Origin of the sequence: Streptomyces sp. AA4, from assembly GCF_000158875.1 — a bacterium.
In the GTDB taxonomy this organism is placed as follows: domain Bacteria; phylum Actinomycetota; class Actinomycetes; order Mycobacteriales; family Pseudonocardiaceae; genus Amycolatopsis.
Genome location: NZ_GG657746.1, coordinates 794,897 through 851,801, shown reverse-complemented (window position 1 = coordinate 851,801; position 56,905 = coordinate 794,897). Strand labels below are relative to the sequence as shown.

General features: G+C 69.9%; 52 protein-coding genes and 1 pseudogene (1 of these 53 only partly in view). 18 read left to right on the top strand and 35 right to left on the bottom strand.

From position 1 onward, the window contains the following. Positions 1-226, bottom strand: partial view of a zinc ribbon domain-containing protein gene (locus tag SSMG_RS04160; protein WP_009073087.1) — the 5' end (the start) only. Its footprint begins 512 nt before the window's first position; only the first 226 of its 738 coding nucleotides appear in the window; it begins with the start codon at positions 224-226; its stop codon lies beyond the left edge, outside the window. 17 nt (positions 227-243) lie between these two features. Continuing rightward, on the bottom strand, positions 244-1,062 hold the full coding sequence (locus tag SSMG_RS04155) for a Nif3-like dinuclear metal center hexameric protein (protein ID WP_009073084.1): 819 nt from the start codon (positions 1,060-1,062) through the stop codon (positions 244-246). A gap of 40 nt (positions 1,063-1,102) precedes the next feature. Here SSMG_RS04155 and SSMG_RS04150 point away from each other — a divergent pair, with 40 nt between their 5' ends. From SSMG_RS04150 to SSMG_RS04140, 3 genes are all read left to right on the top strand, one after another. Then, positions 1,103-1,564, top strand: a complete 462-nt coding sequence (locus tag SSMG_RS04150; RefSeq protein ID WP_009073082.1) for a low molecular weight protein-tyrosine-phosphatase — start codon at positions 1,103-1,105, stop codon at positions 1,562-1,564. A gap of 48 nt (positions 1,565-1,612) precedes the next feature. Continuing rightward, a complete protein-coding gene (locus tag SSMG_RS04145) occupies positions 1,613-2,443 on the top strand; it encodes an SURF1 family protein (protein WP_037712496.1) in 831 nt (276 codons plus the stop codon). Positions 2,444-2,510: 67 nt separating this feature from the next. Beyond that, positions 2,511-3,119, top strand: a complete 609-nt coding sequence (locus tag SSMG_RS04140; RefSeq protein WP_009073078.1) for an FMN-binding negative transcriptional regulator — start codon at positions 2,511-2,513, stop codon at positions 3,117-3,119. Between the two features lie 4 nt (positions 3,120-3,123). Here SSMG_RS04140 and SSMG_RS04135 read toward each other — a convergent pair whose 3' ends face one another. Then, positions 3,124-4,023 (bottom strand): cobalamin biosynthesis protein, encoded by a 900-nt coding sequence (locus SSMG_RS04135; RefSeq protein ID WP_009073075.1) that lies wholly within the window; start codon positions 4,021-4,023, stop codon positions 3,124-3,126. 25 nt (positions 4,024-4,048) lie between these two features. Beyond that, complete coding sequence (locus tag SSMG_RS04130; RefSeq protein ID WP_009073074.1) at positions 4,049-4,756, bottom strand: FadR/GntR family transcriptional regulator; 708 nt, start codon at positions 4,754-4,756, stop codon at positions 4,049-4,051. Positions 4,757-4,858: 102 nt separating this feature from the next. On the opposite strand from SSMG_RS04130, the gene SSMG_RS04125 reads away from it, so the two are divergent. The 4 genes from SSMG_RS04125 to SSMG_RS04110 all read left to right on the top strand — a co-directional run bounded on the left by SSMG_RS04125 (position 4,859) and on the right by SSMG_RS04110 (position 7,659). Beyond that, positions 4,859-5,353: a gluconokinase gene (locus tag SSMG_RS04125; protein ID WP_037712490.1), complete on the top strand. Its 495-nt coding sequence runs from the start codon at positions 4,859-4,861 to the stop codon at positions 5,351-5,353. Then, positions 5,350-6,717, top strand: coding sequence for a gluconate:H+ symporter (locus tag SSMG_RS04120; RefSeq protein ID WP_009073070.1), 1,368 nt, complete (start codon positions 5,350-5,352; stop codon positions 6,715-6,717). The genes SSMG_RS04125 and SSMG_RS04120 overlap by 4 nt, the downstream gene beginning before the upstream one ends. Positions 6,718-6,811: 94 nt before the next feature. Continuing rightward, positions 6,812-7,153 (top strand): helix-turn-helix transcriptional regulator, encoded by a 342-nt coding sequence (locus tag SSMG_RS04115; protein ID WP_037712488.1) that lies wholly within the window; start codon positions 6,812-6,814, stop codon positions 7,151-7,153. Further along, on the top strand, positions 7,150-7,659 hold the full coding sequence (locus tag SSMG_RS04110) for an SRPBCC domain-containing protein (RefSeq protein ID WP_037712486.1): 510 nt from the start codon (positions 7,150-7,152) through the stop codon (positions 7,657-7,659). Before SSMG_RS04115 ends, SSMG_RS04110 begins: the two co-directional genes overlap by 4 nt. Before the next feature lie 45 nt (positions 7,660-7,704). On the opposite strand, the gene SSMG_RS04105 is transcribed toward SSMG_RS04110, so the two are convergent. The 12 genes from SSMG_RS04105 to SSMG_RS04050 all read right to left on the bottom strand — a co-directional run bounded on the left by SSMG_RS04105 (position 7,705) and on the right by SSMG_RS04050 (position 21,964). After that, positions 7,705-8,685 (bottom strand): N-acetylglucosamine kinase, encoded by a 981-nt coding sequence (locus SSMG_RS04105; RefSeq protein ID WP_009073066.1) that lies wholly within the window; start codon positions 8,683-8,685, stop codon positions 7,705-7,707. Continuing rightward, positions 8,682-9,947 carry a 6-phospho-beta-glucosidase gene (locus SSMG_RS04100; RefSeq protein ID WP_009073064.1) on the bottom strand — a complete coding sequence of 422 codons (1,266 nt, stop codon included), beginning with the start codon at positions 9,945-9,947 and terminating at the stop codon, positions 8,682-8,684. Before SSMG_RS04100 ends, SSMG_RS04105 begins: the two co-directional genes overlap by 4 nt. Further along, on the bottom strand, positions 9,944-10,834 hold the full coding sequence (locus SSMG_RS04095) for a carbohydrate ABC transporter permease (protein WP_009073063.1): 891 nt from the start codon (positions 10,832-10,834) through the stop codon (positions 9,944-9,946). Before SSMG_RS04095 ends, SSMG_RS04100 begins: the two co-directional genes overlap by 4 nt. Further along, the gene (locus SSMG_RS04090; RefSeq protein WP_009073061.1) at positions 10,831-11,820 is read right to left on the bottom strand and encodes a carbohydrate ABC transporter permease; all 990 of its coding nucleotides are present in this window, start codon (positions 11,818-11,820) and stop codon (positions 10,831-10,833) included. Before SSMG_RS04090 ends, SSMG_RS04095 begins: the two co-directional genes overlap by 4 nt. Next, positions 11,817-13,193 (bottom strand): extracellular solute-binding protein, encoded by a 1,377-nt coding sequence (locus tag SSMG_RS04085; protein WP_009073059.1) that lies wholly within the window; start codon positions 13,191-13,193, stop codon positions 11,817-11,819. Before SSMG_RS04085 ends, SSMG_RS04090 begins: the two co-directional genes overlap by 4 nt. Positions 13,194-13,218: 25 nt before the next feature. Then, positions 13,219-14,448, bottom strand: a complete 1,230-nt coding sequence (locus SSMG_RS04080) for an ROK family transcriptional regulator (RefSeq protein ID WP_009073056.1) — start codon at positions 14,446-14,448, stop codon at positions 13,219-13,221. A 342-nt stretch (positions 14,449-14,790) separates the two neighbouring features. Further along, positions 14,791-15,798, bottom strand: a complete 1,008-nt coding sequence (nudC, locus tag SSMG_RS04075; protein WP_009073054.1) for an NAD(+) diphosphatase — start codon at positions 15,796-15,798, stop codon at positions 14,791-14,793. Then, positions 15,798-17,189, bottom strand: coding sequence for a pitrilysin family protein (locus SSMG_RS04070; protein WP_009073052.1), 1,392 nt, complete (start codon positions 17,187-17,189; stop codon positions 15,798-15,800). Before SSMG_RS04070 ends, nudC begins: the two co-directional genes overlap by 1 nt. Next, a complete protein-coding gene (locus SSMG_RS04065) occupies positions 17,186-18,478 on the bottom strand; it encodes a pitrilysin family protein (protein ID WP_009073048.1) in 1,293 nt (430 codons plus the stop codon). Before SSMG_RS04065 ends, SSMG_RS04070 begins: the two co-directional genes overlap by 4 nt. A gap of 9 nt (positions 18,479-18,487) precedes the next feature. After that, positions 18,488-20,008, bottom strand: a complete 1,521-nt coding sequence (locus SSMG_RS04060) for a DUF2207 domain-containing protein (RefSeq protein ID WP_009073046.1) — start codon at positions 20,006-20,008, stop codon at positions 18,488-18,490. Continuing rightward, positions 20,005-21,111, bottom strand: a complete 1,107-nt coding sequence (locus SSMG_RS04055; protein WP_009073044.1) for a hypothetical protein — start codon at positions 21,109-21,111, stop codon at positions 20,005-20,007. The genes SSMG_RS04060 and SSMG_RS04055 overlap by 4 nt, the downstream gene beginning before the upstream one ends. A 4-nt stretch (positions 21,112-21,115) precedes the next feature. After that, positions 21,116-21,964, bottom strand: coding sequence for an RDD family protein (locus tag SSMG_RS04050; RefSeq protein ID WP_009073042.1), 849 nt, complete (start codon positions 21,962-21,964; stop codon positions 21,116-21,118). A 50-nt stretch (positions 21,965-22,014) separates the two neighbouring features. Between SSMG_RS04050 and SSMG_RS04045 the strand changes: the two genes are divergently transcribed. Further along, positions 22,015-23,019, top strand: a complete 1,005-nt coding sequence (locus SSMG_RS04045; protein WP_009073041.1) for a stage II sporulation protein M — start codon at positions 22,015-22,017, stop codon at positions 23,017-23,019. Positions 23,020-23,076: 57 nt separating this feature from the next. On the opposite strand, the gene SSMG_RS04040 is transcribed toward SSMG_RS04045, so the two are convergent. From SSMG_RS04040 to SSMG_RS04020, 5 genes are read right to left on the bottom strand one after another with little or no spacing between them, the layout of a single operon-like run. Then, positions 23,077-24,357: a DUF58 domain-containing protein gene (locus tag SSMG_RS04040; RefSeq protein WP_009073038.1), complete on the bottom strand. Its 1,281-nt coding sequence runs from the start codon at positions 24,355-24,357 to the stop codon at positions 23,077-23,079. After that, a complete protein-coding gene (locus SSMG_RS04035) occupies positions 24,358-25,308 on the bottom strand; it encodes a MoxR family ATPase (RefSeq protein ID WP_086024867.1) in 951 nt (316 codons plus the stop codon). It lies immediately after the preceding gene. 11 nt (positions 25,309-25,319) lie between these two features. Further along, positions 25,320-26,459 (bottom strand): DUF4350 domain-containing protein, encoded by a 1,140-nt coding sequence (locus SSMG_RS04030; RefSeq protein ID WP_037712481.1) that lies wholly within the window; start codon positions 26,457-26,459, stop codon positions 25,320-25,322. Further along, entirely contained in the window at positions 26,456-27,088 is a 633-nt protein-coding gene (locus SSMG_RS04025; RefSeq protein WP_086024946.1) for a DUF4129 domain-containing protein, read from the bottom strand. Before SSMG_RS04025 ends, SSMG_RS04030 begins: the two co-directional genes overlap by 4 nt. Continuing rightward, the gene (locus tag SSMG_RS04020; protein WP_037712475.1) at positions 27,085-28,368 is read right to left on the bottom strand and encodes a hypothetical protein; all 1,284 of its coding nucleotides are present in this window, start codon (positions 28,366-28,368) and stop codon (positions 27,085-27,087) included. The genes SSMG_RS04025 and SSMG_RS04020 overlap by 4 nt, the downstream gene beginning before the upstream one ends. Positions 28,369-28,566: 198 nt before the next feature. Between SSMG_RS04020 and SSMG_RS04015 the strand changes: the two genes are divergently transcribed. After that, positions 28,567-29,742 carry a neutral zinc metallopeptidase gene (locus SSMG_RS04015; RefSeq protein WP_199785793.1) on the top strand — a complete coding sequence of 392 codons (1,176 nt, stop codon included), beginning with the start codon at positions 28,567-28,569 and terminating at the stop codon, positions 29,740-29,742. Between the two features lie 37 nt (positions 29,743-29,779). On the opposite strand, the gene SSMG_RS04010 is transcribed toward SSMG_RS04015, so the two are convergent. Further along, positions 29,780-30,250 (bottom strand): hypothetical protein, encoded by a 471-nt coding sequence (locus SSMG_RS04010; RefSeq protein WP_199785792.1) that lies wholly within the window; start codon positions 30,248-30,250, stop codon positions 29,780-29,782. A 678-nt stretch (positions 30,251-30,928) separates the two neighbouring features. Further along, on the bottom strand, positions 30,929-32,011 hold the full coding sequence (locus SSMG_RS04005; RefSeq protein ID WP_009073026.1) for a TrkA family potassium uptake protein: 1,083 nt from the start codon (positions 32,009-32,011) through the stop codon (positions 30,929-30,931). Positions 32,012-32,117: 106 nt separating this feature from the next. On the opposite strand from SSMG_RS04005, the gene SSMG_RS04000 reads away from it, so the two are divergent. Then, positions 32,118-32,501, top strand: coding sequence for a DoxX family protein (locus SSMG_RS04000; protein ID WP_009073024.1), 384 nt, complete (start codon positions 32,118-32,120; stop codon positions 32,499-32,501). A gap of 1 nt (position 32,502) precedes the next feature. Here SSMG_RS04000 and SSMG_RS03995 read toward each other — a convergent pair whose 3' ends face one another. Both SSMG_RS03995 and SSMG_RS03990 read right to left on the bottom strand, forming a co-directional pair. Further along, complete coding sequence (locus SSMG_RS03995; RefSeq protein WP_009073022.1) at positions 32,503-35,877, bottom strand: ATP-dependent DNA helicase; 3,375 nt, start codon at positions 35,875-35,877, stop codon at positions 32,503-32,505. After that, positions 35,874-39,080, bottom strand: coding sequence for an ATP-dependent DNA helicase (locus SSMG_RS03990; RefSeq protein ID WP_286156931.1), 3,207 nt, complete (start codon positions 39,078-39,080; stop codon positions 35,874-35,876). Before SSMG_RS03990 ends, SSMG_RS03995 begins: the two co-directional genes overlap by 4 nt. Positions 39,081-39,163: 83 nt before the next feature. Here SSMG_RS03990 and SSMG_RS03985 point away from each other — a divergent pair, with 83 nt between their 5' ends. The 5 genes and pseudogenes from SSMG_RS03985 to SSMG_RS03970 all read left to right on the top strand — a co-directional run bounded on the left by SSMG_RS03985 (position 39,164) and on the right by SSMG_RS03970 (position 41,923). After that, on the top strand, positions 39,164-39,493 hold the full coding sequence (locus tag SSMG_RS03985) for an MGMT family protein (protein ID WP_009073019.1): 330 nt from the start codon (positions 39,164-39,166) through the stop codon (positions 39,491-39,493). 79 nt (positions 39,494-39,572) lie between these two features. Then, positions 39,573-39,737, top strand: a pseudogene (locus SSMG_RS47535) (hypothetical protein); the annotation flags it as partial. Positions 39,738-39,776: 39 nt separating this feature from the next. After that, complete coding sequence (locus SSMG_RS46625; protein WP_234392755.1) at positions 39,777-40,100, top strand: helix-turn-helix domain-containing protein; 324 nt, start codon at positions 39,777-39,779, stop codon at positions 40,098-40,100. Beyond that, a complete protein-coding gene (locus tag SSMG_RS03975; protein WP_009077419.1) occupies positions 40,097-40,951 on the top strand; it encodes an IS3 family transposase in 855 nt (284 codons plus the stop codon). The genes SSMG_RS46625 and SSMG_RS03975 overlap by 4 nt, the downstream gene beginning before the upstream one ends. Before the next feature lie 150 nt (positions 40,952-41,101). Continuing rightward, complete coding sequence (locus SSMG_RS03970; RefSeq protein WP_009073014.1) at positions 41,102-41,923, top strand: siderophore-interacting protein; 822 nt, start codon at positions 41,102-41,104, stop codon at positions 41,921-41,923. Here SSMG_RS03970 and SSMG_RS03965 read toward each other — a convergent pair. Both SSMG_RS03965 and SSMG_RS03960 read right to left on the bottom strand, forming a co-directional pair. After that, complete coding sequence (locus tag SSMG_RS03965; RefSeq protein ID WP_037712468.1) at positions 41,920-42,726, bottom strand: uroporphyrinogen-III synthase; 807 nt, start codon at positions 42,724-42,726, stop codon at positions 41,920-41,922. The two genes, SSMG_RS03970 and SSMG_RS03965, sit on opposite strands and share 4 nt — an antisense overlap. 184 nt (positions 42,727-42,910) lie before the next feature. Next, positions 42,911-43,888, bottom strand: coding sequence for a YafY family protein (locus tag SSMG_RS03960; protein WP_009073011.1), 978 nt, complete (start codon positions 43,886-43,888; stop codon positions 42,911-42,913). A 62-nt stretch (positions 43,889-43,950) separates the two neighbouring features. Here SSMG_RS03960 and SSMG_RS03955 point away from each other — a divergent pair, with 62 nt between their 5' ends. From SSMG_RS03955 to SSMG_RS03945, 3 genes are read left to right on the top strand one after another with little or no spacing between them, the layout of a single operon-like run. Further along, positions 43,951-44,346 (top strand): DUF3224 domain-containing protein, encoded by a 396-nt coding sequence (locus tag SSMG_RS03955; protein ID WP_009073009.1) that lies wholly within the window; start codon positions 43,951-43,953, stop codon positions 44,344-44,346. An 11-nt stretch (positions 44,347-44,357) separates the two neighbouring features. After that, positions 44,358-45,476 carry a winged helix DNA-binding domain-containing protein gene (locus SSMG_RS03950; RefSeq protein ID WP_086024866.1) on the top strand — a complete coding sequence of 373 codons (1,119 nt, stop codon included), beginning with the start codon at positions 44,358-44,360 and terminating at the stop codon, positions 45,474-45,476. 21 nt (positions 45,477-45,497) lie between these two features. Then, positions 45,498-46,448 carry a squalene cyclase gene (locus SSMG_RS03945; protein WP_009073005.1) on the top strand — a complete coding sequence of 317 codons (951 nt, stop codon included), beginning with the start codon at positions 45,498-45,500 and terminating at the stop codon, positions 46,446-46,448. Here SSMG_RS03945 and SSMG_RS03940 read toward each other — a convergent pair. The 8 genes from SSMG_RS03940 to SSMG_RS03905 form a co-directional block, all read right to left on the bottom strand. Further along, positions 46,445-47,053 (bottom strand): SUMF1/EgtB/PvdO family nonheme iron enzyme, encoded by a 609-nt coding sequence (locus tag SSMG_RS03940; RefSeq protein WP_037712466.1) that lies wholly within the window; start codon positions 47,051-47,053, stop codon positions 46,445-46,447. The two genes, SSMG_RS03945 and SSMG_RS03940, sit on opposite strands and share 4 nt — an antisense overlap. 16 nt (positions 47,054-47,069) lie before the next feature. Then, complete coding sequence (locus SSMG_RS03935) at positions 47,070-48,197, bottom strand: uroporphyrinogen-III synthase (RefSeq protein ID WP_009073001.1); 1,128 nt, start codon at positions 48,195-48,197, stop codon at positions 47,070-47,072. Further along, positions 48,194-48,526 (bottom strand): nitrite reductase small subunit NirD, encoded by a 333-nt coding sequence (gene nirD, locus SSMG_RS03930; RefSeq protein ID WP_009072999.1) that lies wholly within the window; start codon positions 48,524-48,526, stop codon positions 48,194-48,196. Before nirD ends, SSMG_RS03935 begins: the two co-directional genes overlap by 4 nt. After that, positions 48,523-51,027 carry a nitrite reductase large subunit NirB gene (gene nirB, locus SSMG_RS03925; RefSeq protein ID WP_009072997.1) on the bottom strand — a complete coding sequence of 835 codons (2,505 nt, stop codon included), beginning with the start codon at positions 51,025-51,027 and terminating at the stop codon, positions 48,523-48,525. Before nirB ends, nirD begins: the two co-directional genes overlap by 4 nt. A 1-nt stretch (position 51,028) precedes the next feature. Beyond that, positions 51,029-52,366 carry a NarK/NasA family nitrate transporter gene (locus SSMG_RS03920; protein ID WP_037712462.1) on the bottom strand — a complete coding sequence of 446 codons (1,338 nt, stop codon included), beginning with the start codon at positions 52,364-52,366 and terminating at the stop codon, positions 51,029-51,031. A gap of 26 nt (positions 52,367-52,392) precedes the next feature. Then, positions 52,393-53,817 (bottom strand): FAD-dependent oxidoreductase, encoded by a 1,425-nt coding sequence (locus SSMG_RS03915; protein WP_009072995.1) that lies wholly within the window; start codon positions 53,815-53,817, stop codon positions 52,393-52,395. Continuing rightward, positions 53,814-55,850, bottom strand: a complete 2,037-nt coding sequence (locus tag SSMG_RS03910) for a molybdopterin oxidoreductase family protein (RefSeq protein WP_009072993.1) — start codon at positions 55,848-55,850, stop codon at positions 53,814-53,816. The genes SSMG_RS03915 and SSMG_RS03910 overlap by 4 nt, the downstream gene beginning before the upstream one ends. Before the next feature lie 115 nt (positions 55,851-55,965). Next, complete coding sequence (locus tag SSMG_RS03905) at positions 55,966-56,763, bottom strand: TIGR02569 family protein (RefSeq protein WP_009072992.1); 798 nt, start codon at positions 56,761-56,763, stop codon at positions 55,966-55,968. Between the last annotated feature and the right edge of the window lie 142 nt (positions 56,764-56,905).

Here is a 56,905-nt window from a genome sequence, read left to right as displayed (position 1 = left end):
GCACCGATTCGACCTCTTTCTCCTGCCGGGCGATCTCCCGGTCGAGGTCCGACGTCGCGGTCTCGACGGACACCAGTGCGTCGCGTTTCTCGCGGACGGTCTTCTCCCCGGCCTCGATCTCGGCGAGCTCGGGCAGAGTGCGGCGGCGGTGCGCGACGCGCGAAAGCTCGGCGTCCACCTTCGCGAGTTCGAGCAGCTGACGCTGGACGGCGGGGTCGGCCTTCACTGTGCTCCCTGATTTAGTTACTGGGCGGTAGCGCGGATGGTCCACGGGTCGGTGCACCGCGTGGAGACGTGAGCTTCGACGGTACCCGCAAAGGCCGCGCCGACAAGGGCCGAGGCCTGTCCGCACCACGGCCACTCGCTGGCCCAGTGCGTCAGGCCGACCAGCGCGGGCACGGTGGCCGCCGAGGCGAGGTGTTCGCCGGCGGGATGGTGGCGCAGATCCGCGGTCACGTACGCGTCGACGCCCTCGGCAGTCGCCTTCGCGAGATACGAGTCCCCCGCTCCGCCGGAAACCGCGACGGTGCGGATCAGCCGGGCCGAGTCGCCGGCGCCGAGCACGCCGGGCACGGTGGCGGGCAACGCGTTGGCAACCCGCTGCACGAACTGGGCGAACGGCTCGGCCTCGGGCAAGTGCCCAATGCGGCCGATGCCGGTGGCGCCGCCTGGTTCGTGCGGATCGAGCGGCCGGTCGACCTCCAGGCCGATGGCCTGCGCGAGCGCGTCGGACACGCCGGGGTCGGCCGAGTCGGCGTTGGTGTGCGCGCAGTAGAGCGCGATGCCGCCGCGGATCATGCGGTGCACGAGCGAGCCCTTGGCGGTGTCCGCCGGAACGCCGTGCACGCCGCGCAGCAGCAGCGGATGGTGCGCGACGATCAGCTGCGCGCCGATTTCCTCGGCCTCGGCGAGCGTCTCCTCGACCGGGTCGACACAGAACAGCACGCGCTGGACGTCCTCGGCCGGGTCTCCGCAGACGAGCCCGACGGCGTCCCAGCTTTCCGCCAGCCGGGGCGGGTAACTGCGTTCGAGGACGGCGATGATCTCGGCTAATGCAGGCACCTGGGGATCCTCGCACGGTCGCTCTGGAAGACTGCGAACCATGCCGTCCCTGGTGTTCGTGTGCTCCGGAAACATCTGCCGCTCCCCGATGGCGGAGCTGGTCTTCCGCAAGAAGCTCGCCGACGCGGGACTCGCCGGCGCCGTGCGGGTGTCGAGCGCGGGCACCGGACCGTGGCACGTCGGCGAGGCGGCCGACCGGCGGGCGCGGGCCACGTTGAAGGCGCACGGCTACCCCACCGAGCACATCGCGGCCGAGGTCAGCGACGAAGACCTCGAAGCCGACCTGCTGCTCGCCGCCGACGAGAGTCACCTCAGCTTTCTGCAGTCGCGTGTCGGAGACCCTTCGCGGGTGCGGCTGCTGCGTTCGTTCGACCCGTCCGCTCCGGAGGGCGCCGAGGTGCCGGACCCGTATTACGGCGGCGACGACGGCTTCGAGGACGTGCTCGGGATGATCGAACGGAGCGTGCCGGGACTGCTGGACTGGGTCCGCGAGCAGGCGTGACGTCCGGTCCGGGTGCGCGCACGGAACGCGACGGCCTACCGTAGAGGGGTGCGGTTGCGGTTTCTGCTCCGGCCGGGATGGCTGGCGTTGACAGTGGTGGTGTTCACCTTCGCCATCTGCTGTTACACGCTGCTGGCCCCGTGGCAGTTCCGCCGCGACGGCGAGCAGGTCACCCAGAACAACGCGCTGACCACGTCGTTCACCGCGAAACCCGTGCCCGCGGCGCAGCTGCTGCCGCCCGGGACGAAGCCGGACAAGAACACCGAGTGGCACCTCGTGTCCGTCACCGGCACGTACCTGCCTTCGGCCGAGGTTGTCGCACGGCTGCGCACTGTGCAGGGCCAAGGCGCGTACGAAGTCCTCACGCCGCTTCGCGCTACTGACGGCACTGTGTACCTGATCGACCGCGGCTACGTCGGGCTCAGCAGCGACTCCGGGGTGCTCCCGTACGCGGCAGCGCCAGGCGGGCAGGTGACTGTCGTCGCGCGCGTGCGAAGCGACGAGACAGACCCGAAGAACCGCGAAGCGTTCGCCGACGCGTCGACCAACGGGAAGCTGCAGAGCTACACCGTCGACTCGCGCGTGGTCGCGAAGTCCTCTGGCCTCACCATCCGGCCCGGGTACTTCCAGCTCGACCAGAATCAGCCCGGCGTGCTCAGCCCGCTGCCGCTGCCGCAACTGGAGTCCGGCCCGTACTTCTCGTACGCGCTGCAGTGGCTGGCGTTCGGCACGATGGCCTTGCTGGGCTGGCTCTACTTCACGATCCGCGAACTGCGCCCGGGCGGCGCGCTGACCACCGAACGTCCGCAGCGCGGGCGGCGCAAGTCCGTCGCGGAGATGCTCGCCGAAGACGAGGACGAGTACTCGCCGACCGCCTGAGTGGCCTGGTCGTTTTACCGGAAAATGGCCCTTTGTCCGGGCCACTTGCCGCACGGATACTGACGGCATGCTGATCCACCCCTGGGACGCCGCGGACGAGAACGAATGGCGGGAATGGCTCGCCGGACACGATTTCGGCGAACTGGTCGCCGGCGGCCGCGGCCGCGACCTCCCGGTGGTGGTGCCGACGCACTTCGTCTTCGACGGCGACGCGACCGTCCGGCTGCACCTCGCCCGGCCGAACCCGGTGTGGCCGCTGCTGGAGGAACACCCGCGCGCCCTGCTGACGGTGACCGGCGACTACACGTACATCCGCTCGGACTGGAACACCGCCGACGATCCCGCGCTCGGCGTGCCCACGTCGTACTACGCGAGCGTGCAGCTGGCCTGCGACGTCCGGCTCATCGACGATCCCGAAGAGAAGGCCGCGCTGCTGAACCACCAGCTGGCGCATTTCGAACCGGACGGCAAGCGCACCCCGGTGTCCGCTGTGGACACTCCGGACCGGCGGCTGCTGCCCGGGATTCGCGGGGTCGAGCTGACGGTGACCGACGTGCGGGCGAAGTTCAAGTACGGCGGGAACAAGAAGTCCGAGGACCGGCAGCGGATCGGCGCGCTACTGTCCGAACGGGACGGCTTCCATGACGCGGAAGCGATCGCGCACCTGAAACCCTGAGGGCTCAACGGTTCCGGCGACGCAACCCGGCGAGCACGGCCACGATCACCGACGTCCCCGCGGCCAGCCAACCGACCACTCGGGACAGTTCCACCGCACGCGTCACGTGTCCGGCATCCGGATTCCGGCCGACCCCGAGCACCGGCAATTCCACGACCCCGTGCGGGTACTCGGTCCGCCCGCCGACGCGAATCTCCAACGCACCGGCGAAAGCCGCCTCGACGCGACCGGCGTTCGGGCTCGGATGCGCGATCGTGTCCCGGCGCCAAGCCCGCCACGCGCCACCCGCCGAACCGCCCACCACCGGCGCGCCCGCGACGGTCAGCGCGGCCGCCACCCGGGTCGGCAGAAGGTGCACCAGTTCGTGAAACCGGTCAATGGCCCAGTGCCCGGGAAGCAGCCGGCGCAGCAAGCCGATGATCCGCGCCGCGAGCAACCCGGGCACGCCCGCGACCGCACCCCACAACAACGGGGTGACGACCACTTCGGACGTGTTCTCGGCCAGAGTTTCCACGGACGCACGGGAAAGCCCGATCGTGCTCAGCCCGTCCGTCACGCGCGGGTCCAGTTCGGACAGTGTGTCGCGCGCCGGTTCGAGACGGCCTTCCTCCAGATCGCGCGCCAGTTCCGTGCCCTGCGTGGCCAGCCCGGCCGCGCCGAGGACCGCCCAGGTCGCCACCGCCGTCGTCGTCGCCTGCAGGACCGGGCGGCGGCTGCCGGTGCGCTCGATCACTACGCCAGCCGCGACTGCCGCGCCCGCGATTCCGAGCCCGGCCGCGCGCCGCGAACCAGCGGCGGCGACCGCTTCGCGGAACGCGGTGACCGGCGGACGTCGCCGCGGATCGCCGAGTGCCCCGTCTGCGGCCAAACCGAGAATCAAGCCGATCGCGCGCGCCGCGCTCACCTGTAGCCCCCCGAACGTGGACGATTCAGCCGCCGAGATTACTCGACACCGCGGCGGCGATTTCCTCGCGTGCCTGCTCCACGATGTCGCGCATCGCGCGTTCGGCCCGCTCCGGTTCGGCCAGGTCGATCGCCTCGGCGACCTCGACGTGCAGCGCCACCGCCTCGGGCTGCGGTTCCTCCGGCATCAGGCCGTGCCCGGTGCGGCCGGCCAGCACTTCGGCGACCACGGAGGACAGCTGCGCGAACATCGGATTCCGCGACGCGGTCAGGAGCAGATCGTGGAATGCGACGTCGTGGCCGAGGAAGGTGTCGAGATCCCGGGCCCGCGCCGTCCGCTGGAGGTGCACCGCCAGCGCGCGCAGCCGCCCGCGTTCCTCCGGGGTCGCCCGGATCGCGGCGAACCGGGCCGCGCACGGTTCGACGGCCGAGCGCAGTTCGGTCAGCGTGCGCAGCGCGGTCGGCCGGTCCGCGCCGTCGAGCTGCCAGCGGATCAGCCTCGGGTCATAGTGGTTCCACTCGGCCGGCTCGCGGACGGTGACCCCGACGCGGCGGCGGCTGCTGGTCAGCCCCATCGTCTCGAGGACCCGCACGACCTCGCGGGCCACCGTCCGCGAAGTCCCGTACCGCTCCTGCAGCTCCTCCGAGCGCAGCACCGCGCCCGGAGCCAGCTCGCCGCTCGCGATGGCCGCGCCGAGCTCGTCGAGCATGTCCTCGTGCCGATCAGTCCCCACGGCCTCAACCTAGCGCTCTGATTCGATTAAGTACTACTTCTTCTTGATTAAGTAGTACTTTTGAGTTTGACTCTCCAAGGCACAAAGACGTGGGAGGTGCGGATGACGGTCATCGTGGTGATGGGCGTATCGGGCTCGGGCAAGACGACGGTCGGCACAGCGATCGCGGAACGGCTCGGGACCGTGTACGCCGAGGCAGACACCTTCCACCCCCGGGCGAACATCGAGAAGATGACCGCCGGGCATCCGCTGAACGACGAGGACCGCGCCCCGTGGCTGGCCGCGATCGCGGAATGGATCGGGAAGCACCATGAAAACGGCGCGGTGGTCAGCTCGTCCGCGCTGAAGCGGCGCTACCGCGACGTGCTGCGCGGCGGCGGGGACGTCTGGTTCCTGCACCTGCACGGGTCCCGCGAACTGCTCGCCGAGCGGATGAAGACCCGGACCGGCCACTTCATGCCGGTCTCGCTGCTCGATTCCCAGCTCGCCGACCTCGAACCGCTGGAAGCGGACGAGCCGGGAGCGACCTTCGACATCAGCCGTCCCCCCGCCGAACTCGTCGAGTCGGCGCTCAAAGCGTTCCAGGAGCGCGCATGACCACCCTCGCCGCCGGCTGGACCGGCCACGACACCCGCCTGATCCTCGCCACGGTGCTCGCCATCGCCGTGATCGTGGTGCTGATCAGCAAGGTCAAACTGCACCCGCTGCTCTCGCTCACGCTGGGCTCCGGCGTGCTCGGCCTGACCGCCGGGACGCCGATCGACAAACTGCTCAAGAGCTTCACCACCGGCGTCGGCAGCACCGTCGCGTCCGTCGGCGTGCTGATCGCGTTCGGCGCGATGCTGGGCAAACTGCTCGCCGACTCCGGCGGCGCGGACCGGATCGTGGACACGGTGCTCGGCCGGGTCCGCGGGCCCGGGCTGCCGTGGGCGATGGCGCTGGTCGCCGCGCTGATCGGGCTGCCGATGTTCTTCGAGATCGGCCTCGTGATGCTGATCCCGGTCGTGCTGCTGGTCGCCAAGCGCAGCGGGAAACCGGTGCTGCTGCTGGGAATTCCGGCGCTGGCCGGGCTGTCGGTGCTGCACGGCCTGATCCCGCCGCACCCCGGTCCGCTCGCCGCCGCCGGTTCGCTGAACGCCAACGTCGGCCTCACCCTCGGACTGGGCCTGCTGGTCGGCCTTCCCACCGTGATCATCGCCGGTCCGTTGTTCGGCCGTCTCGCCGCCAAGATGGTGCCCGACGCCGCGCCGCCCGCCCGGCTGGTCCCGGAATCCGAGGGGACCGACGAAAAGCACCGCCCGAGCTTCTTCGCGACGCTGGCCACGGTGCTCCTGCCGGTGGTCCTGATGCTGGCCAAGGCACTCGCGGACATCCTGGCGGGGAAGGGGAACCCGGCGCGCCGCGTCCTGGACTTCATCGGCGACCCGCTCGTCGCGCTGCTGCTGGCGGTCCTCGTCGGCATGGTCGTGCTGGGCCGCCCGGCCCGGCTGAACCGGGAACGGCTGTCGTCGATCATCGGCGATTCCCTCGGCCCGATCGCCGGGATCGTGCTGATCGTGGCCGCGGGCGGCGGGTTCAAGCAGACCCTCGTGGACGCCGGGGTCGGCGACGTGATCACCAGCCTCGCCAAGGGCGCTAACCTGTCCCCGCTGCTGCTCGGCTGGCTGGTCGCGGTGGCGATCCGCCTGGCGACCGGTTCGGCGACGGTCGCGACGGTCTCCGCGGCGGGCATCGTGGCCCCGCTGGCCGCGACGCTGGACCCGACGCACAACGCCCTGCTCGTGCTGGCCATCGGTGCCGGTTCGCTCTTCTTCTCGCACCTGAACGACGCCGGGTTCTGGCTGGTCAAGGAGTACTTCGGCATGTCGGTCGGCCAGACCTTGAAGAGCTGGTCGGTGATGGAAACGGTGATCTCCGTGGTGGCGATCGCGCTGATCCTGCCGCTGGGCGCCCTGCTTTAGCGCTCCCCCTCCGGCCGCTGGTCTCCGCACGCGGGGAGACCAGCGGCCGTTCTTCTGGTTGACATGTGACCTTCTGGTCACCTATTCTCGGTGCGTGCCCGACGAGGACCTGGTTTTCAAGGCTCTGGCGGACCCGACCCGCCGGTTCCTGCTCGACCTGCTCTACGAGCGCGACGGCCGCACGCTCACCGAGCTGGAGTCCGAAGTGGACATGAGCCGGTTCGGGGTGATGAAGCACCTCAAGCTCCTCGAGGAGGCCGATCTGGTCACCTCGCGCAAGGAGGGGCGGGAGAAGCGGCATTTCCTGAACCCGGTCCCGATCCGCCGGATCCACGACCGCTGGATCGACAAGTACACCGCACACCGCGCCTCGGCGCTGCTGGACCTCAAAGCTCAGCTGGAAGCCGAAGAAACCTTCAAGGAGCCCGGAAAATGAGCGACACCACGACCGTTCAGGTCAACCGCGTCTACATCAAGGCCACTCCGCAGGCGGTGTGGGACGCCCTCACCAAGCCGGAATGGACGCAGAAGTACGGCTACACCGGCCTCGCCGACTTCGACCTCAAGCGCGGCGGCAAGCACCGCACCAAGCCGACCCAGGAGTTCATCGATTCGGGCTTCACCAGCGATCTCCTCGACGGCGAAGTACTCGAGGTCGATCCGCCGCGCAGGCTGGTGATCACGTGGAAACTGCAGATGGACCCGAGCCTCGTCGCCGAGCCGTACACCACAGTGACCTATGACATCGAGGAAACGCAGACCGCGGGCACCCGGCTCACCGTCACCCACGACGTCGCCGGCGCGCCGAACCACGCGGCTCTTGTGTCCGGCGTGCACGAGGACATCAACGCCGGCCCGGGCGAAAACGCGGGCGGCGGCTGGGCGTGGGTCCTGTCCGACCTGAAGTCGGTGCTGGAGACGGGCAAGAACCTCACGGCCTGACGCGAGAGTGGGGTGGCTGCCTTGTCCCGGCAGCCACCCCACATCTCACGCGCGTTGCGTCGCCGCCTTCAGCGCCGCTTTCGCAGATTCCGCGGCCCCGATCTTGTCCAAACCGAACAGTGCGGCTCCGACGACCGGGTTTACCTCCACCACGCGCACCTGCGCTCGCGGGGCCACCTTCAGGCAGCGCCGTTCGATGTCCGCGATCACGGACGCATCGACGCCGGTCAGCACGCCGCCGCCGAGGATGACCTCGGGGGCGGACGTCGTGAGGTCCAGGCGGCGCATGATCGCGGCCACCAACAGGCTCACTTCCTCGGCGAACCGCGTCACCACGTCCTGCGCGACCTCGTCTCCGGCCGCGGCCACCTCGAATAACAGCGGGCAGAGGCCGTGGATCTTCGCGGCGTCGATCTCCTCGAAGTGCAAGCCCTGCACCACATCCAGCAGCTTCGAAGCACCGAAGTACTTCGCGACCGCTGATTCCAGCGCAGTTCGCGGACCGCGTCCGTCCTCGGCGCGGACGGCCCACCAGAGGGCTTCCTCGCCCAGCCGGTAGCCGCCGCCCCAGTCGCCGGACACCTTGCCCAGCGCGGGAAAGCGGTACGACCGGCCGTCCGGGGCGAAGCCGGCGCCGTTGATGCCCGCGCCGCACACCACCGCTACCCCGGTGCCGTCGGAACTTCCGGCCCGCAGCAAAGCGAGCACGTCGTTGCCGACGTCCAAAGTGGAACTCCAGCCGCGCGCCGACAAAGCCTTGTGCAGGGCCTCTTCCTCGCGCGGGAAATCGAGGCCGGCCAGGTACGCCGAGGTGTGCACGGCGAACGGCGGCTCAGTCGGCAGACCGCCGGAGCGGAGCGCTTCCTGGACGAAATCTTCCAACGCGGCAACGCATCCGTCGACTCCGACCCGCTGGGGGGAAACGCCGGGGCCGCGGGAGGCGCCGAGCACGACGCCGTCCCGCGAAACCACCAGCACCTCGGTCTTGCTGTTCCCCCCGTCGATCGCGACGACGGTGTCGCTCATGCCCGCGCCCAGGGCAGGAAATCCCGGTTGCGTGCGACGAGTTCGTCCGCGAGCTGGTCCGCCTTGGCGTACTGGCCGACCAGCGGATGCGCGAGCAGCGCGTCCGCGACCCGGTCCCGGCCGCCCTTGATCGCGGCGTCCAGTGCCAGGTACTCGTACGCCGTGACCCCGGCGATCAGCCCGGCGAACCGCGGGTCCACCGGGGACTGCGGGATCGGGGTCGCGCCTGCGGAATCCACAGTGGACGAAACCTCGATCACCGCGTCGTCCGGGAGGAAATCGAACGTCCCGTTGTTGCGGACGTTCACCACGTGCTCCTCGGCCGCACCGCCGGAGGTCAGCGCGTGCACGAGCTGCACCGCCGCCTCCGAGTAGTACGCGCCGCCGCGCTTCTCCAGCGATTCCGGCTTCGTGACCTGCTCCGGGTCGAGGTAGATCTTCAGCAGCTCTTCCTCGACGTCGCTGACCGCCTCGGCGCGCGGCCGCTCGGTCTGCTGCTTCGCGACCTGCGCGTCGTGCGAGTAGTAGTACTTGAGGTAGTACGACGGAACGGCCTGCATCCGCTGCATCCACTCGACCGGCGCGCTGACCTCTTCGCCGAGGTATTCCGCGTGCTGGGCAAGGAGTTCCGGCAGCCGGTCGACCCCGTCGACCAGGACGCCGCGCTCCCAGCTCAGGTGATTCAGTCCAGTGTGGACCAGCTTGACGTCGCCGGTCGACGCGCCGAGCAGCTTCGCGAACTTGCGCTGCAGGTTGATCGCGACGTTGCACAGGCCGACCGCGCGGTGGCCCTCCTGCAGCAGCGCGCGGGTGACGATGCCGACCGGGTTGGTGAAGTTGACGATCCAGGTGTCGTCGCCGGCGACCTTGCGCACGCGTTCGGCGATGTCGAGCACCACCGGCACCGTGCGCAACGCCTTCGCCAGCCCGCCCGCGCCGGTCGTCTCCTGGCCGACACAACCGCACAGGTGCGGGAAAGTCTCGTCCGACGCGCGCGCCTTCTGGCCGCCGACGCGCAGCTGGATGAGGACCGCCGACGCGCCGTCGACGCCTTCCTCCAGGTTCGCCGTCGTGCGCACGCGGGCCGAATGCCCCGCGTGGTTCAGCAGCCGCTGGCTGAACTCGCCGACGGCTTCGACCCGGTAGGCGTCCGGGTCGATCAGCACGATCTCGTCGACGTCGAGCGAGGCCCGCCGTCCGGCGATGCCGTCGATCAGCTCCGGCGTGTAGGTGGACCCACCGCCGACCACTGCCAGTTTCATCCCTTGACTCCCGTGAACGTGATGCCCTTGACGAACGACTTCTGCGCGAACACGAACAGCACGATCACCGGCAGCATGATCAGCGCGGTCGCGGCCATCGTGAGGTTCCATTCGACGTGGTGCATGCCTCGGAAGGACGCGATCGCCAGTGAAAGCGGCCAGTTGTCTTTGTTCTCGCCCGTGTAGAGCAGCGGGCCGAAATAGTCGTTCCAGGTGAACAGGAAGCAGAACATCGCGGTGGCCGCGATCCCCGGCTTCGCCATCGGGATCAGCACCCGCGTGAGCACCCGGAATTCGTTGCAGCCGTCGATCTTCGCCGCTTCGAGGTAGTCCTTCGGAATGGTGAGGAAGAACTGCCGCAGCAGGAAGATCGAGAAGGCGTCGAAGAAGAAGTACGGCACGATGAGCGGCACCAAGGTGCCGGTGAAGCCCAGCCGCACCCACAGGTCGTACAGCGGAACGACGGTGACCTGCGGCGGCAGCATCATCGCGACGACGACGAGCATGAAGCACAGGTTCTGCCCGCGCCACCGCAGTTTCGCCAGCCCGTACGCCGCCGGGATCGCCGAGACCAGCGCCCCGATCGTCGCCAGCGCCGAGTACAGCAGGCTGTTGCCGAAGTACTCCAGCAGCGGGGCCTTCTTGAACACCTCGACGAAGTTCTCGAAATGCCATTCGGCCGGCCACAGGCTGGACGTCATCGCCTGGTCGCTCTTCATCACCGAGGTGAGGAGAACGAACAGCAGCGGCAGCATGAAGATCACGCCGAGCGCGATGCCGACCGCGTGGGTGGCCACAAAGGACAGTTTCTTGTCCCAGCGCCGCTTGAACTTCTCCCGCGGATGCACCGGAGGAGCCGGACGCGGCGGTGCCGAAAGCGTCGTCATGCTCCGTCCTCCTGATGTTGCGTCTTACGCATCTGCCTGACCAATAGCCACGTGAACCCGGCGGAGACCAGGAACAGCAGCACCGCCATCGCGGCCGCGTAACCCATGTTGAAATACCGGAAACCTTGGACGTACAACCAGATCGGATACGTCAGCGTCGAGTTTTCCGGCGCACCGATCAGTTTCGAGTTGCCCGCCACGTCCGCCGTCCCCGCGGAAGCGGACGCGGCGACGATCGCCTGGGTGAAGAACTGCAGCGCGTAGATCATCGAGTTGACTACGCCGAACAGCAACACCGGCGAGATCGACGGCAGCGTCACGTGCCAGAACCGGCGCACCGGCCCGGCCCCGTCGAGTTCCGCGGCCTCGTACTGCTCCTGCGGAACGTCCAGCAACGCCGCCAGGATGATGATCATCAGCTCGCCCGAACCCCACAGCGCGAGCAGGGTGAGCGCGGGCTTCGACATTTCCGGGCTGTTGAACCACAGTCCGCCGTCGATGCCCACCAGGCGCAGGAACCGGTTCACCGGACCGAATTCCGGGTTGAACACGAAGACGAACGCGAGCGTCGCGGCCGCCGGCGGGGCGAGCGCGGGCAGGTAGCAGAGCGTGCGGACGATGCCGACGCCCGACTTCAGCCGCGAAATCACCGACGCTACGCCGAGCGAGAACAGCACCCGGCAGATCGTCAGGATGATCACGAGCCACAACGTGTTGTACGCGGCGGTTTTCACCAGCGGCTCGCTGGTGAACATGCGCACGTAGTTGTCGAACCCGATCCACTGTGGAGGGTTGATCAGGTCGTAGCGGGTGAACGAGTAGAACAGCGTCGCGCCGAGGGGGTAGGCGAAGAAGATGAGGAACCCGAGGGTGGCCGGCGCCATGAACCAGAACACCGTGCGCCGGCGCTTGGCCCGGGGAGACCCCCGCCGCGCCTGGTTCGACGCGGCAGGGGTTCCGGTTTCCGCTGCGGTCAGCGTGGTCATCCGCCGGCGCCCTTCTGCGCCAGTTCGTCGTTGATCTGCGCGTCGACCTTCTTGAGGCCCGCGTCCAGATCGGGCACCGACCCGGCCTGCCACTTCTCGGCGAAGTCGTTGACCGCCTTGAGGAACGCGTCGCCGATCGGCGTGGTCGGGTTGGCGACCAGCTTGCCGCTGTTGTAGATGTCGGTGAAGGTCTTGAACTGCGGCGGCATCTTCAGGTTCGGCGAGTTCAGCGAATCCTTGGTGCTGGGCACGTTGTTCAGGCCGTTGGCCATCTCGACGAGGGTGTCGGTGTCGAGCGAGGCCTGCTTGATCAGCTCCCACGCCGCGCCGGGGTTCTTCGCGCCCTTCGGGATCGCGATGATCGTGCCGGTGCCGAATCCGCCGCCGTACTGGCCGGCCAGGCTGTCGAGCACCGGCGCGGGCGCGGTGCCGTAGTCGAGCGAGGGCACCTGGTCCTTGATGAACGCGGTGCGGAACTCGCCGTCGTAGATCATCGAAAGCTTGCCGGTCTGGAAACCGTTGTCCTTCGAGTACTCGTCACCGAGACCGGCCTTGAACTTCTCGACCTTCTCGTGCCCGCCGTAGAAGTCGATGAGCTTCTTCTGGAACTCGAACATCTCCTTCCAGCCGGGGCTGGAGGCGAGCGACGACTTCCCGTCCGGGCCCATGAACTTGGCCCCGAAGTTCGGCGCCCAGTACTGCGCCTGGTTGGCGTAGAACGGCATCGACGGCAGGAAGCCCGCGGTCTTGATCGAACCGTCCGGGTTGAACTCGGTGAGCTTCTTGACGTCCTCGAACAGTTCCGTGGTGTTCTTCGGCGGGCCGGCGATGCCCTTGGCCGCGAACTGCGTCTTGTTGTAGAAGAACCCGTACACGTCGGCGAGCATCGGCATCGCGCACCGCTTGCCCTGGTACGACGTGTAGTCGCGGACCGCCTGCGGGATCTGCTCGAGATCGATCTTGTCGCGCTCGATGTAGGGCTTCAGGTCCTGGAAGCTGCCGGTCGAGCACCACGCGCCGAGGTTGTCGGTGTAGAACGAGATCGCCACGTCCGGCGGGTTGCCGCCGCGGATCGACTGGGTGAGCTTGTCGTCGTCCTGGTTCCCCTCGTGCTTGATGGTGATGTTGGGGAACTTGGCCTTCAGCTTGTCCAGCGCCTTCGTGACCACGCCGTACTCGCGGTCGGTGAACTTGCTGTACACGGTGATGGTGAGCTTGTCGTCCTTGTTCGGCGGAGCCGCGGCGTCGCCGCCTCCAGCGGGCGCGGCGGCACCGCACGCGGCGGTCGCCAGCAGCGTGCTCGCCGCGACGGCGCTGAGCAGCAGAGAGCCGCGCTTGCGCGCGATTCTCCGGGTGCGGGTGGGAGCGGACATGAACCCTCCTGTCCTTCGGGTGGGTCTACTCGGTCGGGGACGGGGCTTGCTCTCCGGCGGACCGACGCGGCCCGAGGAGTGTGGGGGTGACGACGCCGAAGACGTCCTCACGGGCGGTGGCGAGCGCGGACTGCAGCGCACCGGCGCGCACCGCGTTGCCCTGCACCGAAGCGACGCCGACGGGCGTGCGCGGCAGGACCAGTTCGTGCAGCTTTTCCGCGACGATCCCGGCGAACTCGTCGCCGCCGGCGCGGCTGGTCTCGCCGCACAGCAGGATGAGCTGCGGGTCGGCGACCGCGACGAGGCTGGCGACCCCGCTGGCGACGCGCCGCGCGAAATCGTCCAGAAACCCGAGGTGCGCCGTACGACGAGCCTGCGTGACGGCGTCCCATCCGCTGTCCGCGGTGATGCCGTGTGCCTTGGCGAGCCGGACGATCGCGGACGAGTCGACCAGGTTGCCGTACCGGGCTCCGGCCGACGGCCAGCTGTCGCCAGTGTCCACAGTGGCCGGATCGGGGACGCGCATCCAGTCGATCTCGCCGCCGCCGCCGGTCGCGCCGCGCAGCAGCCGCCGTCCGATGACGACCGCGCCGCCGACGCCCTCGGACAGCCACACCAGCACGAAGTCGTCGACGTCCTGCGCGTTGCCGACGGTCATTTCTTCGACCGCGACCAGGTTTACGTCGTTCTCGATCTTGACCGTCACGCCGAGTTCGTCGCTCAGCCGCTTCGGCACGTCGAACCCGAGCCAGCCCGGGATGTGCGGGGCCGACGACAGCAATCCGGTGCGCGGGTCGAACGCGCCCTGCGCGCCGATGACCACATTGGCCAGATCGTCGAGCTGCAGGCCCGCGGCCTTGGCGACCCGGCGCAGCGCTTGCCCGAACGACCCGACGACGTCCGCGTCCTCGGCCACCGGAAGCTGCACGCGGTACTCGGCCAGCACGGCCCCGGCGACGTCAGCGACCACGAAGTCCGCGACCCGCGGGGTGAGGTCGACGGCCGCGACGTGCGCGAGCGCGCCGTTGACCGCCCACAGCTGAGCGCGCGGCCCGCGTCCGCCACCGGCGCGCTCCCCCGCCTTGCCGACGAGATTTTCCTGCTCGAGGCGGGTGAGCAGCTGCGCGGTGGCCGGTTTGGACAGTCCGATGGCGGCCTCGAGCTCGCCCCGGGTCATCGGCCCGTTCCGCAGCAACGCCTCGATCGCCGCGCGGTCGTTCATCTCGCGCAACGTTCGCGGACTGCCGGCTCGCACCTGGCTGCTCCTTTATTAGGAAACTTTACAGACGGTTTTCCGGGACTGTAGTGAGCGCGGCCACACGGCGTCAATGGGCTCGGGAAACAGCGGGGTAACGGCTTGATACCGCGGGATGTCGGCGACCGGCACAGGGTGACCGGGCGAGCGCGGACCGTACGCGGTCCAGACCAGCGGACCGGGGTGGTCCGGGAAACGCGGTGGCTCGCGACGGAGCCAGCTACGCGTTCAGGCTGCGCGGCGAAAGCCGCCCTTCACGGCTTCCCGACCCCCAGAAAGCCGTGAAGGGCTCCTTGAGGGAATCAGATTCCCTCAAGGAGCCCTTCACGGACCGGCCCGGGATCACTCCTCGGCTTCGGCCCAAGCCTTCAACATCACGCGGGCGATCGACGAGTTCCCCGGCAGCAGGAGATTCGACGCGCCACCGGCGATCGGCGTCGGCACTCCGGTCCCGGCATTGCGGAACGCCGTCCGGACGTCCTCTCGGGACACCCACAGCGCTTCCTCGATCTCGCCGTCGGCCGGGACCAGCGGCGCGTTGCGGTCCGCGCGGGCGGTGAAGCCCAGCATGATCGAGCGCGGGAACGGCCACGGCTGACTGCCGAGGTAGCGCACGTCCCGCACCTCGATCCCGGCCTCCTCGCGGATTTCGCGGACGACGCAGCCCTCCAGGGACTCCCCCGCCTCGACGAATCCGGCGAGCACCGAGTACCGGTCCGGCGGCCAGATCGGCTGGCGCGCGAGCAGCACGTGCGAACCGTTGACGCCGTCGAGGTCGTGCACCAGGCAGATGACCGCCGGGTCGGTGCGCGGGTATTCCTCGTGGCCCTTGGCTTCGCAGCGGCTCGCCCAGCCGAACTGGATCAGCTGCGTCGGCGAGCCGTCGCGGGTGCAAAACCGCGACTGCCGCCGCCAGTGCCGCAATGCTTGCGCGGTGGTGAACAGCCCGGCCGACGTGTCGTCCAGCTGCTCGCCGTACCCGCGCAGCTCGACCCACAGCTCGCCGTTGGCTCGCGGGACCTCTTCGATCACGCCCCAGCTGCCCGCCAGCCGCACACTGTCGACGTCGCCTTCGATGCTGCCGGGCAGCGACCAGTAATCGATGTCTTCCCACTCGCCGAGGAACACCGCGTCGGCGGGCGGTTCGGTGCCGAAGTCCATCGCCTTGCGGGTGGACAGCGCGGAGCCGCCCTCGACGACCGGCGTGCGGCCGGTGTCGTCGAGCAGCACCACGCGGGCTTCGGACCACTTCGCGGCGAGCCGCTCCGGGTTGGTGCGCAAGGTTTCCTGACGGTCCACTGTGGAACGGGACAGCGTCGGCAGGGCCCCTAGTTCGAACGGAACGCTCATCAGTCCTTCTCGCTCGTGGAAACTCCCAGCGCGGCCAGCTTCGGCGCGAGCAGCTCCGCGTCGCCGACCACGACGCCGGTGAACCGGCCAGGGGCGAAGAACTCCGCCGCGGCTTCGGCGACCTGGTCCGCGGTGACGGCCGCGAGCCGCTCCGGGTGGCTCTGCAGCCACTCGATGCCGAGACCGTTCGACGCCAGCGCCATCAGCTGTCCGGCGAGCCCGCTCTGCGACGACGTGCCGGTGACGAGCGAGCCCATCGCGTACTGGCGCACCGATTCGACCTCTTCGGCCGTCGGCGGCACGGTGCCGAGCCGGAACAGCTCGTACCGGGTTTCCAGGTACGCCGCCGCGGTGACCTCGTTGGCGGTGTCCGCGTCCACATTGACCACTGCGGTGTCGCCGGTGAACTCGAAACCCGAGTGCGCGCCGTAGGTGTAACCCTTGTCCTCGCGGATGTTTTCCACCAGCCGCGAGGAGAAGTACCCGCCGAACGCCAGGTTCGCCAGCTGCAGCGCCGGGTACCTCGGGTCGACGCGCGGCACCGTCTGCGCGGACAGCCGGATCTGCGACTGCACCGCGCCGGCGCGCGGAACCAGCAGGACGTTGCCGCCGGTCAGCGTGGGCAGCGGCGGCAGCACGACGGCCGACCGGTCCGACTTCCAGCCGCCGAGCGCACGCTCCAGCTCGGCCGGAACCTCTTGCGGGTCAAGGTCTCCGACCAGCACGAGCACCGCTCCGCGCGGCAGCACCGAGGCGTTGTGCAGCGCGCGCACCTGCTCGGAGGTCACCTCGGCGACGTCCTCGGCCTGCGGGACCTCGCGGGTCACCGGATGGTCGCCGTACCGGTGCTTCTGCAGTGCTTCGCGCGCGATGGTGCGCGGCTGCGTGCGCGAGACCGCGATGCGCTCGATCAGCCGCTCCCGCTCGCGCGCGACCTCCGCGTCGCCGTACGTGGCGCCGGTGAGCACGTCGCCGAGCACGTCCAGCAGCGTCGGGAGGCCGTCGGACAGCGCGGTGCCGCCGAGGTACAGCCGCTCCGGGTCGACGCCCGCGTTGAGGTCGCCGCCGATCAGCGCGACCTCGGCGTCGATTTCCACCCGGTCGCGCCGCGCGGTGCCGGTGAGCACGGTTTCCGCGAGCACCTCCGCGGTGGCCGCGTGCATCGCGTCCTCGCCCGCGAACGGGATCCACAGCCGCAGTTCGACCATCGGGACGCTCGCCTTGCGCACCGCGAGCACGCGCAGCCCGTTGGAGAGCACAGTGTCCACATGGGACAGATCGGCGGCGGCGCGCTGGTGCCCGAGCGAGGGCAGCGGACGCGGTCCGGCGGCGGTGCGGCCGATCTCCTCGGCGCTGCGGTGTGCGGCTTTGACCTGTTCAGCCGAGGTCACTGTTCCGTCCCTTCGGTGCTTGCGGGCTTCACGACGAGCACGGCGCGCGCATCCGGACGCAGCGCCTTCGCCGCCGCCGACACGGCCTCGCCGGAGACCGCGGACAGGCGGTCGGCGAGCTGGTAGACGAGCGACGCGTCGCCGTAGAGCAGTTCGAACGCGCCGAGCGCCAGCGTGCGCGACACGAGCCGGTCGTGCTCCGCGTGCAGGCTCGCCGCCCAGCGCGCGGTGACCTTCTTCAGTTCCTGGTCGTCCGGCGGCGTGGACGCGAGCTTCTCCAGCTCCTCGTCCAGCGCGGCCAGCACGCGCTCGCGCGGCACGTCCGGCGGGTGGATCGCGGTGATGGTGAACGTGTCCGGATCGCGCGCCTCGAACGGGCCGAACAGCCCGGCTCCCGCGCCGACGTCGACCACCAGCGGTTCGACGTGCACCAGCCGCTGCTGCAGCCGCGAACCGTCACCGTCGGTGAGGACGCCGGCGAGCACCAGGTAGGCGAGGTAGCCGTCGAGGTCGTTGATCGGGTCCGGCATCCGGTAGCCGATGGCCAGCGCGGGCAGCGGCGCGTGCGGGTCGGTGTGCTCGCCGTTCAGCTGCGCGGTGGGCAGCGGTTCGGAGAACGACGGACGGACCGGAGCCGGCCGGTGCGGGACGTCGCCGAAATGCTTCTCGACGAGCGCCTTCGCCTCCTCGACCTCGAAGTCGCCCGCGACGGTCAGCACCGCGTTGGCCGGCGAGTAGAAGGTGTCGAAGAAGGCGGCGCAGTCGTCCAGCGTCGCGCCCTCCAGGTCCTCGAAGGCGCCGTAGCCGTCGTGCGCGTTGGCGAAGGTGGAGTACAGCACCGGCGGCAGCAGGATCCACGGGAATCCGCCGTACGGCCGGTTGCGCACGTTCAGCCGGATTTCCTCCTTGACGACCTCGATCTGGTTCGCCAGGTTCTCCGCGGTCAGCTTCGGCGCGCGCATCCGGTCGGCCTCGAGGAACAGCGCGCGTTCCAGCGCCGCGGCGGGCAGCACCTCGTAGTAGTCGGTGTAGTCCGGGTGCGTGGAACCGTTGAAGGTGCCGCCGCTGGACTGCACGTGCCGGAAGTGCGCGAGTTTCTCCAGGCTTTCGCTGCCCTGGAACATCAGGTGCTCGAAGAGGTGCGCGAAACCGGTCAACCCCTCCGGCTCGGAGCGGAAGCCCACGTCGTAGTGCACGCTGACCCCGACCACCGGCGCGGTCGGGTCAGGAGCGAGCACCACGCGCAGACCGTTGTCGATCGTGAAACGGAAGAGCTCGGGATCGGCCATGCCTCCACCCTACGCAGGCGCGGGAGTCTTCGGCTCGTCCGGTCGGAGGTGCCTCGCGCCCTCGAACGCGACGGTCAGTGCGGCCACGAATCCGCTGGTCCGCGCCAATGGCACGACGTCCTCGCCGGAGGCCCCGTACCAGTACGCCGACAGCGAACAAGCGTTAACTAGCCAAGCGTCCGCTTCGCCCAGCGCGTACGCGTACGGGAGCGCGCGAGAGACGAGCAGTTCATCGTCCGGTGCCTCCATCGTGCGCAGCTGCGCGTTGAGCCCAAGAAGGCGGTCTCGGAGGTCTAGGCCTGCCTTCGTTCGCTCCGGCAGAAGGCGAGCGGCTGCCGTCACAGCGATGCCGGTGGCGAGAAGCACCAACCCGAGTTGTGCGTAACCGACGGTGAAGGCCAGCAGGACGGTGAGGAAGACGCCGTACCCACATAGCCGCGGGCCGACCTTCGACAGTCGCTTCGGGGATCGCCAACCGCGACGGACCGTGTCGGCGACTAGCTCGGGTACGCCTGCTTCGCGTACTTCCGCGAGCGTCGCGGCTTCGCCGGGCACAGCGGCTGCGTACACCGCGCGCTCGAAGGCGGTTAGGTGTTCGTCGGGCGGGTTGCGGCGTACGAGGACCCAGTTGCGTGGGCCGTCTTCGCTGACCCATAGATAGTTACGGACGCATAGGTCGAGCACTGTCGCGGCTAGGTCGACGGAGCTGACGCGTCCGGTGAGAAGCGGTCCTACGTGTCCGGGGAGCACGCCTTCCGGCGAAGAGAAGCGGCCGTTGTCGAGGAGCGGTACGGGGATGGCGTGCCCAGGCTGTCGGTCGCGTCGACGGAGTACGAACACGGCGACGGCACCAGCGAGCGACAGCACGGCGAAGGCCAGCCATGCCCACCACACCGGCGCAGTCGCGGCGAAGGGACCGGAGGGAAGGAGCTTCTCGGTCGCGGCGACTGTGCCGCCGGGCAGTTCGGCAGTCAGTTGGACGCGAGAGCCGGGCTGAAGTTTCGGCACCGAGACGCGGGTCAGGCCGGAGTGGTCGATCTGCGCGGCACCGCAGCGGGTCGTCGAGCCGGGCGGACCAGCGAGGCAGCTGAGCGCGTCCGGGACGGCGGGCGCGGCGAAGGTCGCCCGGACCAGTTCGAGGCGAGTGTCCCAGCCACTGGCGACGTCCCAGGTCACGTGCTCGACGCCGAGGCTGGTGCCGACCGTACCGTCCACTGTGTACCGAAGCACGGACGTTCCGCCGCGCAGGTAGAAGGTCACCTGGTCGTTGCCGGTCTCGGCATTGCCCGCGCCTTCGATGCTGATGTCGCGGATCCCGAGGACGCGGTCGTTGGCGCGCAACGGGATGGTGCGGGTCATCGACGTGTCGCGCGGGACCGAGACTGCTTCGGTGACGGACAGGCTGCCGTCCCGTTGGACCTTCAAGGCGACTTCGACGCTCTGCGGCAGGCCCGGCAGCGACGGCTGGTCCTGCGCCGCGGCGGGGGTCGCCGAGAGGAACGGGATCAGCAGCAGAGCGGCGAGTTTCATTGCGCGGACACCGCCGAGCGTCGTTCGGCCATTGCCTGGATCGCGTCGATCTCCACCGCCAGCGGAGATTCGGCCCGCCTCGCCGGACTCCCCAACGCGCGGCCACGCCGGGGGTGCACCAGCGGAGCGGCTAGGAAAGTGGCGATTCCAGCGATCAGGAGCGCGACGCCGATCAGCGCCTCGCCGACGGTGAGGGCGAGGACGACGGTCGTCACGATGCCCGCAGCGGCCAGGATGAGCCCGGCTCGGCGGACGTGCGGTTGCCTCGCGGACAGCCAGCCATGGCGATGCGTTTCGGCGTCGAGAAGGGCGCATAGTTCTGCCTGATCCGGCCGTGCGGCAGCGAGCGGACCCGGCGGGAAGGCGCTCTTGACCGCTTGTTCGAACGGCGTGAGCGGATCGGCTTCGCCATGACTGACCTGACCGTCGGCGATGCGCAGATGCCCGCGGGCGACGAGATCGAGGACCGTGGCGGCGAGGTCGAGTTCACCACGCTGCCTGATGCGGAGACGCAACACGCTGGCACCGATGAGCAGGTAGAGCACCAACGCAAGACCGCTGAGGACAGAAGGAAACCCCGGCGCGAAGACGGCCAACGGTCCAGTCGGGACAAACTGGGCGTTCTCCGGCAATGGTCCGGTTTGGACGGCCAAGTCGATCCGATCCCCTTGGCGCAGGCCGTTTTGCTCGGCATGCGCTCCCCCGCTCCGGAGTTCGGAGAAAGTGCACTGCCGAGACGATCCGGGCTGACCGGCGTAGCAATCCGCGGCGGACACTCCCGGCCCGCTGAAGGCGGCGGTGACCCGGTCGACCGCACGATCCCAGCCCCCGGTGAGCTGAAACCGCACCTGCCCGCCAGCGGCGACCGCACCGTCCACTGTGTACGTCACGGTCGCCGGCCCGGTGACCGTGACCGTCGTTCCGTCGGCGGTCGCGGCGCCGGAGAGATGCAGGTCAGTGATCGAGTAGAGCCGGTCCTCGTCGTCGGTGACGGGGACGCGCTCGGCGATGCGGTGGCTAGCTGGGGCGTCGGTGACGATGCGCTCGATGACCGTGAGCTGACCGTCCTGGGCAGTGGTGACGGTGACGTCGTCGGCGAGCATGACCTCAGCTCGGCGGGGTGAAGGGGTTGTCGGACTTCGGCGGGGCCGGAGCCGGAGGCGGAACCGGCGGAGGCGCGTAGGGACTGTACTGCGGCGGCGCGATCCGGGCGTGGTCGCGGTTGCGGCGTTCGGCGAGCACCGCGGTGAGGAAGACCCACGGCGGCATCCCGTACGGCAGCGGCACCTCGATCGCCGCCGAAACCTGCTGCGCCAGGCCGAAGCCGAGCGACGCGGCCGCCTCCGGGCGCAGGTCGTGGTAGCGGCCGAGGTACTGCCGGGAGGCCATGGCGAGGTCGTCGGTGAGGCCGCTGAGGTCGAAGTGCGCGGCCCACGCTTCCAGCCCGGGCGGCATCGTGAGGATCGCCTGCGCCGACTGCGGCACGCGTTCGCGGATCACCAGGGTGCCCGCGAGGTAATCGCCGACGCGGCGGCCGTTCGACGACGTCAGCGACACGATGACGGCCACCGCGCCGAGGAAGCCCAGCGCCCAGAAGTCGACGAAGAACCCGGCGAGCCCGCGAGTCAGCGCGTGCCGGAAGCTGATCGGGCCGCCGTCGAGGCGCACCACGCGCAGGCCGAGCGCGAGCTTGCCGAGCGAACGGCCGCGGCTGAGCGTTTCGAACAGCACCGGGTAGCCGATCACGACCAGCACGAACATGGTCAGCATCAGCGCGACGGTGAGCGCCGAGTCGAACGACCCCGCGGTCAGCATCAGCGCGACGAACACGAGCAGCAGCAACGCGGCCTGGACGAGGACGTCGAGCAGCATCGCGACCGCACGGCTGGCGAGCTTCGCCACCCGCAGGTCGAGGACGACGGCCTCACCGGTGACGAGATCGGACTCTTCCTGCACGAGGCCAGCGTAGAGCGCCTGCCTCTATCCTGGGGCGGAGGAGGTGGCCGGTGGACGTCGACGTGTTCGTCGCGGCGCACAGCGCGGAATGGAACCGGCTCGGCGAACTCGCCGGACGGCGCAGGTTGACCGGCCCGGAGGCGGACGAGCTGGTCACGCTTTACCAACGCACGGCGACGCATCTGTCGATGATCCGCTCGACCGCGCCCGACCCGGCCCTGCTGGCCAGGCTGTCGGCGCTGGTCGCGCGCGGCCGTTCGGCGGTCGCCGGCTCGCACAGCCCGGCCTGGCGCGAGGTCGGCCTGTTCTTCACCCGCCGCTTCCCGGCCGCGGTGTACCTGAGCCGCCGCTGGTGGATCCCGGCGGCGCTGGTGTCGGTCGCGGTGATGGCGGTGCTGGGCGTGTGGATCGCGGGCGACCCGCAGGTGCGCGCGTCGCTGGTCTCGCCGGACGAGGTGAAGGCGATGACCGCGCCGGGCGGCCAATACGAGACGTACTACTCGAACGGCCCAGCGGCGTCGTTCGCGGCGAAAGTGTGGACGAACAACGCCTGGGTGGCGGCGACGTGCCTGTTCCTCGGCGTCGCGCTCGGCCTGCCGGTGATCGGCGCGCTGTGGATGAACTCGCTGAACGCCGGGGTCGCGATCGGCCTGATGTCCTCGGCAGGCCGCGGCGATGTCCTGCTGGGCCTGCTCCTGCCGCACGGTTTGCTGGAACTGACGGCGGTGTTCATCGCGGCGGGCACCGGTCTGAAACTGGGCTGGACTGTCGTGGACCCGGGCCGCCGCTCACGCAGCGCGGCACTGGCCGAACAGGGCCGTTCGGTGGTGGTGATGGCGCTGGGACTGGCTTGTGTGCTGCTGGTGTCGGGCGTGATCGAGGCGTTCGTGACGCCGTCGGGCTGGCCGACGTGGCTGCGGATCGGGATCGGGGTGGTGGTGGAGCTGCTGTTCCTGACGTACGTGTTCACCCTGGGCCGCCGCGCCGCCCGGGACGGCGAAACGGGAGACGTGGACCGCCGAGCCGCTGGGGACGCTCTTCCGGAGGCTGGCTAAAAGTCCGTGAAGGGCTCCTTGAGGGAATCTGATTCCTTCAAGGAGCCCTTCACGGACCTACAACCGGCCTGCGGCTTTCAGGGCCAGGTAGCGGTCGGCGAGCGCGGGCGGAAGTTCCTCCGGCACCGCGTCCACCACCCCGACCCCGTGCCGGGTCAGCCAAGCCACCGAAGACTCCCGGTCCGCCAGCGCCCGCTCGGCCGCGGCAGCGTCGTACACCGCCTCCGCCGACCCCCGCGAAGCCGCCATCTCCGCTACCCGCGGGTCCGCGACCGAAGCCACCAGCACCTCGTGCCGCGCGGTCAGCGACCCGAGCACCGGGAACAACCCCTCCTGCAGCGGGGCCGATTCCAGCCCGGTCAACAAAACCACCAAAGCCCGCCGACGGGTGCGGCGCAGGACTTCCGCCACCATCCCCCGCGCGTCGGTCTCGACCAAGGACGGCTCGATCGTCGCCAAGGCGTTCACCAAAGACGGCGTCGAAGCGTTCGGCACCGAAGCCCGCACCCGGCGGTCGTAAGCCACCAGATCGACCCGGTCCCCCGCCCGGGAAGCCAGTGCGGCCAGCAAAAGCGCCGCGTCCATCGCCGCGTCCAACCGGGGTGCGTCGCCGACTCGGCCCGCCGAGACGCGGCCGGTGTCCAGCACCAAAACCACCTGGCGGTCGCGTTCCGGACGCCACGTCCGCACCATCACGTCCGACGCGCGGGCCGTCGCGCGCCAGTCGATCGACCGGACGTCGTCGCCGATGACGTACTCGCGCAGGGAGTCGAATTCCGTTCCCTGGCCCCGGATCAGCACCGCGTTGCGGCCGTCCAGCTGTTGCAGCCGGGCCAGCCGCGACGGCAGATGCTTGCGGCTGTGGAACGGCGGCAGCACCCGGACCGTCCACGGCACCTCGTGCGAACCCTGCCGCGCGGCCAAACCCAGCGGGCCCACCGCGCGCACGGTCACCCGCGCCGCGACCCGGTCGCCGCGGCGGGTCGGGAGCAGCGCGGTCGTCAAGGCACGCCGTTCGCCGGACGGAACCGCCAGCGCGTGCCGGTCGGCGGCACCGGCGCTCGGCGGCCAGGCATCCCGCAGCGAGCCGCGGACGGTGCGGCCGCCGGGGTTCGTGACGGTCAGCGTGACCTCGGCGGGCTCCCCCAACCGGACGGACGTAGTGCCGCTGCGCGAAAACCGCAGCGCCCGCACGCTTCCGGCCAGCACGAGGTCCACGACAACCAGCACCAGCAGCACCGCGACCACGATCGCGACGCCGGTGCCGGACGGGAACAGCAGCCCGACCACCAGCGCACCGAGGAGCGCCAGCAGCCCGAGCCGCCCGGTGACTGCCATTTAGCGCGGCACCGGCACGGAGGCCAGCACCCGGTCGAGGACGCCGTCCGCGGTCACGCCTTCGAGTTCGGCTTCCGGCCGCACGTCGAGACGGTGCCGGAGCGCCGGACGCGCGAGCGCCTTGACGTCGTCCGGCGTCGCGTAATCCCGGCCGGACAGCCACGCCCACGCGCGCGTCACGGTGAGCAAAGCCGTTGCGCCACGCGGAGAAACCCCGATGCGCACTGCCGGGAGTTCCCGCGTCGCACGGCAGAGGTCGACGACGTAGCCGATCACTTCCGGACCGACAGTCACCTTCGCGACCGCCTCCCGCGCGGCAGCGAGATCCGCCGCACCCGCGACCGGACGCACGCCCGCCGCGGCGAGGTCCCGCGGGTCGAAACCCTGTGCGTGCCGCCAAAGAATGCCGATCTCGTCTTCGCGCGACGGAGCCGGCATGGTCAGCTTCAGCAGGAACCGGTCCAGTTGCGCCTCGGGCAACGGGTAGGTGCCCTCGTACTCGACCGGGTTCTGCGTCGCGACCACGACGAACGGATCCGGCAGCGGACGCGAGACGCCGTCGATCGACACCTGCCGCTCCTCCATCGCCTCCAGCAGCGACGACTGCGTCTTCGGCGGCGTCCGGTTGATTTCGTCGGCCAGCAGCAGATTCGTGAAGACCGGGCCCTCCCGGAAGGAGAACTCACCGCTGTGCGCGTCGTACACAATGGACCCGGTGACGTCGCCCGGCATCAGGTCCGGGGTGAACTGCACGCGCGTCGTCTTCAGGTCCAGCGACGCCGCCAACGCCCGCACCAGCAACGTCTTCGCGACGCCGGGCACGCCTTCCAGCAGCACGTGCCCCCGGCAGAGCAACGCGAGGATGAGTCCGGTGACAGCCGCGTCGTTGCCGACCACAGCCTTCCCGACCTCGGTGCGCAACGCGATCAGGGCCGCCCGCGCGTCCTGCATCTGTTCGGTACTCAAGAACGCTCCACCTCTCGTTCCACCGCGTCCAGTTCGTCCGCCAGCCGCACCAGCGCCGCCTCGTCGGACGGCGACGGGCCGTACAGCACCGCCCCGACCTCGTTCGGCGCCCGGCCGGTCCGCGCGCTGACGGTCTCCACCACCGCGGGCGGGCCGGCGTCGCGCGGCAATCCCAGTCTCTTCCGCAGCCGCGTCCGGGCCGCCTCGCGCAAGGTTTCCGCCGCGTGCCCGGCCGCGCCGCCCCGCCGGTACAGCCGGGCCCGGCCCTCCGCCGTTTCCGCCGACCGCACGACCACCGGCAGCGGTTCCCGCACCACCGGACCGAGCCGCCGCGCGCGCCACAGCGCGAAAAGGACGACCGCGATTCCCGCGGTCAGCGCGCCGTACCGCCAGCCGGGCGGAATCAGGTCGACGAACGGCTTCTTCTCGTTGTCCAGCGCGGGGTCCGAGGTGGACGGCACGTACCAGACCAGCTTCCGGTGATCGCCCAGCAACCGCATGCCGAACGCGGCGTTGCCTTCCTTGGCGATCTGGTCGTTGGTGAACGCTTCCGCCGAGCCGAGCACGCTCACCGTGCCGGTCCGGTCCGCCAGCTGCACGAAAGTCGGCTCGCCGCCGTCGCGGTAGCAAGCCCGCGCCGTCTCGTCGTCCGTGCGGTAATGGCGTCCGCCGAGCGTGACCGAGCCCGCGCTGACCGCCGCGCCGACCGTGCATTCCGGTTGCAGCGTACGGACCTCTCCCGCACCCACCGCGGAAACAGTCGGCGCGGTCATGCCCAACGCCGTCGATCCGGGCGCGACGAGCACGAGGTGCGCGACCCGGCGACGCAGATCGGCCAACCCGTCCTTCGGCACCAGCTGCGGATCGGTGATCAGCAGAGTTCCGCTGTCGGCGGCCTCGCGCGCCTCGGCGAGCGAATGTACGGCGCGAATCTGCACGCCCTCCTGTTCCAGCAAATGCGCGAGAGCGTGGCTGCCGCGCGGTTCGTAGGAACCGGGGTCGAACTCGCCGCTGGTCTGCTTGCCGTAGCTGAGCACGATGGCCAGCGCGATGAGCACGATCAGCAGGAGCAGCGCCAGCGGAACCCGGGCGCCCCGCCAGATCCGGCGCAGGTCCGGCGAAACAGCGGTACTCATGTGTCCGCCAAAGCCGGTCGCGCGCGCTGAACGCGTCCGTCCAATTCGGACAATGTGCGGTACCCGGCTTCGGTACCCGGCCGTCCGCCGTAGTGCACGTCGTCGAACTGCCGCGCGGCTGCGGTGAGTTCGGCCGCCAGATCCGGCAGGAACCTTCCGGCTTCGGCGACGGCTTCGTCCGCGGTCCGCCCGGAGCGGACGTCGAGCAGCGCGCGCTCTTCCATCCCCCGCACGAGCGCGCGGAACCGGTCCCGCACCGCGTCCGCGAAATCGCCGCGCGCCGCGGCTTCCTCGGCGGCCTTCCGGTATTCGTCCGCGGTGCGGCGCCGTCCGCTGAACACCTCGCCGGACGTTTTCGCCGACCGGCCGACCTTGCCCACCCGCAGCCGCACGACCACGATCAGCACGATCAGCAAGGCCAGCACCAGCAGCAGGCCCAACGGGCCGCCGGGCACGTCGGACAACGCGTTGAACAGCTCGGAAACGAGCCGACCGAGCCATCGCCAGAATCGTTCGAGAAGACCCGGCTGCGCGGCCGCGTAATTCGGGTCGGTCAGTTCCTGGACCGCCCGCAGGCGGGCGGGGTCCCGGTCGATGTCGACCGGGACGTCGGCGAGAAAACCGATCACCACGCCTGCTGCGGCGGCTGCGGCGGCTGGATGCCCGCCGCCCTGGCCAGTTCGATGTCCATGCCCTCGCGGCGCATCCGCTGGTCGATGTAGAGCACCACGGTGACCAGCGCGGTGAACGGCATGACGATCGTCTCCGCGATCACCTTGCCCACCGACTGCAGCACGAGATCGCCGGTCGTCACCTTCGGCAGCGTCGCCTGCGGGTTGAAGAGGCCGCTGAACGCGCCCGAGCCGATGCTGAACGGGACGCTGATGATCGCCGAGATGATCCAGCCGATCACGCCCGCGAGCAGCAGCACCCCGAACACCCGCCAGAACATGCCCGACACGAGCTGCCGCGACCGCGTGAACGCCTGCCCGATGGTCCCGCGTTCCAGCACCAGCGCGGGGCCGGTGAGCGACCAGAACACATACGGCAGCACGGCGGGAAGCAGACAGAACGCCGCGGCGACGATCGTGGCCAGCGCGTAAAGAACGGTGACCGCCAGCAGCGGCAGCAGACGCGGCGCGGCTTCGCGCATCGCCGAACCGAAGTCGACCGGACGGCCGAGCACCGCCTTGCCCATCACCACGGTCAGGAAGCCGGTGAGGAAAGTCTGCGCCAGCATGGAGATCACGAGCGTCGGCAGCAGCGCGGTGAGCGCGGAGCCCAGCAGGCTGTACGCCGCGTCGAGCTGCTGTTGCTGGGTCGCGGCCGGGCCGAGCTGAGCGACCCGGTTGAAATCGGGCACCAGCCACAGCGACACGGCGAGGTTCAGCCCCGCCGAGACCACCGCGACGACCGCGGCCACCCCGAGGATCAGCAGCGGATACCGGCGGATCGCGGTGATCGCGCCGTCGAGGATGTCGCCGACGTTCAACGGGCGCAACGCGATCACGCCCGGTTTGCCCAGTCCGTTCGGGTTCCAGCCCGGGCCGGGACGGCCGCCGCCGGGGTACTGCGGAAGCGGCTGCTGGCCCGGGGATTGCCACTGGCCGCCCGGAGGAGGCGCCCCGCCGGGCGGCGAGAACGAACCGGGCGGCGGCGCGCCAGCGGGGTTTTCGCTGGCAGGCGACGGATTCGCGCCGGTCGAGCCCGTCCCGGCAGGCGGATTCGACCCGGCCGAAGCGGAGTTTTCCCCTGCGGAAGACGAAATTCCGGAGCTGGCGCCGGACGTGTCCGTTTCGCGGTTCTCCGGCGGGGTGGCAGGGGACGCGTCCGAATCGGGGCTGGCGAAGCCCCGGCTCGGCGTAGGCGTGTCGTCCCCCGGCCCGGACGCACCGGGTGAGTTTGTCATCGGAGCCCCTCGTCTGCACGGCCCTGCGGTTGCTGCCGTCACTCTTCCAGAGCCGTCCGCACCCGGCCAGACCTGGGGGGACGTCCGGGCGGGGCGGCAGTCCGGCGAAGTGGTGCGGCGGGCCGGGCGTCCCCCGATATGCTGAACGGCAAGCCGGGGAACGCCCGGCCCGCGCCGAGACCCACCGGGACTGCCCTGATGACGCAACCGCCCTACGGCCAGGTGCCGCCACGCGGGACCGTTCAACCGCCGCCGGTGCCGGGCCAAGGACCGGTGCCGCCCGGCCAGTACCCGGGGCAAGGCTCCTACCAGGCCCAGCAGGGACAGGCGCCGTACCAGGGGCAGCAGCCGCCGTTTCAGGGTCCGCCGCCGCAGGGTCCGCCGTGGCAGCAGCCGTCCTATCCCGTGCCGCCGCGCAAGCCGACCGGGCTGATCGTCGGGCTGTGCCTCGGCGCGGTCGCGGTGCTGGCGCTGGGCGTCGTGGCGATCGTGTCGCTGAACCGCGGGTCCGGGCCGAGCAACGCCGGTTACCAGGCCGCGCCGCCCTCGCCGTCGTCCGCCTACGAACTGCCGCCCACCAGCGGTTCCTCACCCTCTTCGAGCGCGCCGACGAGTCCGTCGGAAAGCCCGAGCACCTCCACCAGCGCGGGCCCGCACAAGATCCTCAAGCTGGCCGACCACCCGATCCTGCAGGACCCCAACGCCGGCCTGCAGAACCTCGTCTGCAACCTGCCGCCGTGGACCAGCACGCAGGACGGCGCGGAAGCGTTCTTCACCGCCGCGAGCAAATGCCTCGACGCGGCGTGGGGCCCGTTCCTCGAGTCGTACCACCTGCCGTTCACGCCGCCCGCGCTGCACTTCCCGACCGGGCCGAGCTTCGACACCGAATGCGGCACCATCCAGGTCGGCATCGCGACCGCGGCGTACTACTGCGAGAACAACCTGTACGTGCCGTTCAAGGGCCTGCAGACCGACCAGTACGGCAACAACCCCGGCGTCTACCTGGCGCTGTTCGCCCACGAGTACGGCCACCACGTGCAGGAAGTCGCGGGGATCATGGACGCCGCGTGGCAGAAGATCTACGCGGCCGGGCAGAACAGCCCCGAGGGCCTCGAGATGTCGCGCCGCAAAGAACTACAGGCGCAGTGCTTCTCCGGAATGTTCCTGGGCGCGCACGTCGACCGCGGCGGCACGATCACCCGCGACATGTACAACAAGGCCTGGAACGACCAGGAAACCCGGGGGGACAACACTTCCCGCAGCCACGACCACGGCACCAACGCGCATTACGCGCAGTGGTGGCGGGCCGGGGCGAAGGACAACCGGATCGCGGACTGCAACACCTTCGCCGCCTCCGCGGCGGACGTCAGCTGACCCGGTTTGCCCAGCTGGTTCGTGCGGTTTCGGTGCTTCAGCTGAGCAGCGCGAGCTTGCCCGGCCCGCGGATGACCAGGTAGGCGTACATCCCGCCGCAGAAGCAGGCGAACACCAGCAGCGCCAGCGCGACCGGCGCACGCAGGTCCTGCGCGCCCGTCGTGGTGTCCGGCATGGTGACCGAGACGAGGCCGTCCGCCGGGGCGTCGTCCGGGACCAGCACCTGGAGATGCTCGTCCTTGCCGTGCCCGCAGCTGTCGAGGGTGCCCTGGCGCGGTTTGCCGCCGAGCTGGAACGAGACCGATTCGGCCGCGCCGGGAACGGAGCAGTCGACGGCCTTGGTGATCTGAGCGTCCACCGGCGCGCCCGGCGACTTCGGCTGGATGCCGAGCAGCCCCGGACCGGCGAGCCACGCCAAGACCACGACGAGCACCCCGGCCGCGACCGGGATGCCCACCTGAAGCCACCGCTTGACGAGGCTCTTATGCGGGGGGTCGGAAACCTGCACGACGCCATGCTTCCAGATGCCGGGGGCAAAACCCAGTGAGGCGCCCGCGCACGGGGGACCCCCGGCTGGACGGGGTCCGCAGCCGCTCCCGCCGCCGCCCGCTGACCCCTCCGCTCCACCCCGCCGCTCCGCACCCCAGGCACCGCCCCAATGCCACTTTGGGTGCATCTCGCGCACCCAAAGTGGCATTGGGTGCGTCGCATGCACCCAATGTGGCATTGGTTGCATCCCACGCACCCAAAGCGGCGTTCGGTGCGCCAGATGCACCCAATGTGGCATTGGGGCTTTCCCGGCACCGCGACCGCCCGCGAGCCATCGCACCCCTGCCGACGCGACGGCCCGCATTGGGCATCCCGGGGCCGGGAGCGCAGCCGCTCCCACAGCCGCCCGCCGACCCCTCGGTTTCGCCCGCCGCCGCACACCCCAGCACTGCCCCAATGTGGCATTGGGTGCGTCCCATGCACCCAAAGTGGCGTTCGGTGCATCCCATGCACCCAAAGTGGCGTTCGGTGCATCCCATGCACCCAAAGTGGCGTTCGGTGCATCCCATGCACCCAAAGTGGCGTTCGGTGCGTCAGATGCACCCAATGTGGCATTGGGGCTTTCTCGGCACCGCGACCGCCCGCGAGCCATCGCACCTTGCCAGCGCGACGGCGTGACGGCGTGACGGCGTGAACCTCAGCGTTCGATGTGGTCGACCTGAGTGACCTTCTTGACGTACAGCAGCCGGTCCCCCGGTTCCAGCGCGTCCGCCTGCGGGGCGTCCACCCGGTAGAGCACCCCGTCGCGCACCACGCCGAGCACGATGTCCGGCAGGTGCCGCGGCGATCCGCCTTCCTCGCTCGGCTCGATGCTGCGCTCGGCGATCGCCAGGCCCGATTCCGGGGTCAGCAGGTCCTCGACCATGTCCACCACGAGGGGGCTGGACGTCGCCATCCCGAGCAGCCGCCCGGCGGTCTCGCTCGACACCACGACCTGGTTGGCCCCGGACTGCTTCAGCAGGTGCACGTTCTCCGCCTCGCGCACCGACGCCACGATGTGCGCCTTCGGAGCAAGCTCGCGCGCGGTGAGGGTGACCAGCACGGCGGTGTCGTCGCGGTTCGGCGCGACCACTACGGCCCGCGCGTGCTGCACGCCCGCGACCCGCAGGACGTCCGCCCTGGTCGCCGATCCGTGCACGGTGACGAGGCCGAGCGCGCTCGCCGCGTCCAGCGCCTGCTGGTCGGTGTCGACGACCACGACGCGGTTGGCCTGCACCTCCTCGTCGCCGAGCAGCGCGTTGACCGCCGAGCGGCCCTTCGTGCCGAAACCGACGACGACGGTGTGGTCACGCACCTTCGTCCTCCACTTCTGGATTTTGAACGCCTGCCGGGAGCGCTCGGTGAGCACTTCCAGGGTGGTCCCGACGAGGACGATGAGGAAGAGCACCCGCAGCGGCGTGATCACGATGACGTTCACCAGCCGCGCGGACGCGGTCGCCGGCGCGATGTCGCCGTAGCCGGTGGTCGAGAGGGAAACTGTCGCGTAGTAAAGCGAGTCGAGGAGCGAGAGGCCGTCGCCGTTGGCGTCGCGGTAGCCGTCCCGGTCGAGGTAGACGATCAGCACCGTGGCCAGCAGGGCCAGCAGCGCGCCGATGATCCGCTTGACGATCGACCGCATCGGGCTGACCGTCAGCTCCGGCATCCGGATCACGCCGACGAGCTCGTGGTCGGGCCGGTCGTTCAACCGGACGTTCAGGGGCAGCCGTTTCAAGGCCTTCATGCACCGGCTCCCCGCGGGCGTTCGGCGTCACTCACAGCCGGGAGGATAACCCAATCGGAGCACCCGCACACCCGTCGCGGCGATCATGCTGTGGCAGGCTTGCCGCATGTCCGAGCCTCGCGCGTCGCAACGTCCGGCGCATTTTCTCGCTGCTCTGCTGGCCGGGGCGGGCGTCCTGCACTTCGCCCGGCCGAAGCAGTTCGACGCGCTGGTCCCGAAGGAATTGCCCGGTGACCGGCGCACCTGGACGTACGCCTCCGGCGTCGCCGAGCTGACCGTCGCGGCCGGGATCGCGCTGCCGCGCACTCGTCGGCTGGGCGGATTGGCGGCGGCGTTGCTGTTCGTCGGGGTGTTTCCGGGCAACGTGAAAATGGCCTTGGACTACCAGCGACGCGGCCGTCCGGCTCGCGAGCGCGCGGTGGCGTGGCTGCGCTTGCCGCTGCAGTGGCCGTTGGTGAGCTGGGCGCTGACCGTGCGCGATCGGGCCTAGCTCACTCCTGCGGAACGTTGCGCAGCAAGGAACGCAGGCCTTCCGCGTCCAGCAGATCGGCCGGGCGCAGCGTGTGTCCATGTCGGACATAGTGGAAGGCCGCGCGCACCCGCTCCACCGGAACCTTCTTCAGCGCCGCCCACGCCAATCGGTACGCGCCGAGCTGAATCGCCAACGCTGGCAACCGTTCCTCGGACGGCACGGAGCCGGTTTTCCAGTCGACAACAGTCCAACCGCCGTCGGGATCCGCGTACACGGCGTCCATCCGGCCGCGCAGAGTGATGCCTTCGATGTCCGCGGAGAACGGCACCTCCACCGCGAGCGGGACCCGGTCGGCCCATTCGCTGTTCTCGAAAGCTTCTTGCAGGGCTTCGAAATCGGTGTCCGGTGCTTCGCCGACGTCGGCCGCGCCGGGCAGGTCGTCGATCTCCAGCAGCCGGTCGCCGGAAAACCGTTGCTCCAGCCAGCTGTGGAATGCGGTACCGCGGCGAGCGAAGGTGTTGGGCGGCAACGGAAGCGGACGACGCAGCCGTTGCGCGAGAGCGTCCGCATCGGACGCCAGGTCGACCAGCTGGCTCACGCTCAGCTGCGCGGGCAGCGCGACACGATCCACTGTGGACTGCGAGCGGGCGCGTTCGGCGAGGAGAACGTCGGTGTCGGCAGCCCAGCCGTCCGGGTCTTCCGGATCGATGACGTCCTCGTCGTCTTCGAAGTATTCGTCGTCTGGCGGGTAGTCGTCTTCCGGTTCCGGCGGCAGCGGGATTTCGTCGTCGTCGGCCGCCGGAAGCGGCTCGGCTTCCGGTTCGGGCTCGGGTTCCTCTTCCAGCGCGGCCATTTCCGCCAGCAGCAGCTCCACGCCGGTCGCCACGCCGGACCGCCGGTCACCGAGCGGGTCCACCGGCCACTGCGCCGTCCGGGAGTCCGCGACCAGCGGGTTCTCGTCGCCCTCCTCCGGTTCCTCGGCCCAGACGTCCACGACGCCCAGCGGCGGATCGGCCTCGTTCATCACTTCGGCGATCTCGGTCAGGAAGATCGACGGTCCCTTAGCCCGTGTGCTGCTTTCGTTCCACCAATGTCCGGAAACGAGCAGCGCACGCTCGGAACGGGTCAAGGCGACGTAACACAACCGTCGTTCCTCGTCGGCTTCGCGCGCGACGAACCCTTCCTCGTGCAGCTCCAGCGCTTCCTGCACTTCCTTGCGGTCATAGCCTTCCGAGATCTGCAGCTTCGGCAGATCCGCCGCGTCGCCCCGCAAATGCGCGGGCAACGCAGTGGACGTGCGCAACCACGAAGACGAACGACGCTTGCCCGGGAACACCTCAGCGACCAGATGCGGGACCGCCACCACTTCCCACTCCAGCCCCTTGGCGGAGTGCACGGTGAGCACCTGCACGCGATCCGGAACCACCTGCACCTCGCCAGGCGTGAGGCCGTCTTCCGCGTGCGCCGCGGTGTTCAGGTAGTCCACAAAGGACAAAAGAGTCGCCGTCGGCGCGGTCTCCGCGTAATCGGTAACGACTTCCGCGAACGCGTCCAAATGCGCGCGCCCGGCCGATCCAGGACGGGCAAGCGATTCGACGTCAAGCAGCATCGTGCGTTCGACGTCCGCCACCAATTCCGGCAGCGACTGATCCAGCCGCCGTCGCAGCGCGGTCAATTCCGCGCCCAGGCGGCGAATTCGCCGATACCCTTCCGGGGAATAACGCTCTGGCGCACCGGGTTCGTCGACGGCGTCGATCAGCCCGGCTTGTTCCGCGCGTTCGGCGACCAGTTCCGGCTCTTCGCCCTCCTTCGCCCGCGGCTCGGGCGAGGTGAGTTCGTTGGCCCGCCGCCACAACGCCGCGACGTCCGCCGCCGCGATCCGCCACCGCGCGCCGGTCAGCAGCCGAGCCGCCGCGCTGCCCGCCAGCGGATCGGCGAGCACCCGCAGGGTGGAGACCAGGTCGGCGACCTCCGGTTCGTCCAGCAATCCGCCGAGGCCCACGACCTCCACCGGCAGCCCGCGCATCCGCATTTCCGCCGCGATCGGCGCCATGTCCGCCCGGCGGCGCACCAGCACCGCCGCGGTCGGCGGCTTGCCGGAGGCTTCTTTCTCCGCATGCCACCGCTGTGCCATCGCGTCCGCGACCCACTCGCGTTCCGCGCGCACGTCCGGCAGCAGCGCGACCGCGATGTCCGCCGGGCCGGCCCCGTCTCGCGCCCGCAGCCGTTCGACGCCAAGTCCGCGCTGCCGCAACGGTTCCGAGATCGCGTTGGCCAGTTCCAGGATTTCGGGCGGATTGCGGAAACTGGTGAGCAGCCCGAATTCGTGGGCGGTTTCCAGCCGTTCCTCGCCCCGACGCGGGAAGTCGGTGGTGAATCGGGGCAGGTTCGCCGCACTCGCGCCGCGCCAGCCGTAAATCGCCTGTGCCGGGTCGCCGACCGCGGTCACCGGCATCGGCGGATGATCCACGCCGCCGAACAACGACCGCAGCAGCACTCGTTGCGCGTGCCCGGTGTCCTGGTATTCGTCCAGCAGCACCGCCCCGTACCGCTCGCGCTCCCCCGCGACCACCGCCGGATACCCGTCGGCGAGCTGCGCGGCCAGCGACATCTGATCCGCGAAGTCGAGCGCGCCTTCCGCCCGTTTGCGCCGATGATAATCCTCGACCAATGGCAGCAAGGCCAATCGAAACCGTTGTGCTGCCAGAACTTCCTGCAGTTTCACCGGCAGCGACGCACGCTGGCCCTTAGCGCGCGGAGCGTTCTCGATGATCTCGCACAGCCACTCCGTGTACTGCCCGAGCTGCTCCGTCGAAATCAGATGCTCGCCAAGTTCACCGGCCAGCGCGAGCAGCTGCGCGGTGACCGTCGGCGGCACCCGGTCGGTGTCCAGGTCATTGTCCCAAGTGGACACCACGCGATGTGCCAGCTGCCACGAAGAAGTCTCCGACAGCAATCGGACGCCAGGCTGCACCGGAAGCCGCAACCCATGCTCCGACAACAACCGTCCGGCATACGCGTGATACGTCAGCACCGTCGGTTCACCCGCGACCACAGTGGCCCGCAACGCGCCCGACGGATCGATCCGTTCCAACAGCCCCGAACCAGCGAGCCGCCGCAACCGAGCCCGCACCCGTTCGCCAAGCTGACGCGCGGCTTTCCGGGTGAAGGTCAGGCCGAGTACCCGCTCCGGGCTCACGATTCCGTTGGCCACCAGCCAGACCACGCGCGCGGCCATGGTTTCGGTCTTTCCCGCGCCCGCGCCCGCGACGACCAGCGACGGCTCGACCGGCGACGCGATCACGGTCGCCTGCTCGGGCGTCGGACGGTGCAACCCCAGTGCGTCCGCGATTTCCGCGGGTCCGACCGGGTTGGCAACGACCACCGGGCTCACGGTCCGGTCACCTGACGGCCTTCCGGACGCAACGGGCAGCATCCGCGCGCCGGGCACCGGTCGCAGTCAGCGTTCTCGTGCGCCTGATAGTCCGGGCCGACCGCGGCAGCCGCGGCCGAGCGCACGAGTTCCAGCCACTCACGCCCGTTGTCCTCATCCATCGGCGGCTGATCCCGTTGCGTGGCACCGGTTTTGTTGTTCCCCTTCGCGACATACACGAGCTTCGCGCCGCCGGGCGTATTTTTGCCCTCGACCGCGCCCAGCAGCACGGCCAGCTGGTACGCCGCGAGCTGCGGGTGCTTCTCCGCGTCCGCACCGGACACCGGGACCTTGCCGGTCTTGATGTCCACGATCACCGGACGCCCGTCCTTGTCCATCTCGACCCGGTCGACGCGCCCGCGCAGCAGCACCCGCACCTCTTCGTCGCCCATCGGCAACTCGACCTCGATGTCCTGTTCGACCCCGGCCTCGATCAGTTCCTGCCTCGACTTTTCCAGCCACGACACGAAGTTGCGCAGCATCTGCTCCACTCGGGACCGTTCCCGGCGCGAGAACCACGGCGCGCCGGCGTCCACCCGGACCCACGCCTCGTCCAGCGCGGCCTGGATCTGTTCCTCGGTGCTGCCGCCCGCGATCGCCTGCGCCAGGCCGTGCACGAGAGTTCCGGTAACCGCCGCGAGCTGCGCCGGATCACTGCCGCCGTGCCGTTCGATCAGCCAGCGCAGCGGACACTTCACCAGGATTTCCACCGTGGACGGCGAGATCCGCATCAGGTCGCCCGGACCGTGCACCGGGTCCTCTGTGGACGCTTCCGGCAACCCGTACCAGGTGTCCGGATGCGCGCCCGGAACGCCCGCCGCGGCCAACCGGGCGAGCTGTTTCGCCGCCCGCTTCCGCCGCTCGGGATCGGCCTTGTCGTCGCACACGACCTCACGCAACTCGCCGACCAATTCGGCCAGCACGAGCGACCGGCCCGGCGGCTTCATCCGGGAGTCGAGCATGCCGTCGTCCGCGCCGTTCTCCTCGAGGTCGTCGAGGAACCGGGACGGCTGCTCGTCTTCCCCGGCGACCGCGGTGACCAGCAGCGTCCGGCGCGCCCGGCTCGCCGCGAGGTAGAACAGCCGCCGCTCTTCGGCGAGGATCGGCGCGATAGCGGACACCTTGTCGTGTTCGTCCACTCCGGACAGCAGGTCGACCAGCCGCTCGACGCCCAGCAGCGAACCGCGCAGCCGCAGGTCCGGCCACGCGCCCTCCTGCACTCCGGCGACCGCGACCACTGTCCACTCGCGACCCGCCGACGCGTGCGCGGTGAGCAGCGAAACCCCTTCGCCCGGAATGGCCGCCGGAGCGAGCGTGTCTCCCGCGATGTTCTGTGACGACAGGTAATCCGCGAACGCCGCGACGCTCGCCTTGGGCAGCCGATCGGCATACCGGCCCGCCGAATCGAACAACGCGACCACCGCGTCCAGGTCGCGGTCCGCCTGTGCACCGAGCGAGCCACCACGATCCACCAAGCGCAGCAACCGTTCCTGCAGTCCGCTCGCCTGCCACAGCTCCCACAGCACCTGCTCGACGCCTTCGCCGCGACTCACCGCCTGGTGCGTGATGCTCAACAGGTTGCCGACCCGTCGAACCGGCAGCGCCTCGTTGTCCGCGAGACCGACGAGAATGTCGCCGCCCCGCAACGCTTCCACGAGCAGTTCGTCACTCGACCGCTGTCCGCCGCCAGCCAACTCCAGCCGACGCAGACCACGGCGCAACCGCCGCAACGCCAACGGATCCGCCCCGCCGAGCGACGAGGACAGCAGCATCTCCGCGATATCGACGTCGAGCAGTTCCGGCTCCGCGGCGATCCGCAACACCGCCAGCAACGGCCGCACCGCGGAATGTTTCGCCAGCGGCAATTCCTCGGTAGCCGAACCGATCGGCACCCCCGCTGCCCGCAAAGCACGTTGCAACACCAGGAAAGTCCGCGCCGGAGAACGCACCAGCACCGCCATCTCCGACCACGGCACTCCGTCGACGAGGTGGGCCCGACGCAGCTGGTCAGCGATCCAACTGGCCTCCGCTGCCGGGGTCGGCATCAGCCGCACCCGCACCTTGCCGCCGCGCTTTCCCGGCGGCGTAACCAATTTCCGGTGCGGCGAGGCACCCGGCAACGTCGCACCGAGCTTAGCGACCGCCGCCCGGACCGTCGGAGCGAGCCGGTGCGAGGTGGTCAGCATGACTGTCCGGTCGCCGTCGTTGTCGGAATCGGCGAACAGCTTCGGGTCCGCACCGCGGAAGGAAAACACCGACTGATCCGGATCACCGGCCACCACGAATTCTTCCGCGGTGTGCCCGATCGTGCGGATCAGCTGAACCTGCAATGGATCGAGGTGGTGCGCGTCGTCCACGAACAAATGCCGGACCCGACCGCGCTCGCGTTCGCGCAGCTCCTCGTCGTCCTCCAGCGCGAGCAAGGCCGAGGTCACCAGCTCAGCGGCGTCGAGCGCGGGCGCGGCGGGCAGGCCGAGCGCGTTGCCGCCCGCTCCCTGCAGCTGGGTGACCTCCTCGTACTGCGCCCAGAACTGCCCGGCGGCGACCCATTCCTCGCGGTCCTGGCGATGCCCGAGTTCGGTCAGATCCTCCGGCCCGAGGCCGCGTTCGGCCGCCCGCATCAGCAGGTCGCGCAGCTCCTCGGCGAACCCGGGCACGGTCAGCGCCGGACGCAACTGCTCGGGCCAGCTGGTCGCGCCCTCCTCCAGGTCGCCCTCCAGCAGCTCGCGCACGACGACGTCCTGCTCCGCCCCGGCGAGCAATCGCGGCGGCGGCAGCTCCTCGGCGCGAGCTTCCAGGCGCAGCAACGAAAACGCGTACGAATGCACGGTGCGCACGAGCGGTTCACTCACCGTGCGGGGCAGCGGAGACTCCTGATCCGGGTCCGACGTGAGCCGCCGCGTGAGGTCGGCCCGCAACGCGTCCGCCGCCCGGCGGGACGTCGTGAGCAGCAGCACGCTCTCCGGATCCGCCCCCTCCGCGATCCGGCGTGCGGCGGCGGTGGCGAGCAACGCCGTCTTGCCGGTGCCCGGCCCGCCGAGCACGCGACGGAATCCGGCGGGAGCCGACAGCAGCCGGCGCGCGTCGTCGTCCCAGGTGAACGTGGGTGCGACGGGGACCGGCGGGCGCACCAGCCGCGCCTGCCCGTTCCCTGCTCTCCGCACGTGCACATCAGCGATGGAACCATGCCCGCTCACCCGGGTGGCGCACCGGCACACCCCTCGGCGGGACTATCATTCCCCGGGTCATGAACGACGAACTGCACGAGCGGATACGCGCAGTCATCGCCGACGTACCCGCGGGGACAGTCGCGACGTACGGCGACGTCGCAGCGCTCTCCGGCGCTCCCTCTCCGCGCATGGTCGGCCGCGCCCTCGCCGAGGACGGCCACGACCTGCCCTGGCACCGCATCCTCCGCGCGAACGGGACCCCCGCGCCGCATCTGCTGCACGAACAGCTCGAGCGCCTGCGCGCGGAAGGCGTGCTGGCGGACGGCGACAAGGTGGACCTGCGGAAGTACCGCTGGCGCCCGGACGGGGACGAGCCCGGCGAGGACGAACCGCCCGGCTTGTTCTAGAACCGGCACCGCGGCTCGGCAGAGGTCCGTGAGGGGAACCCTCACGCACTCAGAGTCCCTGTGAACTGCGCCCCGGAAGTTGGACTGGGAATCCAGTTCCAGCTGTCCGGGGAGTGGTTCGTTGCATCCACGCAGTTCGTTGTCTGAGTGGCAGCGGGCGTCCGCTGTTGCGTTGTTCGAGGACGGGTATGGCGCGAAGGCCGTGGCGTCCCGGTTGGGGGTGTCGGCGGGTGCCGTGCGACGCTTGCGTGATCGTTGGAGGCTGCGGAGCGCGGGAGCGCTGATGGACAAGCCAGGCAGGCGGTCGTTCGCGTTCGAGTTCAAGCTGGAGGTCGTGCGCCGGTATGTCGGCGGCGAGGCGACCGCGGCCGAGCTGGCGCGCGAGCACGGGCTGTCCTCGCCCAAACTCGTGGAGAACTGGGCGCGGGCGTATCGGCGCGAGGGAGAGGACGCGTTGCGGCCCAAGCCGAAAGGCCGTCCGCCCGGTGTCGCGGACTCGCCGGGTCCCGGCGAGCTGGAGCGGTTGCGGGCGGAGAACCTGCGGCTGTCGGCGGAGAACGCCTACCTAAAAAAATTGCGGGCCTTGAGGGAGCAGGGGCGAGGGTGAAAACCCAGGCCGTCGCCGCCCTCAAGGCCGACTATCCGCTGCCGGTGCTGCTGGCGGTCGCGGGCCTGGCCCGGTCGACGTTCTTCTACCACCAGGCCCGGCCCGACCGGCCCGACCCGCACGCCGGGCTCAAGGCCGCGATCGCCGAGGCGTTCGAGGCCGCCCGCGGCCGCTACGGGCACCGGCGGATCCACACGGTCCTGGCCCGCGCCGGCTGGCGGGTGGCGAAGAAAACCGTGCTCGCGCTGATGAACGCCCTCGGCCTGGTCTGCCAGGTCCGGCGGCCGCGCCGGCGCCGGTCCTGGCCCGGCCGGCCCGGCACGGCCGCCGAGAACCTGCTCAACCGCGAGTTCGGCGCCGAGGCCCCGGACACCAAATGGGTCACCGACGTGACCGAGTTCCGCATCGGCGACCGCAAGGTCTACCTCTCGCCCGTGATCGACCTGTTCGACCGGTCCGTGATCGCCTACGCCTGCGGGCCGTCCCCGACGCTGGAGCTGACGAACTCCTCGCTGCGCGCCGCGATCGCGACCCTGCCCGCCGGAGCCCGCCCGCTGGTGCACTCCGACCAGGGCTTCCAGTACCGGCACGCCTCCTGGCGCTCCCTGCTCGCCGACGCCGGCCTGACCCAGTCGATGTCCCGGCGAGCCACCTGCCTGGACAACGCCGTCGCCGAGAACTTCTTCGGCCACCTCAAAGAAGAACTCTTCCACCACACCAAGTTCGACACCGTCGACACGTTCATCACGGCACTGCACGACTACATCGACTGGTACAACACCACCCGCATCTCCACCACGCTCCAAGGCCTGAGCCCGGCCGAATACCGGGCCCAGACCCTCGCCGCCTAACCTCTACATAACCAGTCCAACTTCCGGGGCCCAGTTCACTCAGGGTTCCCCTCACGGACCTCCGACCGCGCCTCCCGAGCCGGAAAGCGTGGCCTCCGCCATCCTCCCCAGCCATAGCCCGCCGTGTCCGTTTTAGGTTAGCCTCACCTCATGAGCGTGCTGACTTACCACCCCGGCAGGGTCACCGCGGTCCGGCGGGTCACCCCGCACATGGCGCGGGTCACCTTCGACTGCCCGGGGCTCGCGGCGGCGGGCCCGGCGGCGCCGGACGCGTACGTAAAGGTGTTCTTCCCGCTGCCCGGCGACGAGGAGCCGCATCTGCCGCCCGCCGCGATGGGGGACGACGACGCCCTGTCGTGGTATCGCCGGTACCTCGCGATGCCCGATGACGTGCGGCCGCCGATGCGGACCTACACGGTGCGCGCGGCGCGTCCGGAGACCGGCGAGGTGGACGTCGACTTCGTGCTGCACGAGGAGAGCGGCGGACCGGCGTCGACGTGGGCGGGGCAGGCGGAGGTCGGCGGCCGGGTGGCGTTCCTCGGGCCGCACGGCCTGTACGACGTGCCGGACGGGACGACGTGGCAGCTGCTGGTCGGCGACGAAACCGCGTTGCCGGCGATCGGCGGGATTCTCGAGAGGCTGCCGCAGTCGGCGCGCGCGTCGGTGTACATCGAGATTCCGGACCGTGCGGAGCGACAGACCTTCGAGACCAACGGTGCGGTCGAGGTGCACTGGGTGGTCCGCGGTGCGCGTACGCACGGCGAAGCGCTCGTAGACGCCGTACGCGCGGCAGAGCTGCCCAGCGGCACGCCTTACGCGTGGGTTTCCGGCGAAGCAGGCGTCGTGAAGCTGGTTCGACGGCACCTGGTCCGCGAGCGCGGCTTCGACAAGACAGCCATCTGCTTCACCGGCTACTGGCGGCAAGGCCTCAGCGAAGAAGCTGCGGGACGACAGCAGGCCGAAGCGTCCTAAGCCAGCTTCGCGACCACCAGCTTCACTAACGCGCCCAACCGCTGACGCTCCGGCTGTAGCGTGCTGATTCCGGCTGCCTCCAACGGCACCGCGGTCACCGGACCGACGCACGCGCAGACGACCGTGCCACCGCGCAGGATCTCGCGCAGCTCCGCGCCGCGGCCGGATTCATCGGCGAGTGCCAGAAAATTCGTCGCGGCCGGGGCGCTGGTGAACACCAACGCGGCCAGTTCGCCGGACAGCACCTCGCGGATCAACGAGAACACCGGTTCCGGATCCGGCGGCGTGTGCCACCGGTAGGGCTGCACGGCGAGCACCGACGCCCCGGCCGCCGCGAGCGGATCGGTGAACTCCGGCAGCGGTGCGCCGTGCAGTTGCACCGCCACGCGCGCGCCGTCGACACCGGCTTCGGTGAGCGCGCCGAACAACTCGTCGTTGGTCTCGCCGGGCGCGGAGTACTCCTCGCGCAGGCCGACGCCCCGCACCGCGCCGACCGCTTTGGGCCCGCGCGCGAAAATGCGCGACCCGGACAGCGCGTCCAGCAGCGCCGCGCGGAGTCCCCAGCCTTCGGCCGCGTCGAGCCAGCCGCGGAACCCGGCCCCGGTGGTGACCGCGGTGAGGCCGACCGGCGCGGCGAGCACGGCCTCGGTGCCGCGGCGCAGTTCAGGGTCGTCGGCCAGCGGGACGATCGTGATCGTCGGCGCGTGCCGCACTTCCGCGCCGTGCCGGAGCAGCGCGCCGATCAGGTCGTCCGCGCGCCGCTCGGCCGTGACGCCGATTCGTACGCCGTCCAGCTCAGCCATCCGACAGCTCCATCCCTTGCGAAGGCCCGCGCCGTGCTCAGCGCACCCGTCCGCTCGACTCGTATCCGGCGAAAACCTGCCAGGAAGCCAACAGCATCCCGCCCAGGCAGCCTCCGCACCACACCTCGGCGGCACGTCTCACTCGCACCCTCCGCGAAGACGCGCCGGCAAGCCGCCGGAACCCTCACTCGTACGCCTGCCCCATCTCCCGGATCGCCGCCGCCAGCTCCGTACGCAGGCCGCTGGGCGCGAGCACCTCCAGATGCGGCCCGAACCGCAGCAGTTCGCCGATCGCCGCTTCTCCCGGTTCGACCGGCAGGTCGATCGTCAACCATCCGTCGCCGTCCGGTTCCGCTCCGGCGGCGACTGCCTCGCGAAGCGCCCGCGCTCCGACGCTGCCCGCGTAGAACGGTACGAGAGCTTGGGCGCGCGGCGAGAGGCGGACTGTCGCCTTCCGGGGGTACATCCGGCGTTCGAACTGCTCGGACCACTCCTGCCAGTAACGAGCGAGGTCGAATTCCGCCGGTCGCTCGAACTCCTCGCCGAGGTCGGTCAGCTCGAGAATGCGCGAAATCCGGTAGGTGCGATCGGTCCCCTCGCACCGGGCGGCGAGGTACCAGTTGCCCGCTTTGAGGATCAGCCCGAGCGGTTCCAGCACCCGCTCGACCTCGCGCTGTCCCCACCTCTCGTACCGGACGCGGACCCGGCGCCCGGCCCACACCGCGTCGGCGACCGCGGACAGGGTCGGCAGGCTTTCGATGCCGCGATGCCAGCCGGGAACGTCGAGGTAGAAGCGTTCGGCGACGCGGCCGGCGCGGCTGCGCAGCTCCTGCGGCAACGCCGCGTACAGCTTCAGCTGCGCCGCCGCCAGCACGGTGCCGAGCCCCAGCTCCGCAGCCGCCACCGGAATCCCGGCCAGCGCCAGCGACTGGGCTTCGTCCTCGTTGAGGCCGGTCAGCCGGGTCCGGTAGCCGTCCACGAGCTGATAGCCGCCGCTGCGGCCGCGATCGGCGTACACCGGCACCCCCGAGGCCGACAGCGCCTCGATGTCCCGGTACACCGTCCGGACCGAAACCTCCAGCTCAGCGGCCAGTTCCTCGGCGGTCATCCGGCCGCGGTTCTGCAACAGGAGAAGCACGGTGAGCAAACGTCCGGCACGCATGCGCCAAGTATCGCTGAAATACCTGACACAAGATGGCAGGTATGCGTGGTTGAGTATGCGGCATGAACACGTTTGGCATGACGAAGTGGGAAGAGCACGTGGCGAGCGGCGAGGAGGGCGGCCCGCGCGTCGCCTACGTGCACGCCGCGATGGAGTACTCGGGCGTGATCCAGGGTGCGGCCACGGGCGACTACCTGCTGTACTACCCGGGCGAGGGCTACGACGGCGGCGCGACCACGTCGCCGGGCTACGACCGGTTCGAGGGCACTGTCGACGGCCGCGGCGGCACGTTCATCGTGCGCCAGGAGTGGGGTTTCGACCCGAAGAGCATCCGCTCGGAATTCGAGGTCGTGCCGGGCTCCGGGACCGGTGAGCTGGCGGGCATCAGCGGCCGCGGCACCGTGCACGGCGTGCTGGGCGAGCCGACCGTGTCGTACACCTTCGACTACACGCTCTGAAGGAGGCCGGGATGCTGGAGGTGTCGCGCGCACAGGCGCTGGCGTACCGGATCGCCGAGCAGGGGCTGCACCGCTCCGTCGCCGATCCGTACGACCTGCCGCTGCTGGACCTCGGTCTGCAGGACAGCATGCGCGACACCGCCCTGCTCTCGCTGGCGGCCCGGATGCCGGGTCCGGTCACGCCGGAGTCTCTTGTGGACGATCAGCGGCTCGCCCTGGTGTGGTCGCACCGGGGCGCGCCGCATTTCCACCGGCGCGCGGATCTGCCGGAGCTGGCGGCCGCCTTGGTGCCGCTGGGCGACGCGGACGCGCTGGCCCGGATGCTGTGGCAGAAAAAGGACATCCAGGCCGCCGACGAGTCCCCGGTGGACATTGTCTTCACCACCGCGCGAGCGATCCGCAAGGTGGTCACCAAGCCGATGACCAAGGGCGTGGTGAGCGGGGAGATCACGAAGCTGCTCCCGCCTTCGTTCAGCCGGTGGTGCCGTCCCTGCAATACGACCCACGTGCACGAACAGCTCATGCGCGTCGCTGCCCTCCACGGCGGTACGCGGCTCGAAGCCGGGCAAAGTCCGGCGACGCTCGCGCCGCTGGAAGATCGCGGACGAATGTCCACCCGTCCGGTTCCTGCGGCGGTTTCGCGAGTGATTGAGCAGTATCTGCGTTTCAACGGACCCGCGACGCCAGGCGATGCGGCCGGTTTCGTCGGCACTGCGAAGACTTGCCTCAGCGAGACGTGGCCTTCCGCGGTCACCGAGGTCAAAGTGGACGGTCGGCGCGCCTTTGTCCCGAATGATCGGCTGGCCGCGTTGGAGAACCCGCCCTCCCCTGCCGGAGTGCGCCTGCTGCCCCCGCTCGATCCGTACACGCAGGGTCGCGACAAAGCCGTCCTCGTTCCGGACAAAGCGCGAGCGAAAGAAGTGTGGAAAATTCTCGGCAGCCCGGGTGCGTTATTAGTCGAAGGAGAGATTCTGGGCGTCTGGCGCACGAAAGCGTCCGGCAAGCGGCTGGCCTTCACGCTGACCGAATTCGATCCGCTCCGCCGTTCCGACCGCGCGGCCGCCGAGGACGAGGCGGCCCGGGCCGCGTCCGCACGGGGCTACCAGGACTTTTCCGTGACCTGGGCTTGACCGGCGGGCTAGAGTCTTGACATGCTGAAATGGCTGCTCGACTCGGACCCGACGCTGCGCTGGCAGGTCGAACGGGACTTGGCGGGCGCTCCGCCCGAAGTCTGGACGGCCACCCGGCACAAGATCGCGACCGAAGGCTTCGGCGCGCAGCTCCTCGCCCGGCAGGCCCCGGACGGGCAGTGGGCGGGCGGTGCGTTCTTCCCGGCGCGATTCCAGCCAGGCCCGGATACCGGACAACCGTGGACGGCCACCACGTGGTCGCTCACTATGCTCCGCGAATGGGGCATGGATCCGGCGGTGCTGCGCGCCAACCGCACCGCGGAATTGATCGCCGAGAATTCTCGGTGGGAATACCACGATTTGCCGTACTGGGACGGTGAGGTCGACGTCTGCATCAATGCCTGGACACTCGCGAACGGCGGCTGGCTCGGCGTCGACGTCTCCCGGCTCGCCCACTGGTTCCCCGAACACCAGATGGACGACGGCGGCTGGAACTGCGAATGGGTCGACGGATCGAAACGCTCGTCGTTCCACTCGACGCTGAACGCGGTGAAAGGCCTGCTCGCCTACGACATCGCGACCGGCGGCACCGACGAGACGCACGCCGCCCGTCGAGCCGGTGAGGAGTACCTGCTGGAGCGCCGTTTGCTGTACCGGCTTTCGACCGGCGAGCAGGTGGCGTCCTGGGTCGACCATTTCGCCTATCCCGTGCGGTGGCACTACAGCGCGATCAACGCGCTCGAGTACTTCCGCGAGGCCGCCATCGTGGACGAAATTCCGCCCGACCCGCGTCTCGCCGACGCGGTCGAGCGGGTTCGCGCCGCCCGGCAGCCGGACGGAACCTGGCTGCAGGACGGCCGCCTGCCCGGCGAGATGTGGTTCGAGGTCGACGTCCCGGCCGGGGAACCGTCGAAGTGGCTGACCCTGTACGGCACCCGGATCCTGTCCTGGTGGGACGCCGCGCAGTCCTAAGTGGACCGCGCAACACGAAAGCCGACGTCGTCCACCCGGAACGTCGGATGGCTCCGGCGGCGCACCGACACGCGGACGCTCCAGTGCTCGTCCGCCCAGCCGCCGCCTTTGAGCACCCGATACTCGCCGTAGACCGCCGGATCGTAGAGATCCCAGCACCAGTCCCAGGTGTTGCCGAGCAGGTCGTAAGCGCCCCAGGCGTTCGGCCGCTTCTCCCCCGGCGGATGCAGCTGACCGCCGGAGTTTCCTTCGTACCAGGCGATCTCGTCCAGTTCGCCGTACCTCGGACCTTCGGTGCCCGCGCGGCAGGCGTGTTCCCATTCGGCTTCAGTAGGCAGCCGATAGCCGGACGCAGACCGGTCCCACTCCACTTCGCTGCCTTCAACCAGGTACGCGAGTGGCAGTCCGTCCCGTTCGGACAGTGTGTTGCAGAACCGCACCGCGTCCAACCAGGACACTTCGACGACAGGCAGACCACCGCCGCCGTGGTATTGCTCCTGGGTGACCGGGAACGCGCCCAGCTCGAAGGCGGCCACGTCGACTGTCCAGCTGCGTTCTGTCCGCCGGTCGGTGAGCTTCACCGTTCCCGGCGGAACGGGGATCATCCGCACCGCGCCGAGGTTAGCCGATCGGAGCTGGGGTGTCGCCGGGATTCACCGCCAGCCGATAGCCGCGCTTGACCACGGTCTGCACCACCCCGTTGCCACCGAGCGACGTGCGCAACCGCCCGATCGCCGTCTCCACCGCGTGTGCCTCGCCGCCGGAGGGAAGCTCGGCGGACAACTCCCGGCGCGCGACCACTCGTCCCGGCTGCCGCGCGAGGGCGCGCAGGAGCGCCATCGGGGCCGGCGCGATCTCCCGCCACTCACCGTCCACCAGCGCGCCAGTGCCGCGGATCTGCAACACATGACCGGCTGCGTACAACGTCGGCGAGGCCGCGACCAAAGCCTCGGCGACGGTTCTCGCCAGCGCACCGATCCGCGACCGTCTCGGCTGGACAGTCGGCACGCCAAGCGAAGCCAGCGGCCCGGCCGCGATCGGGCCGACGCACGCCACGATCACCCGGTTGCTCAACGCCTCGATCAGCGCACCGAGCCGACCGGTCCGCCGCGCCATCGCCACCGTGGACGCGGCAGCGGGCGCGCTGGTGAACGGCAAGGCGTCGATCGTGCCTTCCAGAACCGCGTCCAACAGCCGGTCGAGCGGGCCCGGATCGGCCGGAGCCACCCACCGGTACACCGGGATCTCGATCACCTCCGCGCCCGCCTGGCGAAGGGTCTCCGCGAAGTAGGGCAACGGCTCGCCGTGCAGCTGAAGCGCGATCCGCCGTCCGTCCACACCGGACTCGCTCAGGTACTGCAACAGCTCCGCGCTGCTCTCCGACGCGGGCGAATAGTCCTCCGCCAGCCCCGCCGTCCGCACCGCCCCGGCCGCCTTCGGACCGCGAGCCAGCAATGAAGCGTTCGACAGGTGGTCGAGCACCTTTTCACCGAGACCCCAGCCATCCGCGGCCTCGATCCACCCGCGGAAGCCGATGCCGGTGGTCGCCACCACGATGTCCACCGGCGACTCCAGCAACCGCATCGTCGCCGCGTGCAGTTCGGTGTCGTCGGCCAGCGGCACGATCCGGATCGCCGGTCCGTAGCGGACCGCCGCACCCTGGCGCACGAGCAGCGCGCCCAGCTCTTCAGCTCGGCGCGCTGCGGTGATTCCTACCGTGAACCCGGCCAGTGGCGGGACATCGATCACGGCGAGCCCACCTCGATCACCCCGTCCCGTACCCGAACCGGATACACCGGCACCGAAACCCCTTCCGCGTCGAGACACGCACCGGTGCGGAGCGAGAACCGTTCTTTGTAGACCGGAGACGCCACCACCGGCTCTCCCCCGGCGTCGCCGACGATCCCGCGGGACAGCACGGCCGCGCCGCTGCACGGGTCCCAATTGGACAGTGCGTACCAGCCGTCGCCGGCGTGGAACACCGCGACCTGCCGGCCGTCGATCAGTGCCGCGGCTCCGGAGAACTCCGGAATGTTCGCGGCCGCGCACACCGCGGTCCAAGATGAGGTCATGGTCATCGCCGCACCTCCGGAATTCCCAGCAGCACCGGGATCTTCTGCTCCCGCTCCGCACGGAACGAGATCGACGGGTCGGGTGTCCCCGGCGCGTTCACGAACGAGCTGAACCGCGCCAGCTTCTCCGGGTCTTCCAGCACCCCTCGCCATTCGTCGGAGTAGCCCTCGATGTGCTTCGCCATCGCCGCGTCCAAGTCCTCGCAGATGCCGAGGCTGTCGTCCACGATCACCGCGCGCAGGTGGTCGAGCCCGCCGTCCAGCTCCTCGATCCACGGCGCCGTACGCTGCAACCGGTCCGCGGTGCGCACGTAGAACATCAGGAACCGGTCGATCGTGCGCACCAGCGTTTCGGTGTCCACATCGGACACGAGCAGTTCCGCGTGCCGCGGCGTCGCTCCGCCGTTGCCGCCGACGTAGAGGTTCCATCCGTGTTCGGTGGCGATCACGCCGAAGTCCTTGCCGCGCGCCTCCGCACATTCCCGCGCGCAGCCGGACACCCCGGCCTTGATCTTGTGCGGCGACCGCAGACCGCGATACCGCAGTTCCAGATCGATCGCCAGCCCGACGCTGTCCTGCACGCCGTAGCGGCACCACGTCGAGCCGACACAGGATTTGACCGTCCGCAGCGATTTGCCGTACGCGTGCCCCGATTCGAAGCCCGCGTCGACCAGTCGTCGCCAGATGTCCGGCAGCTGGTCCACAGTGGCCCCGAACAGGTCGATCCGCTGTCCGCCGGTGATCTTCGTGTACAGCCCGAAATCCTGCGCGACCTGAGCGATCACCATCAGTTTTTCCGGCGTGATCTCGCCGCCGGGAATGCGCGGCACCACCGAATAGCTGCCGTTGCGCTGCATGTTCGCGAGGAACCGGTCGTTCGTGTCCTGCAGGGACGCCTGCTCGCCGCCGAGGATGTGCCCGTTGCCCAGCGTCGCCAGAATCGACGCCACCGCGGGCTTGCACACCGCGCACCCGGTCCCGGTGCCGTACCGGCTCACGATCTCGCTGAACGTCGTCATCCGCGTCGCCTGGATGATCTCGAACAGTTCCGCACGCGACTGCGTGAAGTGTTCGCACAGCGCCTTCGACTGCTCGACCCCGCACGCGTTCAGCAGCTTGGCCAACATCGGTACACACGAGCCGCACGACGTTCCGGCCCGCGTGCACGCCTTCAGCTTGCCGACCGAATCGCATCCGTCCTCGTTGATCGCCCGCGTCAACGCGCCCTTGGAAACGCCGTTGCACGAACAGACCTGCGCCTCGTCCGGCAACGCGTCCACACCGACCGCCGCGCCGCCGCCGGCCGGGGCGAGCAACGCGCCCGGGTCGGCGGGCAGCGGACGACCGACCAGCGCTCGGAGCGTGTTGTACTCCGCCGCGTCGCCGACCAGGACCCCGCCGAGCAGCGTCTTGCCGTCGTCGGTGACCACGAGCTTCTTGTACGTCCCGGCCACGGCGTCGTTCACCGCGACTTCCAGCGCGCCTTCGGTAGCCGCGTGCGCGTCGCCGAAGCTGGCGACGTCCACGCCCATCAGCTTCAGCTTCGTGGCGGTGTCCGGTTCGGGGAAGCTCGCCGTCGTGCCGGTGAGCTGCGCCGCGACCACCTCCGCCATCGCGTATCCCGGCGCGACGATGCCGTACACCCGGCCCTCGACCGCCGCGCACTCGCCGATCGCGTAGATCGCCGAGTCGCTGGTCCGGCACGTCGCGTCGACCAGCACGCCGCCGCGTTCGCCGACGTCCAAACCGGACTCCCGCGCGAGGTCGTCCCTCGGGCGGACACCGGCGGAGAAGACCACCAGGTCGACGTCCAGCTCCGTGCCGTTGCCCAGCCGGGCCAGGAGCCGCGATCCGTCGGCCTCGATCGCGTTCGTCGAGGTTCCGATGTGGACAGTCACGTCCAGGTTCGTGATCAGCCGGCGCAGCAGACCGCCGCCGCCGTCATCGACCTGCAACGGCATCAGCCGCGGGGCCATCTCCACCACGTGCGGCGACAAACCCATGTCCCGCAACGCCTTCGCCGCTTCGAGCCCGAGCAGGCCGCCGCCGATCACCATCGCCGCGCGCCGGCCGCGTCCCCGTCGTTCGGCCGCGGCACGAATCGCGTCGAGGTCTTCGATCGTCCGGTACACGAACACGCCCGGCAGATCCCGCCCCGGCACCGGCGGGACGACCGGACGGGAACCGGTCGCCAGCACCAGCTGGTCGTACGGCTCGACGTGTCCAGACGCCGTCGTCACCGTCTTGGCTTCGCGATCCACCGACACGACGAGTTCGCCGAGGCGAAGGTCGACCGCGTCGTCGTCCGCGTAATCCGAGCCCGGCAACGCCAGCGCGGCCGGATCCCAGCTGTCCACATAGGAAGTCAGCGCGACTCGGTCGTAAGCGGGACGGTTCTCCTCGCCGAAGACGACGACCCGCCATTCGCCCGCCGAATCGGCCGCGCGAAGTGCCTCCACGAACCGGTGCGCGACCATGCCGTGCCCGGCGACCACCACTGTAGGCATTTCAGACCTCCGCTCCTGCCAACGCCACCTGCGCGCGCACCGCCGGCTTGCGCAGATAGCCGAACCACGTCACACCCACGCACACCGCGTAGAAGACCAGGAATCCGACGAACGCCGGAACCCCGCTGTGCGTGCTGGCGAACGACTGCCGGAACGCGAGGTTGATGAACAACCCGCCCAGCGCGCCGATCGCCCCGGCCAGCCCGATCAACGCTCCGGACAGCCGGCGCGCGTTGCGCAATTCCGTCGCCTCGTCCGCACCGGCCTGAATCGCCGCGCGCGCCTTCACCTGGAAGATCGCCGGGATCATCTTGTACGTCGAGCCGTTGCCGATTCCGGTGAGCACGAACAAGACGATGAACGCGGCGGTGAAGGTCGCCAGCGAATCCGCCGAGGAAGCCAGCACCAGCACCACGGTCGCCAGCGCCATCGCGCCGAACGTCACGAAGGTGACCCGGCCGCCGCCGATGCGGTCGGACAGCCATCCGCCGATCGGCCGCGACAGCGAACCCAGCAGCGGTCCGAGGAACGTCACCGCGGCCGCCTGCAACGGCGTCCGGCCGAACTGGTTCTGCAGCACCAAACCGAAGGCGAAGCTGTAGCCGATGAAGGAACCGAACGTGCCGACGTACAGCAGCGACATCACCCAGGTGTGTCCATAACGGACTACCTCGCGCATGGCCTTGGTGTCACCGCGAACGCTGGACAAGTTGTCCATGAACAACGCGGCACAGGTTGCGGCGATGACGATCAACGGAAGGTAGATGTAAAGCACCAAGCGCGGCGCCGTCGCACCAGCGGTGCCGATGACGAGAAGTCCGACGAGCTGAATCACCGCCACACCAAGGTTTCCGCCACCGGCGTTCAACCCGAGCGCCCAGCCCTTGTGCCGTTCCGGATAGAAGGTGTTGATATTCGCCATCGAGGACGCGAAGTTTCCGCCACCGACTCCGCCGAGCGCGGCCATCAACACAAAAGTGCCCAGCGAGGTGCCCGGGTGCAGCACGATGGCAGTCAGCACCGTCGGAATGAGCAGCAGCGCGGCACTGATGACTGTCCAATTGCGACCGCCGAAGCGCGCGACCGCGAAGGTGTACGGGATCCGCATGATCGCCCCGACCACCGTCGGAGTCGAGACGAGCAGGAATTTGTCCGCCGCGCTGAACCCGTAGGCCGGGCCCATGAACAGCACCACGACCGACCACAGGGTCCAGATCGAAAAGCCGATGTGTTCGGAGAACACGGAAAACCACAGATTGCGCCGGGCGACTCGCTTGCCGGTCGTTTCCCAGAACTCGTCGTCCTCGGGATCCCAGTGCTCGATCCAACGGCGGGTCATGGCGTCCTCCTCGTTACCGGGGGCGGTCATTGCGCGGCCAGCCAGTCCGCGACCGCGCCGACGGTGTCGCGGCAGCTGCCGCATCCCGTCGTGGCGCGGGTGGTGCGGGCGAGTGCGGCAGCGTCGGTGGCGCCACCTCGCCAGGCGTCGATCAGCCGGCCTTTGGTCACCGCGTTGCAGCGGCAGATCACTGTCGACGAAGGAAGATCCGCTGGGCTCGCCGCCGTCGGCGCGCCCGCGGGCAACGCACGGCCGAGCAGCACCGCGAGCCGGTCTTCGGGGACCGGGGTGCCTCGGTCGTGCAGCTGCGTCACGGTCGCCGCCGCGTCCGGCAGGCCGAGCAGGATCGCGCCGGTCACGCGGTCGCCGCGGACGACGAGCTTGCCGTACCGCCCGCCGGACGGATCGTCGAAGGTCACGACCTCGGCGGCGGCGTCCTCGCTGGTCACCTGCGTTTCGCCGAGCGCGGCGAGATCGATGTCGCGGGCCTTGAGCCGGGTTACCGTGCGCGTGCCGCGGTAACGCGCCGTGGCGTCCGTGCCGGTGAGCAGGTCCGCGAGCACCGCGGCCTGTTCCCACGCGGGCTGCACCAGTCCCGCCGGCGCACCAGGATGCCGCGCGCAGTCGCCCAGTGCGTGGATCCGGCCGTCGCTGGTCCGGAGCAGGTCGTCCACCAGGACTCCGCGGTCCACCGCGAGCCCGGCGGCCTCGGCGAGCGCCGTTTCCGGTCGTACCCCGGCCGCGACGACCACGAGGTCCGCCGGAACGAAGCTGCCGTCGTCAAGTTTCAGGCCGTCTCCGGGCAGGTGCCGAGCGGCCGTCACCTCGAACCGGAACGTCACGCCCAGCTCCGCCAACCGGCGCGCCAACACGCGGCCAGCACCGGAATCCAGTTGCCGTTCCAGGACGTGCGGCTGCGGATGCACCACCGTCACGTTCGCGCCGCGCCCGGCCAACCCTCGGGCGGCCTCCAAACCGAGCAGCCCACCGCCGAGTACCGCGACCGGAGCGCCCGGACGGGCGGCGTCCACGATGCGTGCGCAGTCGTCCAGTGTTCGGAACGCCACGACCTCCGGCCCGAGTTCGAGCCCTTCGACCGGCGGCAACCACGGCGCGGCTCCGGTCGCGAAGACCACTGCGTCGTAAGGGAAATCCTCGTCTTCCGTGCAGACGACGCGGCGCGCCGGATCGATCCGCGTCACCCGCGTGCCGAGCCGCAAGTCGACTCGCGTCTGCGCGGCCCACCCGGAATCGTGCAGCCGCACCGTGTCCGGGCTCATCCCGCCCGCGACCACAGTGGACAGCAGCACCCGGTTGTAGGCCGGATGCGGTTCCTCGCCGAGCACGGTCAGCCGCACCCGGTCGCCTTCGGGATCACGCCGCCGGATTTCGTCCGCGAGGCGTGCCCCGGCCATTCCGTATCCGATGATAACGACGTTCCGCGCGCTCATGCTTCCGCCCTCGCCAACGACACCGCGCACACCTTGAACTCCGGCATCCGGCTCACTGGGTCCAGCGCCGGGTTGGTCAGCAGATTCGCCCGCGCCGCACCGGGAAAGTGGAACGGCAGGAAGACGAGGTCGACCCGCATCGACGGGACGCACCGCACCTGCGCGACGGTCTCGCCGCGCCGCGACCGCACCACCGCGCGGTCGCCGTCGGCCAGTCCGGACCGCGCCGCGGTATCCGGATGCACCTCGACGAACACCTCCGGGACGACCGCCGTCAGCTCCGCGATCCGGCGGGTCTGCGCACCGGATTGGTAGTGCTGCAGCACCCGGCCGGTCGTCGCCTGCAACGGGAACGCTTCGTCCGGCAGCTCGGCGGGTCCGCTGTGGTCGACGCCCGCGAACCGCGCCCGGCCGTCCGGATGCGCGAATCCGTCGAGGAACATGCGCGGCGTGCCCGGGTGGGTCTCGCCGGGAACCGGCCAGTGCAGTGCTTCTCCGGACCGCAGCCGGTCGTAAGTCACCCCGGAGTAGTCCGCGGCTCCGCCCTTCGACGCGGCACGCAATTCCTCGAAAACCTCCGCCGCGTCATCCGGGAACCTCTCCGCGGGCTGTCCAATTCGGACCGCGAGCTCCCGCAACAGCGACAGATCGCTGCGCACTCCGTCCGGCGGGTCGATCGACCGTTGCCGCAAAAGGACCCGGCCTTCGAGGTTGGTCAACGTGCCTTCCTCCTCGGCCCATTGCGGCACCGGGAAAACCACGTCGGCCAGCTCGGCGGTCTCCGACAAGACGAAGTCCGCGACCACGAGAAGATCCAGTCCGGCCAACCGTTCCTGCACTCGGGACGAGCGTGGGGCCGACACGACCGGGTTGCTCCCGAATACCAGCAACGCCTTGATCGACTCGCCCAGCGCGTCGAGCAACTCGACCGCCGAGCGACCAGGTCCTGGCAGGCTTTCCGGTTCCACGCCCCAAACCTGGGCGACCTGCGCCCGCGCCGCCGGGTCGTCGATCTTGCGATAGCCCGGCAGCTGATCCGCCTTCTGGCCGTGCTCGCGTCCGCCCTGGCCGTTGCCCTGCCCGGTCAGACAGCCGAAACCGGACCCGGCGCGCCCGGGCAATCCCAGTGCGAGGGCGAGGTTGATCCACCCGCCGACCGTCGCGGTGCCGGACGCGTGCTGTTCCGTCCCGCGCGCGGTAAGCACATACGCGTTGCCCGCCCGGGCCAGCATTTCCGCGGCCCGCCGCTGATCCGCGGCCGAGACCCCGGTCACCCGCTCGGCTCGTTCCGGCCACCACGTCGCGGCGATGCGCCACATCTCGTCGAATCCGGTCGTCCGAAGATCCACATAGGACTTGTCGAGGTGCCCCTCGGCGACGACCGCGTGCAGAATTCCCAACGCCAGCGCGAGATCCGTTCCCGGAGCCGGCGCGAGGTGCAACGTCGCCCGTTCGGCGGTCGGCGTGCGGCGCGGGTCGACCACGATCAGTTCCGCGTTGTCCAGATGCTGCATGAACGGCGGCATCGTCTCGGCCGGATTCGCTCCGGCGAGCAGGACGACGTCCGCGTTCGCGAGATCGGTGACCGGGAATGGAAGTCCGCGGTCCACGCCGAACGCGCGCATCCCGGCCGCCGCGGCGGAGGACATGCAGAACCGGCCGTTGTAGTCGATTTGCGACGTCCCGAGCGCGACCCGTGCGAATTTCCCGAGCAGGTAAGCCTTTTCGTTCGTGAGTCCGCCGCCGCCGAACACGGCGACCGAGTCCGCGCCGTGCTCCCGGCGCGAGGCGAGCAGCCGGTCCGCGACGAAATCCAGTGCCTCGTCCCAGGAAACCGGCTGCAGTTCCCCGTCCCGGCGGAGCAGTGGCGAGGTCAGCCGGGCAGCGGATTCCAGCAGCGCGCCGGACGTCCAGCCTTTCTGGCACAGACCGCCCGCGTTGACCGGGAAATCCCTTGGTGTGACCCGGGTCTCGTCCAGGCGCATCCCGCACTGCAGAGCGCAGTACGGGCAATGTGTGTCGACGTGCGGCACAGGCGCTCCTCGAGTCGGCGATGACCCGACGGTAAGGACGCCGTGTTACCTAGAAGTGCCGGAATGTTTCAGGCAGTTGACATTGCCCGCCGTCACACCGGGGGCGCGCGGTGAGTCAGAGGATCGCGCTGACCTCGCGGGCGGCGGCGCGCAGGCCGTCCAGCGCGGCGTTCGTGGACTTGGGGTCCAGTGCGTGTTCGGCGAGACGGAAGAGAATGGCACGCAGCAGGAGCTGGGGCCACTCGGGGAGGTGCGCCCAGCGTTCCAGCAGCGCTCCGGTGGCTCCGCCCCAGATCAGGGAGTCGACCGCGGCGATCGCCGCACCCCATTCGCCGGGGCGGTAGTACGGGACGAAATCGACCACGCCGGGAGCGGCGTCGCCGTCGAAGAGCAGGCCCGCGAGGAGTTCGCCGTGGGCGACTTGGTGCGGGAGTTTGATCGGGCGGCGGCTGGGGGCGAGGATTTCGAACCAGCGGCCGCCTTTTTCCTCGGGAAGGGGGCGGTCTAGTTCTTCCCAGGCGATGCGGTCGGCTATCGCGTCTCGGTCGTCCCGGGCGGAGAGGAAGTCCGGGCGGGGCAGGTCCGCGGTGGCCCGGTGCAGGCGGACCGCGGCCAGGACGGATTCGTCGCAGCGGTGTTCGGTGGTGCCGGGGAGGTAGCGCCAGGCGGACCAGTCTCCGACGATCCAGCGGCCGTCTCGGGAACGGATCGGTTTGGAGATGCGGAGGCCGGGGTCTTCGGCGAAGTCCAGGGCCCGGGCGGTCCAGAGGGCTTGGGAGCGGTCGGTTACGCGTTTGAAGACCACTTCTCCGGCGTGCCAGGTTTCGGAGTCCGGGAGAAGGGTGATGGCGTCGGCGTCGCTGCCGAACGCGGAGCAGACGCGGTTGGGGGGACGTTCCAGGATTGACCGCACAAAGGGGGAGGTTACCCCGGTGGGGGTGGGGTTATTGGGGAGACTCGCTGGTCAATGGGTGGGGGTTCGGCTCGTCGCCCTGGCGGGCGACATTGCGCCGCCCCTGGTTGCGTGGGGCACCCCGAAGGTTGATTGTGCTGAC

What these genes read in the sequence shown, in the direction of transcription:
- nirD (WP_009072999.1), bottom strand. Translation starts at nt 48,526, where the DNA reads ATGACCATGACCTCATCTTGGACCGCGGTGTGCGCGGCCGCGAACATT.
- SSMG_RS04090 (WP_009073061.1), bottom strand. Translation starts at nt 11,820, where the DNA reads ATGACCACGCTGACCGCAGCGGAAACCGGAACCCCTGCCGCGTCGAAC.
- SSMG_RS04040 (WP_009073038.1), bottom strand. Translation starts at nt 24,357, where the DNA reads ATGGCAGTCACCGGGCGGCTCGGGCTGCTGGCGCTCCTCGGTGCGCTG.
- SSMG_RS03965 (WP_037712468.1), bottom strand. Translation starts at nt 42,726, where the DNA reads ATGGCTGAGCTGGACGGCGTACGAATCGGCGTCACGGCCGAGCGGCGC.
- SSMG_RS04125 (WP_037712490.1), top strand. Translation starts at nt 4,859, where the DNA reads ATGACGGTCATCGTGGTGATGGGCGTATCGGGCTCGGGCAAGACGACG.
- SSMG_RS03970 (WP_009073014.1), top strand. Translation starts at nt 41,102, where the DNA reads ATGAGCGTGCTGACTTACCACCCCGGCAGGGTCACCGCGGTCCGGCGG.
- SSMG_RS46625 (WP_234392755.1), top strand. Translation starts at nt 39,777, where the DNA reads ATGGACAAGCCAGGCAGGCGGTCGTTCGCGTTCGAGTTCAAGCTGGAG.
- SSMG_RS03985 (WP_009073019.1), top strand. Translation starts at nt 39,164, where the DNA reads ATGAACGACGAACTGCACGAGCGGATACGCGCAGTCATCGCCGACGTA.
- SSMG_RS04035 (WP_086024867.1), bottom strand. Translation starts at nt 25,308, where the DNA reads ATGCAGGACGCGCGGGCGGCCCTGATCGCGTTGCGCACCGAGGTCGGG.
- SSMG_RS04060 (WP_009073046.1), bottom strand. Translation starts at nt 20,008, where the DNA reads ATGAAACTCGCCGCTCTGCTGCTGATCCCGTTCCTCTCGGCGACCCCC.
- SSMG_RS03950 (WP_086024866.1), top strand. Translation starts at nt 44,358, where the DNA reads ATGCTGGAGGTGTCGCGCGCACAGGCGCTGGCGTACCGGATCGCCGAG.
- SSMG_RS04120 (WP_009073070.1), top strand. Translation starts at nt 5,350, where the DNA reads ATGACCACCCTCGCCGCCGGCTGGACCGGCCACGACACCCGCCTGATC.
- SSMG_RS04055 (WP_009073044.1), bottom strand. Translation starts at nt 21,111, where the DNA reads ATGCTCGCCGACGACGTCACCGTCACCACTGCCCAGGACGGTCAGCTC.
- SSMG_RS03955 (WP_009073009.1), top strand. Translation starts at nt 43,951, where the DNA reads ATGAACACGTTTGGCATGACGAAGTGGGAAGAGCACGTGGCGAGCGGC.
- SSMG_RS04030 (WP_037712481.1), bottom strand. Translation starts at nt 26,459, where the DNA reads ATGAGTACCGCTGTTTCGCCGGACCTGCGCCGGATCTGGCGGGGCGCC.
- SSMG_RS04150 (WP_009073082.1), top strand. Translation starts at nt 1,103, where the DNA reads ATGCCGTCCCTGGTGTTCGTGTGCTCCGGAAACATCTGCCGCTCCCCG.
- SSMG_RS04100 (WP_009073064.1), bottom strand. Translation starts at nt 9,947, where the DNA reads ATGAAACTGGCAGTGGTCGGCGGTGGGTCCACCTACACGCCGGAGCTG.
- SSMG_RS03945 (WP_009073005.1), top strand. Translation starts at nt 45,498, where the DNA reads ATGCTGAAATGGCTGCTCGACTCGGACCCGACGCTGCGCTGGCAGGTC.
- SSMG_RS04065 (WP_009073048.1), bottom strand. Translation starts at nt 18,478, where the DNA reads ATGGCCGATCCCGAGCTCTTCCGTTTCACGATCGACAACGGTCTGCGC.
- SSMG_RS04095 (WP_009073063.1), bottom strand. Translation starts at nt 10,834, where the DNA reads ATGACGACGCTTTCGGCACCGCCGCGTCCGGCTCCTCCGGTGCATCCG.
- SSMG_RS04110 (WP_037712486.1), top strand. Translation starts at nt 7,150, where the DNA reads ATGAGCGACACCACGACCGTTCAGGTCAACCGCGTCTACATCAAGGCC.
- SSMG_RS03915 (WP_009072995.1), bottom strand. Translation starts at nt 53,817, where the DNA reads ATGAGCGCGCGGAACGTCGTTATCATCGGATACGGAATGGCCGGGGCA.
- SSMG_RS04105 (WP_009073066.1), bottom strand. Translation starts at nt 8,685, where the DNA reads ATGAGCGACACCGTCGTCGCGATCGACGGGGGGAACAGCAAGACCGAG.
- SSMG_RS04000 (WP_009073024.1), top strand. Translation starts at nt 32,118, where the DNA reads ATGTCCGAGCCTCGCGCGTCGCAACGTCCGGCGCATTTTCTCGCTGCT.
- SSMG_RS03940 (WP_037712466.1), bottom strand. Translation starts at nt 47,053, where the DNA reads ATGATCCCCGTTCCGCCGGGAACGGTGAAGCTCACCGACCGGCGGACA.
- nudC (WP_009073054.1), bottom strand. Translation starts at nt 15,798, where the DNA reads ATGAGCGTTCCGTTCGAACTAGGGGCCCTGCCGACGCTGTCCCGTTCC.
- SSMG_RS03920 (WP_037712462.1), bottom strand. Translation starts at nt 52,366, where the DNA reads ATGACCCGCCGTTGGATCGAGCACTGGGATCCCGAGGACGACGAGTTC.
- SSMG_RS04140 (WP_009073078.1), top strand. Translation starts at nt 2,511, where the DNA reads ATGCTGATCCACCCCTGGGACGCCGCGGACGAGAACGAATGGCGGGAA.
- nirB (WP_009072997.1), bottom strand. Translation starts at nt 51,027, where the DNA reads ATGCCTACAGTGGTGGTCGCCGGGCACGGCATGGTCGCGCACCGGTTC.
- SSMG_RS04020 (WP_037712475.1), bottom strand. Translation starts at nt 28,368, where the DNA reads ATGACAAACTCACCCGGTGCGTCCGGGCCGGGGGACGACACGCCTACG.
- SSMG_RS04005 (WP_009073026.1), bottom strand. Translation starts at nt 32,011, where the DNA reads ATGAAGGCCTTGAAACGGCTGCCCCTGAACGTCCGGTTGAACGACCGG.
- SSMG_RS04015 (WP_199785793.1), top strand. Translation starts at nt 28,567, where the DNA reads ATGACGCAACCGCCCTACGGCCAGGTGCCGCCACGCGGGACCGTTCAA.
- SSMG_RS03960 (WP_009073011.1), bottom strand. Translation starts at nt 43,888, where the DNA reads ATGCGTGCCGGACGTTTGCTCACCGTGCTTCTCCTGTTGCAGAACCGC.
- SSMG_RS04085 (WP_009073059.1), bottom strand. Translation starts at nt 13,193, where the DNA reads ATGTCCGCTCCCACCCGCACCCGGAGAATCGCGCGCAAGCGCGGCTCT.